Consider the following 57,671-nt stretch of genomic DNA (forward strand, 5'->3'; position numbering starts at 1 on the left):
CTTGGGGCTGGCGAGGTCGTATTCGCCGCATGGGGGACGTTCTCGGGTTGGTGAGGTGGTCGTAGTCGACCACCCGACGCCGGCCGAATACGACCCGCGCTGTTGGGCGTGGTGGCCGCCGTGTCGTACTCGGCCACCTGATGGGCCGGTTCTCGTCAAACAGGGCCCCGAACACAACCAACACCAACAGCCGCGGGGTGGGTCTCGTAGTGTGGTGGCAATTCCCGCGAGGGGTTCCCTGTGGTAGGGGGCATCGTGGGAGCCCAGATTCTCGACCAAGATTCACCAGGAAGGTTCACCCACGATGCCCGAGAACAAGTCTGCCGTGTCCACACTGATCGCGGAAGTCCTTGAGGACCCCGACCTGGCCCACAATGATGTCTTCCGCCGGCTGCTTCAGGCCGGCCTGCAGGACCTCGTGGACGCCGAAGCCTCCGCGGTGATCGGTGCCGACAGGTACGAGCGCACCGAGAGGCGCACCAACCGTCGTAACGGCACCCGTCCCAGAAGGCTGGCGACCACCGCCGGGGAGGTTGACCTGGCCATCCCCAAACTGAGGCAGGGCTCGTTCTTCCCGTCCCTGCTGTCCCCGCGTAAGCGGGTGGACAAGGCCCTGTACGCAGTGATCTGCCAGGCCTGGATCGAGGGTGTGTCCACCCGGAAGGTCGATGACCTGGTTAAGGCCCTGGGCAACGAGTCCGGGATCTGGCAGGGCGACCGTCTCGCGGGTCTGCAAGGACATAGACGAGGGCGTGCACGAGTTCCTGTCCCGACCGTTGGATCACACCTGGTTCCCCTACCTGTTCGTTGACGCCACCTACGTGGACGTAAGGCTGGGCCACCGGGTCGTCTCCCAGGCCCTGGTAGTGGCCACCGGGGTCTCGGCCCAGGGCAGGAGGGAGATCCTGGGCACGGGGCGTCGGGGACGCGGAGACCACGGACTTTTGGACCGCTTTTCTGCGGTCCTTGCGCGAGCGGGGGCTGAAAGTGCCTACCCAGGAGGACCCACAGGGGGTGGTGCTGGTAACCAGCGATGCCCACTGGGGCATCAAGAACGCGGTCAAGGCGATCCTGCCGGGCGCCTCGTGGCAGCGGTGCCGAGTGCACTTCGCCCGCAACATCGGCCTCCAAGCTCGGCTCGGCCCGCTCCAAGCCCGTAAACGCCCTGATTACGACGATCTTCGCTCAGACCACTGGCGAGGCCGTGAAGGACACTTACAAGCAGGTCACAGCCTCTCTGCGTTCCTCGTTCCCTGAGATAGCCGACATGCTGGCCGAGGCCGAGCCGGACCTGACCGCGTTCGCCGCCTTCCCCAGGGAGCACTGGCCCAAGATCTGGTCCAACAACCCCATTGAGCGTCTCAACCGTGAGATCAAGCGCCGCGCGGATGTGGTCCAGGTCTTCCCCGACCGAGACTCCGTGACCAGACTGGTCGGTGCCGTCCTACAGGAGCAGCACGAGGAATGGCAGTACGGCGAACGCCGCTACCTGTCGGAGACCTCCCTGCGCCACCTCACACGGATCCTCCACGAACAAGCCGAAACCACCCACCCCATCATGGCCATCACCGCCTAGAACATTTACACCACACCAAGAGACTTGACCCAGCCCCAGCTCAACCCCCCCACACCCACAAACACGAAGAGCCGGTTAAGGCCAGAGTTGCGCGTGTCGCGCACTCGCTGAGGTTCTCGCCAGGACGGGATGCAAGGGCCAGATGGGATCTGGACGGCTTCCTGAGCCGACTCGAGTGGGCAAGGCTCAACGCGCCTGCCGACGCCTCCTCGCCAAGTGTCGTAGCCCGGAGATGCGGGAAGCCTCGCCGAGGGCTGCTCCGCTACGGACGTCGTTGCGTGTGGTGCGTCTTAGGGCAGCGAGGGCGGCGGTGGGGCGTCATTCAGCGCCACTCGCCGCGCCAGCCGAGTGATCTGCCGCTCGCGGGCGGCATTGCGGCGGAAGGAGGACAGGATCTGGAACAGGAACGCCACCACCAGGGCATACAGCAGCAGGTCGGTGCCCCGGCCCACCCCGACCAGGTGTGCCAGCCGCGTCAGCAGCGACGGCGCCAGGATCGCGGCAATGGCAAAGACGACGAAGGCGAGCGTCAGGAGCCGACGCCCCGCCTGGTGCCGGGCGCCGCCCGGGGAGCGCAGCATCATCCACCCCATGGCGGCGACCGCGAGGATCAGGAGGATCTGGATGATGATCTGGGAGCTCATGGCGTCCAGTATGGCAGTTTCAGCGACCCGCCAGGGGCGCGGGGCTACGAGAACAGCAGGTCAACCAGGATGTTGACGGAGTTCCACAGGGACTGCCCCTTGGCGCGGGAGTAGTCGGTGTAGGCGATGTGTACCGGGAACTCCCGCCAGGGCAGTCGCATCGCGCCGAGCTGGCGGATGATCTCCGAGGCGTGCGCCATCCGGTTCTGCCGCAGGTCGAGCTGCGCGGCGGCGTCGCGGCGAATCACGCGCAGCCCGTTGTGCGCATCGGTCAGGTGCATGCCGGTAGTGCGTGAGGCGGCAAGCGCCGCCGTTTTGAGTACCAGGCGCTTGAGCCAGCCGACGGGGGAGGCATTGCCCAGGAATCGCGATCCCAGAACGAAGGCAAGATCCTCCTGCCTCGCGGCTTGCACCATGGCGGCGGCGTCCTGGACCGAGTGCTGGCCGTCGGCGTCGAAGGTGACTACGTAACGCCCGTCGGTGCGCTCCAGTACGTAGGTGATGCCCGTTTGTAGGGCGGCCCCCTGGCCCAGGTTCAGCGGATGCCGGACGACTACGGCGCCGCCCGCCTGCGCCTGCGCGGCCGAGTCGTCCTGGGAGCCGTCGTCCACCGCCACGATCAGGGGGAAGACACGCCGCGCCTCCTCGATCACGCCACGCACAACCTGGCCCTCGTTGTATAGGGGCACAACTAGCCAGGCATCGGTTACCGGCGCGGGAGAACGCGTCTGGAAGCCTTCAGCGGATGTCACCGCCGCATTCTCGCACAACCTTGGCCTAGGATGGCGACGCAGGGCCGCCCGAAGGATCGGTGTCCGCCCGCACGTCAGAAGCCAGACCAGTCAGGAGCCGCCATGAGTCCGGCCAGTCCCGCCCGGATCGCCCCTTCCGCCGACGTCTCGCCCGAGGCGAGTATTGGTGACGGCTCATCCATCTGGCACCTGGCCCAGGTGCGTGAGCACGCGGTGCTCGGCGAGGGCTGCATCGTGGGCCGTGGCGCGTACATCGGCGAGGGCGTGCGCATGGGCCGCAATTGCAAGGTGCAGAACTACGCCCTGGTCTACGAGCCGGCGCGCCTGGCCGATGGCGTGTTCGTCGGCCCCGCTGTCACCTTCACCAATGACCACTTCCCCCGTGCCGTCAACCCGGACGGCTCCCTGAAGTCAGCCTCGGACTGGGAGCCGGTGGGAGTCACCGTGGAGGAGGGGGCCTCCATCGGGGCGCGCGCCGTCTGTGTTGCCCCCGTGGTAATCGGCGCCTGGGCCACCGTTGCCGCCGGTGCTGTCGTTACCAAGGACGTGCCCGCTCACGCGCTGGTCGCCGGGGTTCCCGCACGCCGCATCGGCTGGGTGGGGCGGGCCGGCGAGCCGCTCGTGCCCGTCGATGATGAGGCCCGGCACCCCTCCGCCCAGAACGACGCCGAGCCGGCCGCCGCGGGCACGCGCCGGTGGCGCTGCCCCGCAACCGGCGCGCTGTACGAAGAAACACTTGCGCCCAACAGTTCCGAAAACACGATCCGGGAGGTCACCCACTGATGTCACGCGAGTTCATTCCCGCTGCGAAGCCGATCATCGGGGACGAGGAGCGCGCCGCCGTTGACGCCGTCATGGCTTCCGGCATGGTTGTGCAGGGGCCGCAGGTCGCCGCCTTCGAGGAGGAGTTCTCCGCCCAGGTGGTTGCCGGCGTCCACGCCGTCGCCGTCAACTCCGGCACCTCCGCCCAGCACCTGGCCACGCTGGCCTGCGACCTCAAGGCCGATGGCGCCGTCCCGGAGGTGATCGTCCCCTCCTTCACCTTCGCTGCCACCGGCAACTCCGTGGCCATCACCGGCGCCAAGCCCGTCTTCGCCGACATCGACCCGGTCACCTTCACCCTGGACCCGGCCTCCGTTGAGGCCGCCATCACCGACAACACGGTCGCCATCGAGGTGGTGCACCTGTACGGCCTGCCGGCGAACATGGAAGAGATCATGGCGATCGCCGCCCGCCACCACCTGGCGGTCTTCGAGGACTGCGCCCAGGCGCACGGCGCCGCCATCAACGGCAAGCCCGTGGGTACCTTCGGGGCGTGGGGCTCCTTCTCCTTCTACCCGACCAAGAACATGACCACCCTGGAGGGCGGCATCGTCTCCACTTCTGACGCGGAGCTGGCGCGCCGCGTGCGCCTGCTGCGCAACCAGGGCATGGAGAAGCAGTACGCCAACGAGCTGGTGGGACTGAACAACCGCATGACGGACGTGGCCGCCGCCGTCGGCCGGGTGCAGCTGAAGAAGCTCGACGGCTGGACCGAGACCCGCCGCGCCAACGCCGCCGCCCTGGACGCCGGACTGGCCGACGTCCCCGGCGTGCTCACCCCGCAAGTCCCGGACGGCTACCGGCACGTCTTCCATCAGTACACGATCCGCCTGGAGGGGGCCACGGCGGCCGAGCGCGACGCCGTCCAGAGCGCCTTGCGCGAGGAGTGGCAGGTCGGCTCCGGCGTCTACTACCCGATCCCCAACCACCGCCTGGAGTCGTTGGCCCCCTACGCCCCCGGGCTGGAGCTGCCGAATACTGAGCTGGTCGCACGCGAGTGCCTGTCTCTGCCGGTGCACCCGTCACTGTCGCAGGCGGACCTGGACCGCATCGTGCAGGCCGTGGCCGCCGTCGTGAAGGCGGGTGCCTGATATGAGCGAGAACGCAACCACCGCCTCCCCGCTGCGTCTGGGCCTGATCGGCCTGGGCTCCATGGGCCGTCACCACGCCCGCGTCATCCGCGCCACCGAGGGCGTGGACCTGGTCGCGGTCGCGGACCCGGGCGGCGACCGCTTCGGCGTCGCCGGGGACCTGCCGGTGCTGCCGGATGTGCATGCCCTCATCGACGCCGGCCTGGACGCCGCCATGGTGGCCGTCCCCACCGTCTACCACGAGGAGGTGGCCCTGGCGCTGGCCGAGGCGGGTGTGCCCACCATGGTGGAGAAACCCATCGCCCACTCCGTGGCGGCCGGCGAGCGGGTGCGTGACGCCTTCGCCTCCCGTGGCCTGGTGGGCGCCGTCGGCTATGTGGAGCGCTGCAACCCGGCCCTGCGGGCACTGCGGGAGCGGCTCGACGCCGGAGAGCTGGGCCAGGTCTACCAGGTCCTCACCCGCCGCCAGGGGCCCTTCCCGGCGCGCATCAGCGACGTCGGCGTGGTCAAGGACCTGGCCACCCACGACGTCGACCTGACGGCCTGGGTGGCCGGTTCCCCGTACGTCTCCATCAGCGCGCAGGTGGCCCACCGCTCCGGGCGGGAGAACGAGGACATGGTGGTTGCCTCCGGTCTGCTCGAGAGCGGCGTGATCGTGTCCCACGTGGTCAACTGGCTGACCCCCTTCAAGGAGCGCGTCACCATCGTCACGGGGGAGAAGGGCTCCTTCGTGGCGGACACGCTCACCGGTGACCTGACGTTCTACGCCAACGGCACCGTCACCTCCGGGTGGGACCAGGTTGCCAACTTCCGCGGCGTTTCCGAGGGCGACGTGATCCGCTACGCGATCCCCAAGCGGGAGCCGCTGGCCCTGGAGCAGGAGCGCTTCCGCGACGCCGTGCGCGGGGTGGGCAGCGAGCATGTCACCATGGCCGAGGGCGTAAACACGCTGCGGGTGGTGGAGGCGGTGCTCACCTCCGCGGCCGAGGGCCGCGCGGTGCAGTTGTGAACCGCCGTCTGCTCGCCCTGGCCGCCGCGGGCGCGGGTGCAGCGCTCGTGGCCGCGGCTCTGCGCGCCCGTCCGGGAGGCGCCGGCCCCCGGGTGGTGCTGGCCACCCGCCTGTACGCCCCCGAGCCGGCCGCCGCCGCGCTACGGCTGCGCGGACTGGCCCGCGCCCTGGCCGACGCCGGCGCACGAGTGACGGTGCTGACCTCCACGCCGCCGGGTATGAGGGCACCCGCCGACCCAGGCGTGGCGGTGCGCTCCGCCCCGGCCCTGCGCGACGAGAGCGGCTACATCCGCGGCTACGCCCAGTACCTCAGCTTCGACATCCCGCTCGCGGCGCGGCTGCTGGCCGGGCCCGCGCCGGACCTGATCGTCGCCGAGCCGCCTCCCACCACCGGGGTGGTGGTGCGCGTGGCCGCCGCCCTGCGTGGCGCTCCTTATGCCTACTACGCCGCCGACGTGTGGTCCGACGCCGCGGCCTCCACCGGCGCCCCCGGCTGGGTGGTTGGTGCCCTGCGGGGAGTGGAGCGCCTGGTGCTGCGGGGTGCCCGCACAGTGCTGGCCGTCAACGACGGCGTCGCCGAGCGGGTGGGTGAGCTGGGTGCCCGTGCGGTGACGGTGGTTCCCAACGGCATCGACACCGACGTGTTCACCCCCGCCGGCCCGCGCGCCGCCGACGCGCCGCAGGCCCCCTACTTCCTGTACGCCGGCACCGCCTCGGAGTGGCAGGGCGCGGGTGTATTCATCGAGGCGCTGCGCCTGGTGCACCGGCAGGAGCCCGAGGCGCGGCTGGTGTTCCTGGGGCAGGGCAGCGACTGGCAGACGCTGAAGGATCTGGCGGGCGGCGATGCGCGCGTGGAGTTTCACGACCTGGTTCCTGCGGCGGAGGCGGCCACCTGGCAGCGCGGGGCGGTGGCCTCGGTGGTGTCGATCCGTCCCGGCCTCGGCTACGACTTCGCCTACCCGACCAAGATCTTCGCTGCCCTGGCCTGCGGCACGCCGGTGGTCTACGCCGGACCCGGGCCGGCGCGCACCGACCTGCCCGCCAACGCCCTGGGCTGGGCGAGTGACTACGACGCCGAGCAGGTGGCCGCCGCCATGCTGGCCGCCCTGGGGGCCTCCCGGGCGGGTGAGGCGCAGCGGGCCGAGGCTGCGGATCGCCGTCGGGAATGGGTCATGCAGAACCGCTCCATGCGGGCAGCCCTGCGCGACGCGGCCGAGGTGCTGCTGGCCGAGGTGGCGGCGGCGGAGGTGCCGCTGGCGGAATGACAAGCGACTTTCTGCTCTGATGCGAGCTTTTGCACCCTGGTGTGCGCCTATTTGCCGCACACCAGGGTGCAAAGACTCGGAGCTGGCTGTGGAGGTGTTCTCCGCAGGCCCGTCGTGGCATGTGAGAATGGCTTAGTGAAGGTTCTGCATGTCAACGACGTCGCTCGGATAGGTAGCGCACTGGTGCGCCAGGCTCGCAGCATCGGTCTTGACTGGACTCTGTACGACACTGCCCGGGTTGATCCCCGCTGGTCGCCGCGTACTCGCGCGCTGCGCCGCGCGTTGCGCGGGGCGGCCTGGGAGGCGGGGCTTGCACGCAGAGCACTGGCGTCGGATCTTCTTGACATTCACGGAGCGACGGTGACTGCGCATACACGGTGGCTGCGCCGTCCCTATGTGCTGCACCTGCACGGAACGGACATCCGTGTACGACGCTACGAGCCCGCATACACAAACCTGGTAGAGCGCGCTGTACGTGAGGCCTTGGATGTCTATTACACAACCCCTGACCTGGCCGAGCATGTACTGGACCTGGCACCCGCAGCCACGCTCCAACCCGTGATCGTAGACGTGGGCGAGCTGCCGAGAGCTGTGGATACCGCCGCGGCGCCTCCACGCATACTCTTCCCCTCCCGGTGGGATGCGGCTAAAGGAGGGGACATGCAGCTTGAGCTCCTGGCCGCGTTGCGTGATGAACACGGCGATCAGATAGTGCTTGAAGGCCTGGACTGGGGTGAGAACGCCGCTACCGCGGCGCGGGACTTCGGTGTGGTGCTACGGCAGCGGATGACTCACGATGACTATGCGCGGTGGCTGGGAAGCGGCAGCTTGGCCGTGGGACAAATGTCCGGGTACATGAGTATTTCCGAGCTTGAGGCGATTGCCACGGGCACCACCACGGTCATGGCGCTGAACTCGCGCTGGTACGACGGATCGCATCCAACGACGCGTGATGTGCCCGTGCTCGGTGGGGTGACGGCTCCCGAGCGCCTGCTGGAAACCACGTTGGAGGGAGTTCGTGAAGCGCTTGCGGGCGTGCGTGTGCAGGGCGGACGAGAGTGGGTTGAGGCCAACCACTCGCCTGCGCGAGCTGTTGAACGGCTTCAGGAACGCTTCGCGCTGGTGAGTGGCTCCTGAACGCCGAGGCTGCTGATGCCGATGCCAAGGCCTAGGCGCGCGAGCGCCGGGGGTGATTAGTCAGGACGACGGTACTAGATCGGTGCCCCACTGGTTGTCCAGGAACAGCTGTGTCCACAGGCCCAGTGACGTGGTTCCCCGGGCGAAGCGCCAGGCCTGTTCTGAACGCGGAATCCCCTCGGTGAAGGCTTCGAAGGCCATGGGGTGATCCAGCATGGTGCGTACCGAGCGGACTCGTGATAGCAGCCGGTCGCCTCCAGTGGCGCGCATAGCGGCAAGCAACGCGCGCTTGGGGACGGCGGGCATAGACACACTGGGCGCCCGATACAGCTCCTGCTCCTGTCCCGTCACGCAAGCATAGCGGGCGCCGGTGTAGCGGGCGTACCAGTCGCGGTTCGCGGTCAGTTCCTCCGATCCGTTCAGCCAGCAGTCCCACACCTCGGAGTCCAGCAAGGGAAGCGCCCAGTCGTAGCCGAAGAACTCATAGGCCTTCATGGAGTTGTTGATGTATTTTGCCTGCCGCTCCCTGAGATTGAACCATGCCAGCAACCCTTGCACGCCGCGTTCGCGGTCCAGCGGCGCCTCTGTCTCCGCGCGCCGGATCTCCTCGCGCAGGAGCGGTAGCGCGCGGTATGCCTCGGGAGAACCCTGGAGCACCGCGTATCGGCGGGCGATGGCGGTGAACACTTGAGCGTTCGAGGGGGATGAGTGCAGCAAGCCGGTGTCGTGCAGTGTCCGGACCGCTGCGTGCCCGGGGAGGATAATCGCGTCGTCGTCGACCAGGTGGTCTTCCCTGATTACGGTCAGGGCGTACCAGTCCTGCACGTGGGGGAGTGAGGTGAGCCCCCAGGTGGCGCCCTGAAAGTGAGCGCCGGCGGCGGTGTGCCAGCGCTGCGCGATTCGCGAGGGGTCTAGGTCCACTGAGAACCAGTCGATCCCCAGCGCCTGTGCCACGGCCCGAGAAATTGAGATCTCCCGGGAGCCGGGCTTGCCGTAGGTATAGGCGATTACTCGGGGGGCACCCAGACGCTTGAGCCAGACCGCCAGCAGCCGCGAGTCGAGCCCGCCCGATAGCGGGAGTACCAGTTGCCGGCCTTCGGCGTGCGCAAGCAAACGGGTCACCGCCAAGTCCAGGGCATGATCGAAGGCCTCGTCAAACTCTGCGGCGGAGGTGATTGGGTTGGTGCTGTACCCGAAAGAGTCCCACAGGCTGCACGTCCAGGTACCGTCAGGGTGCAGAACCACGGTTGAGGCCGCTGGTGTCGCGTGCACGCCGCTCACCAGGGTCCGGGAGCCGACCACGAAACCGGTGTGGAGGAACACGTCTGCGGCCTCCGCATCGCGGTTCCAGGAACCCGAGTGCTTGCGAAGTGACTCCGGGTCATCGCTGACCATCCATTGGCCGTTTACATAGGTGAACAGCAGGTGGTGGGAGCGCAGACGGTCGGTGTCGATGCGGAGGTCCCGGCCCTGGCGGGTGACGACGGTCCACTGACCGCGCCGATCGGATGGCGCGGCAGCGGAAACACTGTTCACAGTGTCCTCGTTGTCCCAGTCGCGCACCGGACGCCACAGCCACTCCGATGCTGTAGGCGTGCTGGTCCACAGCGGAGAGGTGAGCATCATCCGGAAGTTCTCCATGGGGCTCCTCAAGCCGTCGGGGTGTGAAGCGAGGCCGTGTGATACGTGAGGCTCGCGGCATGCTCGGTGGGAGAGGCACGACGTGATTCAATACCCGCATGGTACAGCGGTTGCGTGACAGGTGGGAAAGGCTGCGGACTGGGAGCCCCGTCCTGGGTGCCATCCTCACCCTGGTGTCAGGGACGGCTACCGCGCAGGCGATCACCTTTGTCCTGCAGATCTTCATAGCCCGGGTCTACTCGGACACGGACAAGGGCCTGTTCGGGATCTACGGATCCATCACTGGCTTCGTCATCACCTTCGCCGCGCTGCGCTTCGACTTGACCGTGGTGCTCCCCAAGGACGATCGTGCGGCTAAGGTCCTTGAGCGCCTGTCCCGACGATGCATCGTAGTCAGCTCCCTGCTGACCTCACTTGTCTGTATGGTCGGCGCAACCGTACTGCGTGACCACTACCACCACTCTGAGCAGTTGATGTGGTGGCTTATGATCTCTGGCGTTACCGTCTTCCTGGTAGCGCAAATCACCAACGTGCAGTACTGGCTCACCCGCAAGGGTCGGTTCGGAGACATCGCTCGCAACCGCGTGTTCCAGTATACGGCGGTTGCTAGTTGTCAACTTGTGGCGGGGCTGATCATGCACGGTGGGCTCTCTGCGATCATCATCGGCACAATCACCGGGCAGCTGCTGACCCTGGTCTTCCTGGAGCGCCGCGTTCCCGAACTGCATGAGCCGAGGGACCCCGAGGCGCCGACGATGCGCGAGATGATGCGGCGGTACTGGAAGATGCCGTTACTTAACGGCCCCAACGTCTTCGTGGACTCGATCCGCAACAACGGCATCAACCTGTTCATTGGTGCGGCATCGGTGGCGGCACTGGGGCAGTTTCAGCTCGCTTGGAGCACCATGCAGGTGCCTGTCTCCCTTATCTCCGGGTCGGTGTCCCAGGTGTTCCTGAAGAAGTTGTCGGACGCAGAGCCGGGGACCATGGCACCTCTGGTAAGGGCCGTGCTGTGGCGCGCCTTCCTGGCCGCGATTGTGCCCTTCGCGCTCCTGTACCTGCTGGCGCCCTGGCTGTTCCCGCTGGTGTTCGGGCCCACGTGGGACGATGCCGGATACTACGCACGCGCGCTCACGCCGTGGCTGTTCATGAACGTGCTCACCTCGCCGATCTCTAATATATTCGTGGTGACCGAGCAGCAGAGCCGACTGCTGGCGTTTGCTGTGGTCTACTGCGCCGTCCCGCTGACATGGCTCTGGCTCAGCCCGCTGCCCATCATGCAGACCGTGTACGTACTGGGGATGCTGATGGCAGTGATGCTGGTCGTCATGCTGTGCATGGCGCTGCTGACCGCCCGGCGCTATGACCGCACGGGCGGACGCGACGACGTACGATGACGGAACTACCAGCTCGCTTACGCTGCGTATGCGAGAATGCGACCGCAGTCTGCGCTCACATAATGCCGCCGCACGGGAGGGCCCACGTGAAAAAGTCACCTGTTCCCCTGGTCGTCTTCACCGACAACTACCCCTTTGATGTCGGGGAGGAGTTCTTCGAGCAGGAGATCAGCTACCTAGCCGAGCGCTTCGCCGAGGTCTGGGTGGTTCCGATGCGGGCCGGTGTAGGCGCATCCAAGACGCGGAAGCTGCCGGAGAACGTCTCCGCTGTCCTGCTCCCTTTAGCGGACGGCCGGAGCTGGAAGCAGCGCCTGCCTAGGCACATGCCCCGGCTCATCGCAGGACCTGGGCGAATCGAGCTCGGGAACACACGCCGCTCGGCAGCTTGTGCGGTCCGTGAACTGCATTTCGCTGTTGATGTGCTGCACCGCTTCGAGCTCTTTACCCGTGCGCGCCTGTACCGCGAACGTCTGGCCGGGAGACCGCTAGTCGCCTACGGCTACTGGCTCTACTACGGTGCTGGAATGGCGCAGATGCTGCGGGCCACCCATGACGCCCCGGTAGCCGCTGTGTCCCGCGCGCACGCCTATGATGTCAACGAGTCCTACAAGCCCCAGGGCCACCTGCCGGCTCGCCGTCGGCTGGTCGGAGGGCTGGATGAGGTCTATCCGATCTCCCACTATGCGGCGTCGTTCCTGACACCATACCTCGGCGCAGGCACCGCTAACCTGCAAATACGCCACCTGGGGGTGCCTGCCGGTGGAAGGGGAGACTGTAGCCGGGAGCCGATTCATATAGTCAGCTGCTCGCATCTAGCCCCGTACAAGCGCGTGGACCGAATCGCTGACGCAGTAGGGGCGCTCAGTGGTCGGGGCCTGCAGGTTCGGTGGACGCATATCGGCGAACGGGATGAGGCGAGGCTGAGTTCGATAAGGCAGTACACCGCAACAGTCGCGCCTGGCGCGCAGGTTGAATTCATGGGGTACCAACCGAATTCGCGTATACGCTCCCTGCTAGAGGCAGGCGGATTTACGGTGCTTGTCAATTCCTCTTCGGGAGAAGGCGTCCCGGTATCGATTATGGAGGCAATGGCGGCTGGGCTGCCGGTTGTCGCCACGGACGTGGGCGGCACCAAGGAGATAGTCCATGATGGAGTGAATGGGAGGCTAGTGCCTGCTGACGCCACTGGAGACGACCTCGCGGATGCGATTGCGGGGGTTGCTGGAGCATCTGCCAGCGACTTCGCCCGGATGCGCGAGCAGGCGGTGCGCACCTGGGACGAGGAATTCAATGCCGATCGGCAGTACAGCGACATGGCCGAGCGGTTGGTGCAGCTCGCCAGCCGGCTCGGGCGGGGGGATGCGGCATGAGCGCGCAAGGCGATAGGCCGTGGATGGTCTTCCACGCCCCGTACCCGCTGGACCCGGATCCGACTTCGGCGTCCCGGCTGCGTCCGCTGCGCATGCGGGAGGCGTTTGCGCAGATCGGCTACAGGGTCTTTGACCTCTCTGGCTCGGTTAGCCGCCGGAGTAGGGCGTTCGCTGCCCTGCGCGCGCGAATCGCCGCCGGTGACCGGCCCGCATTCCTGTACAGCGAGAATTCGACTCAGCCCAACGTACTGGCTACGAGCGTGCGCACCGGTGTCGCTCCGTTGCTCGACTATCGCATTATGCGGGCGATGAGGCATGCTGGAGTGCCGGTGGGCGTGTTTTATCGAGATGCCTATTGGCGTTTCGCGTTCGGGAGGGCGTCGGGCTTGCGTGGGTCGATTGTCCCTGCGCTACAGAAGGCGGACTTGGTAGGATATCGTCGTAACGGAGTCAACTTTTTTGTTCCGTCGAGGCCGATGGCTGATGTTCTTGGTTTGGATGATGATGTATGCTCGCCGTTACCTCCGGCTGGACAGGCCGACTGTTCGGAACCATTGCCGCCTGTAGATGGAACGCTGCACCTGGTGTATGTTGGAGGTCTAGGCGGCCATTACGACCTTGACGTGTTCTTCTCCGCTCTTGTTGCGATCCCGTGTGCGCAGTTGGAATTAGTCACTCGAAAACCGTTGTGGGAGACGGCGGTGGCTGCGAACCCTGAACTCTCTGCGGAGCAAATCAGGGTGAGTCATCTTGCGGCGAATGAGTTGGCGCCGGTGTATAGACGCGCGAGTGTGGGCGTACTTACCGCTCGCCCTAGCGAATACTGGAGTTTCGCGGTGCCGGTGAAACTCTTCGAGTATCTGTCGTACGGTAGGCCGGTGATCGCCACACGGGGCACCGAGACCGGCAGGATCGTCGAGGCCAATGGTGCCGGGTGGGTGGTCGACTATGACCGGGATGAGATTGCTTCCCTGCTTGCCCACCTGCAGGAAGCTCCGGAGGAGATTGCGGAGCGAGCTGCGGCCGCCCGAGCAGCTGCACGAGTCAATACCTGGGCGGACCGGGCGCGGGACGCCGCCAGAACGTTGTCGCCGCAGAGCCTGGAGGCACTGCTCTGAACCGCTGGTACGTGTTATAGCGGCCACCTCATTTCAAGAGAAAGTTCCTCATGTCAGTTCTCCTGCCGTGGCTGCACAATGCCGGCCACCTCATCGGCCTCATCGGGTTGGTGTTCGCGCCGGGCTGGGCGGCGTTGCGCGCTCTAGGATATCGGGGCGTGCTGCCGGTGGCGGCAGCGCCGCCAGTGACCTTTGCCGGGATTGCCTTGCTCGGTCAGGTCTACTCCTGGACGGGCGTGCGCTACACGATCACCTCGTTGGTAATCGGTCTGGTGCTGTACGTGCTTGTCGTCTCGTTGACTGCGCGGCTCGTTCTAGGCGGTCTGCCCGCGGTCTTACCGGAGGAACTATCGCAGCGGAGGCGCGGTACGGCGGGCATGGCGCTGCTGGCGGCGACCATGACAGGTATTCTTATTGCAGCACCAATAGTTAGCCAGTGGAATCCGGAGCTGCCAGCCCAGCAGATAGACTCGGTGTTCCATTACAATCTTGCTTGGGTCATTACACAGACCGGTGATGCCTCCCTGCTCACCGGTGCTTCCTGGTCGTTCTCCTTGCGTGCAATCCCCGCATACTATCCCTTGGTATGGCATGCCATCGTTGCCGCCGTCGCCGGCCCCGCGCACGTGGTAACAGTGACCAATACGCTGGTCGCGCTCACCCCCGTCATATGGACGCTCGGCATAGCTGCTCTTGCAATGGAGGCCTTCCCCACCTCTAGGTGGGCTCCGGTAATCGCGCCTCTGACGGCGGCTCTGCTTCCGGCGTTTCCAGTGTACATGCTCGGTTATCGGCAGTTGTGGCCCAATGCTCTGGGGTACGCGGTCCTTCCCGCTATGCTCGCGTTGCTGTGCCGGGCGATGCATATGCTCCGCCTCACCGGCACGGCGGGAAGGCGACGAGCCGTCATCGCGCTCGTCGCCTTTATGATCGCTCTGGGAGGGGCGATCGCCACGTATCCATCCGCCGTATTCTCGGTCCTTCTCACCGGTATTCCGCTCCTGTACGGCATAGCGAAGGTCGCAGCGGGTTTCATATTGCGCCGTCTTGGAAGACGACGCGGGACGTTGCTCCTGGTTGCCTTTGGCGTGTTCGCAGTTCTGCTTGTGGGTGGGTTGCTGATACTCGAGCCGGGCGTGATGGCGCGTCTTGCTCGTGAGGGATACGCCGGAGTCTCGAACCTACCCCGGCGTATACAGGCGATGATCACGCTTTGGCCGTTGGGCAGCGGCTACTTGGGGTACCGGCTAGCGCTTGCACTACAGCTGCTGCTGACCGCCGCGGGGCTGGCAATCGCAGCGCGCCGTAAAGAATGGCGATGGATTGCCTGCGCTTGGCTGCTGCCAATGGTTCTACTGGTTGCGGCTTACCTGCCGCTAGGTCCTCTTACTGCGCTCACGGGGCTCTGGTATAACGATCCGTACCGCATCATACCCCTGGTTATTCCGTCAATCTCACTGCTGGCGGTCGTAGCGGTGGAGACTTGTGCCGGGGCTGTTGCCGAGCATGCTTCCGCTCCCCGCCGTAAGGCTACTGCGGAGGTCACCGCTGCGGCCTGTGCAGCGATCCTTCTGGTGGGAGGTGTCGGTGCGGATGCTGCGCGTCGGAGCGTGAGCGAGAGCTCCTACGAGGTAGGCAGTAATGCGCTGGTGCGCACTTTGAGCGCCGACGAGGTACGGATGATCCAGTCATTGCGTGGCAGGACGGACCCGTCTCTAATGGTGCTCGGCGACCCAGCTGCTGGTGCGGCGTACGTTGAGGTTCTAGGCGGTCTGCGCTCGGTGTTCCCCCACATTACCTTCCGCTCCCTGGATTGGGATGCTCATTACCTGGCACTGCACTTCGCAGAGCTCCGCGAGGATCCCGTAGTCTGCGAGCTTATACGGCACTATCGCGTGGGCTACTACTACGCCGACGACTCGGGAACGGTCCCAGGGGTGGACGTCGCCGAGCGCGCCCCCGGACTCTACGGGGTAGACACCTCCACCGGCTTCGAGCTTGTGGCGAGCGGGGACACTGCATCTGTATGGCGCATAACTGCGTGCGGCGAGCTCGACTCGCCGGACTCTCTCGTGCGTGATCCCTGGGGCCTGAACACGCCCTACGAGCCGGTGTACGGACCGGATGGAGAGGTGAATGTCTTCGATGAGGAAGGCAGGCTGATTCTTGAACCCTAGAGCGGCTCCTACGGTTTGGGTGTTCGGTGGTATGGGCCTACCCGTGTTGTGCGGGAGTGACTCCGGGCAGGTTGTCCTGTCGCGCCTCATGCGTACGCCCGTATCACGCCGCTCCTCGTGGTTGTAGCGGTATGTGTCGCACCGCGTGCTCGCCTGCGCCCACTCGGCAGCCGACCGGTGACCACGCACGACTCGCCTCGGTATCCTCCCCCTGTCGTTCTTCTCTGGGCGCCTTGGCGCACGCTCCGCGCACTTCCTGCGATCTCCACCCTGGCCCGCACCAGCCGACCCGCCGCCGTTTGTCGCCACCATCTGCGGTTCTCACGAGCAGCTGAGATGAGTCGCGCCGAGGGCTTGACTGCGGCCTCATAGCCGATGTACGCTGCTTCACAATCCCTGACATGCCGGAATCAACGTGGAGACCCGATCATGCGTACGTTTACGTCCCTGGCAGCGGCATTTGCTGTCGCACTATGCTTCCAAGCAGTTACTACTTCCGCCGTAGCGGCCGATGACGTCAGTGGTCCCGATGATGTCGGCGTAAACGTCGTCGATGAGTTTGGCCAACGCCTGTGGTATGGCTCGGAGTCCTCGACGGTTGCAGCGCTTGCCAACCGAGCGGAAGAATTTGCGGAATCCCACCCCGATACCGTTCTCGGAGTCGCACTGACATCAGACCGGCAGGTAGTCGAAGTGTTCGTCACTTCGCTCGACATTGCGGGCCTGGATGAGTTGCTTTCCGCCGATTCGACCCATATACGGGCGGTCGTGAATGAGAATTCGCCAGAACAGATCAGGGCTGCAGAAGAACAGGTTTTAAACCGCGATTGGGGTGCGTTGCACATCGAGTCAGTCGCTCCTGACCCCATCGGAGACGGCATTGAGGTAACCATCTCAGAGGGTGACCACCCGGCAGACTCACGTCAAGACGGTAATCAGTCCGACTTCGATGACCTCGAAGACAGCGTACTTGACTCCTTGGGGGACATTGGAGTGGGAGTGCGCGTGACTCCCGGTGAACCGGAAGTTGAGGCCAAGACACGTTTCAACGACAGCTCGTATTTCTACGCGGGCGGTGCGATCGTGCTGAGCAACGGCACCCGATGCAGCTTGGGGGCGCCCATCGAAATCGGAGGAAAATACTACGTGCTGACGGCCGGGCATTGCGGAAAAGGGACTTGGCGGAATGGAGGTAACGGGAACTTCGTCGGCAGCCTGTACACGACCACGTGGACTGGAACCGCGCACAAATACGGCGACTGGCAATTGTTGCGGGGATCACACTACGCTCTACGGGTGTTTAACGCACAGCTCAATTCGTCGTCGTCACTACCTATCAGCGGTGGAGACTTCGGCCGGAGGGCGCTTGGCCGCGAACTCTGTGCGTCTGGGTCAACCACAGGAGCGACTTGCAGGTATGTTGTCCGAAGCACGAATAGTACGCGAAAGGTGGGAAGTACCACAGTTGGGCACCTGACGAACGCCATACATGACGTCAATCGCGACGGCGTTGCAGACTGCAACGGTTTCCGAGCCGGTGACTCCGGTGGCATTAGTTACTACGGCGATGGTAGAGGCGGAGCTACTGCGTATGGAATTGTCACGGGTCTTACGACCGGAAGTTGCAGTTACAGCTTCACTCAGCTGTCCGGTGTGCGAGCATGGAACGGAAAGGCCAAGGTCGGCTAGCGCGAAAGGTGGACGATTGGCTGGGGCAACTCTCATTCGTCTGACTTTGCGTGTCGGCATTTGAGGTGTGTTCACGGGCGCGCGAATGAGTGTGGGTGCGAGTGTGGTTGTGGTCGCTATTGGGAAGGTTGTAATCGGTCTTTTTTTAGCTACTTCCGAGACGTGCCAGGCGTCGACCGAGGACTAATTGCACCGATGGTGCAGCGGATATAAGTATGGGCTCTTCGGACTTGGCGATGAGCGCCTCGGGATGGGCTACCGTGCATGTGGCAATGTTCGGGCTGGACGGTCGTAATCGTTAGGTGCAGTCCTGCTGATGATGCCCTTTTGTTCTGAGTGCCCTTCAGCGCTGGTGAGCTTGGGGACGAGGAGGGTGTCTTGGCCGTGTACGGGGTGTATTCGGGCCGATTAGGAGCTCTTCTGAATTGACGCCGAGCTGTTTCGGTCTGGTCGCTTGCGGTCCTTGGGGCGGAGGGGCGCGGCGGCCGACCGCTCGGGACTCCCCGCAAGGGAGTCTGAGGCCGAGTTTCGTGCCGGCAGCCACGGCTGATGGACTGTTCTCACGGGCTTGTTGGCCAATAAGTACCCGCGGTAAGGGGGCACCCCCTATGCTCTCCTGCCACGATACCTGCAGCCTCATGAATATAGAGTGTTTCTCGTCAGGGGTAAGGATGCGGGGGGTGGGGGGGCTGTGCAGGAAGGTGGGTGTGTCGTTGGTGTGGGTGCACGCGGGACCTGCGTGCGGCATGTGGCTCAATCGTGATAAGCAATTTCGCAAAGGGCTTCGTGTGGCTGTCCCATGGTGGCACCTACGGGCGTCCACGCTTCCATCGCTCGCATCGTCTCATGCTTTTCCAGCGCACACGGATGCCGTCACGACGCCAAGTCCTGGCAGAGGGCCGCCACTCGCCGGACTCAGACAATCAAGATCATTGCCGTGATGCTTATCCAGGCTCCAAGCGTGGCGGCCGTGAATCGATATGTAAGAGTCTCGCCCGCTATCGCGTACCGATACCAGCCGCGATCCCTTGACGTAGTTCCTGAGCCGCCTGACGTGCTACACACCCTGAAGGGCAAGGGCGTGCCGTTCGTGTGCCAAAGGACGGGACCCTGGTGTGAACCTACTGGGTTGCCGACTTTGACTCGGATACCGGCTACCGCCTGTGGTGCGCCGCCAAGTACAGGGCCTGTGGCGGGAACGTGCAAGCGCTGATAGGTCCATTGGGTTCCTGGTGCGGGGCATTTGCGGTTTTCCTGTCGGTCTGGGCTCCACCGCCCCTATCACTCTCGCCATGACCAATGCGCTGCCAGCGCTGTGCCCTTGCGTCGCATACGGGATGCCCACATGGGGCGACGAGGGGTACGCGGGCGCAGAAATCGGCCTAAATACGCCCACCAGGGGCTCCAAGCTCGACCCCGACTCGAAGACCCACAACTAGTTCTAGGTCAGCCTGCGGGCCCCGTAGAAAGAGCCAACGCCCTGCTCATGGGCTTTAAAGCCATCAAACGGCGACACTCAACCCATCAATCAGCACCGAAGTTACAGTAACCGCCTTGATCGTCTTCAAGCTAACGCGCTCCTCTGAAGGGAAAACTAATCAGTCTTGGTTGAGAATGCATGTGACGTGAGTTTTCCGCGCGCTATTCATAAATAGCGTGCGGGGGCTGCGGGTCATCGTGCTGTACTTTAAGCATCGGTGAGAGCCAAGGCAACTTGTTTCGCGGCCTGGCCATTGCCGTATGGCACAGCACTTGTTTCCGCGGGCCGCGGGCGCTGCGCTGCGGCTACCAGGTCGGGACCGGGCTCCACCAACACGTTCCACCCCAATTCCACCGTCTCTACCCACTCGGTCTGCGGGCGCACTGTGGTGGTCGGGACACGCAGTAGGAACGCCTCCTTCTGCAAGCCGCCGGAGTCTGTGATGACGCCACGCGCGTGCATCACCGAGGCAATGAGGTCGGGATAGGCGAGCGGCCGGTGTGAACGCAGTGACCCCCGGTCGATCGAGATCCCGGCCGCCTCGCACTTCGCGACCAGCCTGGGGTGGGCGAGCAGCACTACAGGGTGGTCAACCGCTCCCAGCGAATCGAGTACCGTGTTGAGAATCGCCGGATCATCAGTGTTGTCCGGACGGTGGATGGTTGCCACGGAGTATGTTCCCGCAGCCAGTCCCAGCTCGTCCATGATGGCGCACCCGGGCTGCGCGGCGACCTCGTCACGCACCCTGTAGAGAACGTCGGTCATGACGTCGCCAACCAACACGGAGCGGGACGCTAGCCCCTCCTCGGCAAGGTGATCCATACCCACCTGGGTTGGTGCGAGTAGGAGATCGGCGGCGTGATCGGTGAGCACGCGGTTGATCTCCTCCGGCATGCGTCGGTTGAAGGAGCGCAGGCCCGCCTCTAGGTGCGCGACCGGAATGTGCATCTTGACTGCGGCAAGCGCCGCGGCCAGGGTCGAGTTGGTGTCGCCGTAGACGAGCATCCAGTCTGGGCGATCTCCCTCCAGTACTCCATCCAGGGCGGCCAGCATTGCGCCGGTCTGGCGCCCATGCGTACCCGAACCGACCCCCAGATGGTGGTTCGGTGCGGAGATGCCCAGGTCCGAGAAGAACACGTCGGAGAGCATGGGGTCGTAGTGCTGGCCGGTATGCACGATCACGTGCTCGATTCCGGCTTCCTTAAAGGTGCGGTCGATCGGAGCCAGTTTGACGAACTGTGGGCGTGCGCCGACGACGGACATGACTCGCATGGGGGCTCCTGCGGCTAGTTAACGGTGGACTCTGTCAGCTCACTGACAATGGCGTGGATAGTCTGCTTCTCGTGCTCGAAGCTCAGCTCATGGGCAGCGCGGTCAGAGGCGTGCTTGTAGCTGGCTACCTTCTCCGGCGTCAGCGCACGCAGGGTGGCGACGATGTCAGAGACATCGTTAGTTGTGGAACTGACCCCGACGCCGTAGGTTTTAACTACTCGCACCATCTCAACCGTTGGCCCCACGGCCACGGCCAGGCGTGCCTGGATGAAGTCGAAAATCTTATTGGGGAGAGTGAGACGTGCGTTCGTGTTGAACGGTGGGATCCAAAATACGCCCACATCATATTCGTTCAGAACGGCGGGCAATTCCTCGGGCGGCACCGGGTTGCGGAAGACGATGCGTTCACAGTCTGCGGCACGTTTTTTGAGCGCGGATAGGTAGGCGCCATTGTCTCCGCCGGCAACGAGATATAGATCCAGGGTGAAGTGCTCGTCAAGTTGTTTGACTGCGTCGATAGTCGCTTCGATGTTGCGGCCGTAAATTGCTCCGCCGGAGTGCACGAGGCGAATTGGACCTTCGGTCAGAACGGGGGAGGGGGACAGGTCTGCGTAGCGAGCAGCATTGCGCACCAGCCTGGGGGCGACGCCGTAGCGCTGGTTGTACAGGTCCGCGATCTCTCCGCCGACGGTCGTCACGGCCGCACAGCGCGGGAGATACGTCCGGCAGATGTGGTCCATCAGGGGAGCCACAAGCAGGCGCCAGCTGGTCACATGGGTGCGCTCCTCGGGTGCCCACTCGTGCATGTCCGCCCACACTGGAGCGCCATGGGCCACAGCGAAGGCCGTGGGGATCGCGCGCGCGTCATTGGCGACGACCATGTCGAAGCGGCTATTGCCCACCAGGCGCATAGCAGCCCGTGCCGCGGGTGCGGCAGTCTCGGCGGAGCGCAGGCGGCGAGTGGCCAGCTTCAGCACTCCGGCGGGAGTCTGCGGCAGGGACGGTGCGGAGTCCGGTATCTGCAGGTGATTGACCACGTGGGGTGGCGTGGGGCCGTACCCCACACTAGTGACCTCGCCGACCTCGGCAAGCGCGCTGATCTCGCGCAGGACGCGGGCGTCACGGGCGATCGGAGAGAAGGAGATCACGAGGATAGCGGGGCGTTGGCTCACAAAGGCATCTTAGGGCAGGCGTCTCACGCTTGCCGGTCGATACGCGTGACTGGGATGACTTACGATGGTCGGACCGAAAGGTCGATTGAGGAAGGAACCCGCATGCGCATCGCCGTCGTCGCCCTGGGAAAGATCGGTCTGCCCCTGGCGGTCCAGTACGCCGGAAAGGGGCACGAGGTCATCGGCGTGGACGTGAATCCCGTCACTGTCGAGGCCGTTAACGCCGCCCGGGAGCCCTTCCCCGGTGAGGCCGAGCTCGCCGACCGGTTGGCCCAGCTGGTGCCCGCCGGGGCGTTGCGTGCCACCACCGACTACGCCGAGGCCATCCCCGGCGCCGACGCCGTTGTCCTGGTGGTGCCCCTGTTCGTCAACGACGAGACCTGGGAGCCCGACTTCGAGTGGATGGACGCCGCCACCCGCTCCCTGGCCGAGCACCTGACACCCGGCACCCTGGTCTCCTACGAGACCACCCTGCCGGTGGGCACCACCCGCGGGCGCTGGAAGCCGCTGATCGAGGAGATCAGCGGGCTGAAGGAGGGCGAGGACTTCCACCTGGTGTTCAGCCCCGAGCGCGTGCTGACCGGGCGGGTCTTCGCCGACCTGCGCCGCTACCCCAAGCTGGTCGGCGGCCTGAACGAGGTCGGCACCGAGGCCGGTATCCGCTTCTACGAGCAGGTACTCGACTTTGACGAGCGTGACGACCTGCCCCACCCCAACGGCGTGTGGGATATGGGCACCGCCGAGGCCGCCGAGATGGCCAAGCTGGCCGAGACCACCTACCGGGACGTCAACATCGGCCTGGCCAACCAGTTCGCCGTCTATGCGGACAAGGCTGGCTTCGACATCCAGCGCGTCATCGATGCCTGCAACTCCCAGCCCTACTCCCACATCCACCGTCCCGGCATCGCCGTGGGCGGCCACTGCATCCCCGTCTACCCGCGCCTGTACCTGTCCACCGACCCGGACGCCTCGATCGTGCGCACCGCCCGGTCCTTCAACGCGACCATGCCGCAGTACGTGGTCGACCGTGCCGAGGAATTGCTGGGTGACCTGAAGGGCCTGCGCGTGGTGGTGCTGGGCGCCTCCTACCGCGGCAAAGTCAAGGAGACCGCCTTCTCAGGTGTGTTCCCCACGGTCGAGGCGCTGCGCGCCAAGGGCGCGCAGGTGCTGGTGCACGACCCCATGTACACCGACGCCGAGCTGGCCGGATTCGGCTGGGACGCCTACCACCTCGGCGACGCCGTCGACGTCGCCATCGTGCAGGCCGACCACCCCGAGTACACCACCCTCGCCCCCGCGGACCTGCCCGGCGTGCGGCTGCTGCTGGACGGCCGCCGTGCCACCGACGCCGCCCTGTGGGCGGGCACCCCCCGCCTGACCATCGGCGGGGGCAAGTAACCCGCATCATGCGCCGCCCGGCATAGGCGCGGACGGCGTGGTTCATTGAGCCCTACGGCGGTCTTTCAGAATTCCGGTCCGGCGGGCCCGCACCCGGGCCCATCGGCACGAGCTCTCCCACACGAGGAGGAGTACCCATGGTGGGCTGGGTAGCCTTGGTGCTCGCAGCGGCAGTTGTAAGCCTGCTGGTGGCAGTTCCCGGCGCGACCCTGCTGGCGGGAGCGGGAACTCAGCGGCCGCTGGCAATCGCCGCCGGCCCCGCCGTAACGGTCGCAATCGTGGGCGTGGCCACAGTGGTCATGTCCCGGCTCGGAATCGCGTGGGACGCGCGGACTGCTGTAGCACTGCTTGCCGCGATCTGTGGTGCCGGCGCCCTGGCGGCGGCCCTGCGCCGACGGCGGGGAACCACAGACGCGGGTCAGCCGGAGGCCGAGGCCTTTACCGGCCAAGCAGGTCGGTCACGCGCACTGGCCGCGTCGGTCTTCGGTGCGGTCACCGCGGGGGGAGCGCAGGTGGCGCTCTTCGCCAGGGCGGTTGGAAGGCCGGACGCCCTGCTGCAGAACACCGACGCGATGGTGCAGCTGAACCTCATCGCAGAGATCGAACGCAGCGGTGACGCCTCCATGCTCACCGCCGCCATACCCGTGACGGGTGGGAACTACCCCACCGCCTGGCACGCGTTCTCAGTATTCCTGGCACCCTTTGCCAGCACGCCCTTCGTGTTCAATGCCATGGCCGTGGCACTGTTCGCCGTTCTCTTCCCCGCGGGCATGGGCATGCTCACGGCGACCGCCAGCAGAGGTACCATCGCGCGGATTGCGGCGCCGTGGCTCGCGTTGGCCGCCCCATGGTTCCCCGGCCTCATGCTGACCTTCAGCGCGCAGGCCTCCGGGGCATTCGCGATTGCGCTGGTTCCCTCGGCCCTGGCCGCGGTTGTGCTGCTCTGGCGCAGGCGCCTGGACTGGCGTGCGCTACTGCTCGTGGCGGTAATGGTGCTCGGGATCGGTCTTGCCAGCCCCGGGGCCGGCCAATGGGCGGTGGAGGTCGGCTGCCTACTGGGCTTCATGCGGCTCGCCCCACGCGCGCGCAGCATCTCGCGCGGGCCCCTGCGCCTGGCCGCGGTCTTCGTTCTGGCCCTGGTCGCCTGCCTGCCTCTGATACTGATGACGCGAATCCCCACGCTGCAGGCCATGGGCTCCTTCGACCGCGGACAGATCCCCTTATGGTCGCGATTCCTCGCGCCCGTGCTGCTCAACGACGTGGTGGCGAAAGTCTCCCCAGTGCCACTCGCCCCGGCGGCGTACCTGCCCTTGGCCGTCATGGGGTTTATCGGCCTAATACTGTTCCGCCGTAGGGTGGGGCAGGTGCCGACGGCGGCCCTGGCGGTTGCGGTGCTGTGCGTGTGGATCACCGGGCTTCCGGAAGGACCATGGTGGGCCCTGGTCGGAGGATGGTGGCGGGACTACCCCCGATTCCTCGCGCTGGAGGTGATCCCCTTGGCGTTCTTCGGCGCGCTCGGCCTAGAGGCAGTCGTGCTGTGGCTGCACGGACTGCTGCGTCGGCCGCAGCGGTCAGCACTGGCACGCCGGATCGCCGGACTGGTTGCGGGGGCCGTGGCCCTGGCCCTGCTCCTGGGAGTGTGCGCGCCCAACACCGGTGTCTTCCGCCAGCTGACGACCCGGGGCTACGTCTACCTGATTCACCCGCCGTGGGTGACCGATGCCGAGGCGCTGCGCATGGAGGCCGTTGGTGCGCAGCTGCCTGACGACGCCGTCGTCTACGGCTTTCCGCAGTCCGGCGCGGGCCTAATCCCCGTCCTGACCTCGGCGACCAGCGTGCACCGCTCGTGGAGTCCGGCCGGCACCCCCGATGAGAAGTTCATCGCCAAGCACTTTGATGAGATCGACACCAATCCGCGGGTGTGTGAAATCGTCAGCCGGATCGGCGGTACGCCGTACTACTACGAGGACTCGGACATCTCCGATCTGGAGCGGTGGATGTACTTCCCCGGATACGATGAGGTAGACCTGACCGCCGGGTTCGAGCTCGTGGCAGTACTGGACACGGCGCACCTGTATCGGCTAACTGCCTGCGACTGATGCTGCCAGCAGTAACCGGGATGAGTATGAACCTACTGCCATCCGCGCCTACAGCGGTCGTGCCCGTGCCCGCCGCGGTCGCAGTCTCGAGCCCGTCGGCACCGGTGACTGCGGCAGCCGCGGCGGCACTGCTACTGGTACCGGGCTGGCTGCTGGCGCGCAGCTGGGGCGCGAGAGGCGTAACCGCAGTCGGAAGCGCACCGTCGCTGACTCTCGGCGTACTGGGGACGGCGACGCTGCTCGCCCAGCGCACGGGACAGCGCTGGGAGCCCACTGCCTTGCTGACCGGCTGGCCGATGCTGCTGCTCGTGTCCGCCTGTGCCGTCGGCCTGGCGCTCAGACGCCTGCCGCTGCCTGTCACCATCACGAGCCGGGATACCAGGGGGACGGACACCCTGGACCGGGACCGCCTGCCGCGGCGCGAGCGGCTGCTGCTCCTAGCCGCCATCACCCTGGCGGGGGGCCTCACCGCCATCCCGACGGCCCTGGGCACGGGATCCTGGGACAACCCCGCCCAGGCCTCGGACGCCGTATTCCACCTTTCCGCGACCGCCTACGTGCGGGAGACCGGGACGGCGTCATTTCTAGGCGGATTGGCACCGATGTATGGCGGCACTGCGGTGTACTACCCGACCGGATGGCACGCGGTTGCCGCACTGCTGCCTGGCGACGTCATCACCGGGGCGAACCTGCTAGTGGTGGTCCTCGCCGCGCTGGTGTGGCCGCTGGGCGTGGCGGCGCTACTGCGCGAAGTCCTTCCCGGAGCCGGCTCGGTCCTCGCGGTCGGCACCGCCCTGTCAGGCTCCGTGGTGTCGCCGCTTCTGCTGCTCACCAGCGTGTGGCCCTACGGCATGTCAGTGGTGATGCTCCCCGGCGCGCTGGCGCTGCTTGTACGCGCAGTGCGGTCGGGCAAGGTGGGTGCGAGGGAGCGTACCGCCGCCTGGATACTGGCCCTGGGGGCCTGCCTCGGTGTACTGATCGCCCACGGTGCGGCCGTGTTCAACCTGGCGGTGCTCGGCCTGCCCGTGGTTGTGGCGGCCGGAGTCCCGGCATGGCGGAGCGTATGGCGCAGGGGGGTGGGCGCGCGGGTGGCCATCGCCGCCTCGGGGGCGCTGCTACTGCTCCTCCTGGCCGGTGGGGCGTGGACCATGCGCCGACCTCTTGCCGCAGTGTTCAACTACCCCCGCGCAGCCGGGAACATCTGGGAGACCCTGTTCGCCGTAGTCACCGACCACCCCCTCCTGGCCACCTTCACGCCCTGGATGCCGGGCAACGCCCTCGTCTTCGCCCTAGCGGTATGGGGAGCCGCGGCGTGGCGCCGGGACATGCGTGTGCGCGCCTGGGCAGTGGGAACGGGAATCTCCCTGCTGTTACTGCTGCTCGCCTCCGGCCCCGCATGGCCGCTGCGCGCCCTCGCCGGCCCCTGGTACACCCAGCGGGCCCGGATCATGCCCCTGCTGACGCTGGGAGTACTGGTGCTCGCGGCCTTCGGCATTCAGCAGGCGCAGCGGCGCTGGGGCGCGGCGAAAGGCGCACCTGCCAGCGCGCTTGGGCGCGGGCTTACGCTGATGCGGCAGCACGTCCCGGCGACGCTGCTGGTCATCTCCCTGCTTGCGGCCCCGGGCTGGCGCTGGGGTCTGCGCGCAGAACTGCTTGAGGCGATTCACGACCCGGAGCGCATCTCCTACGGCGCCATGCTCTCCGCCGGTGAGCTCGACTTCATTCGTCGCATCGGCGGCGCTCTCCCCGACGACGCCGTCGTCCTGGGGGATCCCTCCAACGGCAGCGCATACCTGTGGAGCGTCGCCGGGACGAAGGTGCTCTACCCCTCCCGCCCGCGGCCCTCGACCGCGGAACTGCGGTGGCTCGGGGAGAACGCCGACCAGATTGAGACCGACCCGCGCGTATGCGAGATCCTGAACCGGTACGGCGTCGAGTACTACTACAGCGACGACGCCGAGCCTGATGGCCTTACCGGGGGTGTGCGTAAGCCCCTGTGGGGAGAGGCGCTGGCTCGGGTGCCGCGCAGCGCGCTGGAGGAAGTGGACTCACAGAACAGCGCGACGCTGTGGCGCATTACCGCCTGCGACGCCGAGTGAGAGTGAGCCCCCAAGACCGGCCAACCCGCCCGCGGGACGCTCGTAGGCGCGCTCACTGCCCCTGAGCGGCGTACTTGGCCTCAACCTCCGCCTTCAGCGGGCGCCACCAGGCCTCATTGTCCCGGTACCAGTCGATGGTGGCCTGCAGGCCGGAGCGGAAGTCCGTGTACCGCGGTGACCAGCCGAGCTCCTGCACGAGCTTGGAGTTGTCGATCGCGTAGCGCATGTCGTGGCCGGGGCGGTCCGCCACGTGCTCGTAGTCGCTGGGGTCGTGGCCCATCAGCTCCAGGATGAGCTCGACGACCTCCTTGTTGTTCTTCTCCCCGTTCGCACCGATCAGGTAGGTCTCCCCGATGCGGCCCTTGTCAATGATGTCCCAAACGGCGTCGTTGTGGTCCAGCACGTGGATCCAGTCGCGCACGTTCTCACCCGCGCCGTAGAGCTTCGGACGCACGCCGTCGATCAGGTTGGTGATCTGGCGGGGGATGAACTTCTCGATGTGCTGGTAGGGGCCGTAGTTGTTCGAGCAGTTGGAGATAGTGGCCTCCACCCCGAAGGAACGCACCCAGGCGCGCACCAGCAGGTCGGACCCGGCCTTGGAGGAGGAGTAGGGGGAGGAGGGGTTGTAGGGGGTGTCGGGAGTGAACTTTGCCGGGTCGTCCAACTCGAGGTCGCCGTAGACCTCGTCGGTGGACACGTGGTGGAAGCGCACCCCGTGACGGCGCACCGCCTCCAGCAGCGTGAAGGTGCCCACCAGGTTGGTGCGGATGAAGGGGGAGGGGTCGCGCAGCGAGTTGTCATTGTGGGACTCGGCGGCGAAGTGGACCACCACGTCGGCGTCGGCCACCAGCGGGTCCACCGTGTCTGCGTCGGCGATGTCACCAACCACCAGCTCGATCCGGTCGCCCAGGTCCGCCAGGGACCCCCGGTTGCCGGCGTAGGTGAGCTTGTCCAGCACTGTCACCTTGGCGTCAGGGCGACGCACGAGGGTCTGGTGAACGAAGTTGGCGCCGATGAAGCCGGCGCCGCCGGTGATGAGGACGTGCATGGAGTGCTCCCAGTGCGCTGCTAGAAGGCGTTAGAACGCTCGCAATCATGCCATAGTCGCGGCGACGGGCGCCGCTACGCCCCGGCGGGCGGGGGAGCCGCCGGCGATGGGCGCGGGCCGGCCGCCTTGCCGAGACGGTTCTGCAATCCCAGTGGATTAAACAGCGGAGCGGCATGAATGCACGGAAAGTCCCGGAAATACACAGCAGTAATTCCCGGCTTGTCATTATGTCGTGCGGCACAAAGGGGTCGACTCGGGGCGCGCAATCGGTATCGTGCCCCATGGTTCGCATGAATCACATGCGCCTCAAGGTGCACATGTGATTCACAGGTATCGCATGCGGCGCTGAAAGGATCCCCATGAGAGCCCCACGACTCCTCGGACTGACAGCGGTGTTACCTCTGCTGGCGGCCGGGCTCATACCCGCGACCCCTGCGGTCGCCGAAACCGCTACGCAGGCCGCCCCCGTGCAGCTGCTCGAGCTGACCACCTCCGCAGGCGAGGCGACCGAGGTGGCCGAGGCCGGCCTGCTGGACACGGCATCGGCCGGCACCAGCGGCGGCACCGGCGTCAACCCGGGAATCGCGCCGCGGCTGGCCGCCGTAGCCAGGGCGGCCACAGTGGGGACAGCGGGTGGCGTGGATCCGGAGGCGGACGCCCTACTGCTTACCGAGCCCCTGGAGGTGGATGACTTCCTGGTGGCCGGCTTTACCTGGACCGGCGCCGACGAGCTGCCCGCGGGACTGAGCGTCTACCTGCGTGTACGCGAGGGCGGGGTCTGGTCCGACTGGTACCTGAACGAGGCCTCTGGCGCCGGCCGCGACGACGCCGCGGGCGTGGCCGGAACCGAGGAGTTCATCACCGGCGGCGCCGACGCCGTCCAGGCCAGCGTGGTCGGTGACGCGCAGGCCCTTCCCGCCGGGCTCCAGCTCGCGCTCATCCCCGGGCGGCCCGCAGGCGAGGAGGTGCTTGACCCGGCGGAACTGAGCGCGGCCGACGCTGAGCCCACCGCAGTGGCCACCCCTGAGGATCCCGAGGAGGAGCCGGCGGGCGGACTCGGCGCGCCCACCGCCGACGCCACGGCGCAGCCCACGGGCGCTCCCGCCACCGATGCGGAGGAGTCCGACCCGGAGAGCTCGGACTCCGCGACGGGTGGCTCCGGCGCGGCCGGCGGAACCTCGCTCGGCCCGGACCTGCAGGCGGCCCTGGAGACCGCCACCACTGCGGGCGGCCTGCCCGTCGCGGTGACAACTCGCTCGGAGTGGGGCGCCAACTCCGCCTATATGAGCTGGTCTCCCACATACGCCGCCGCCAAGCACGTGATCGTCCACCACACCGCGGGGACGAACAACTACACCGCGAGCCAGTCCGCCTCGATTGTGAACGGCATCTACTACTACCACGCCGTCACCCTGGGCTGGGGCGACATCGGCTACAACTTCCTGGTGGACAAGTACGGGCAGGTCTTCGAGGGCCGCTACGGCTCCACGGGGGCCGCCGCCGGCAAGATGGTGGTGGGTGCCCACGCCTACGGCGCCAACACCGGCACCATGGGCATCTCCATGATGGGCACGTACACCAGCGTCTCCCCTGGAGCCACCCAGCTCACCAACGTCGGCAAGATGGCCGGCTGGTTCCTGAAGCGGGCCGGGGTCACGAATGCCGCCGGCTCCGCATCCTTCACCTTCAAGTCCACGGAGAAGTACTCCGCCGGACAGACCATCTCCCTGCCGGTTATCTCCGGGCACCGCGACGTCGGCTACACCACCTGCCCCGGTGACGTCGGCTACTCCAAGCTCGGGCAGATCCGCTCGACCGCACAGAACCAGGTCAAGGGCACGAGCGCCCAGACCTCGCCCACGGGATCGCCCACGGGATCGGCAACGGCGGGCAACAGCGCCCGCACCCACCAGGTCTACCTCAATGACTCCTGGTCGGCCGGTGCCAACATCGTGTTCACTTACACCACGCCGGCCACAAGTGTTATGGCGGGCGACTGGAACGGCGACGGCGTGGACACCACGGGCGTGCGCCACGGCGCCGACTACGGCTTCCGGAACACCAATACCTCCGGCGCCAGCCTGCGCACCTTCACCTACGGCAGGGATACCGACCAGGTACTCGTCGGGGACTGGGACGGCAACGGCACCGACACGCTGGCGGTACGCCGCGGCAACACCTACTACTTCAAGAACTCCATGTACGGCGGGGGTGCGGACAAGGTGGTGACCTACGGCACCGCCGCGGACGAGGTCGTCGTCGGCGACTGGAACGGGGACGGCAGGGACACCCTCGCCGTGCGCCGCGGCGCCGAGTTCCACATCAAGAACTCCCTGGCCGGCGGCAAGGCGGATCGCGTCGTCATCTACGGCAGGGCCACCGATGCGGTGTATTCGGGCGACTGGAACGGGGACGGCAGGGACACCCTCGCCGTGCGCCGCGGCGCCAGCTACTACGTACGTAACTCCCTGTCCAGCGGCGTCGCGGATACCGTGCAGACCTACGGCCGCAGCGGGGACCAGGCCATCGTCGGCGACTGGAACGGCGACGGCAGGGACACCTTGGGAGTGGTGCGCTGAACAGCGGGGAGGACCACTCCCGGCGGGCGGGGCGTCCGCAACGGCTTGTAGGCTAGCTCCAGCCATTGCCGCCTCGCGCCCCGGGGGTGGTGCGCCCATCCGAGAAGGAAGCTGATGAAACTGTTCGTGCAGGTCCCCTGCCTCAACGAGGAGGGGACGCTGGGCATGGTCCTGGACACGATCCCCCGCCAGATCGAGGGAGTCGATCAGGTCGAGATCCTCGTGATCGACGACGGCTCCACCGACCGCACCGTGGAAGTTGCTCGGGAGCACGGGGTCAAGCACTTCGTGCGCCACGCCCGCAACATGGGCCTGGCCCGCTCCTTCCGCGACGGCGTTGACTACGCCCTGGCGCACGGCGCCGACATCGTGGTCAACACCGACGGCGACAACCAGTACAAGCAGGAGTACATCGGAGAGCTGGTGGCCCCGGTGGTGCGCGGCGAGGCGGACATCGCTATTGCCGATCGGCAGACCGCTAGGATCGCGCACTTCTCCTGGTTCAAGAAGCGCATGCAGCACTTCGGCTCCCAGGTGGTCAACTACGCGGCCGGCACCCGCCTGCCTGACGCCGCCTCCGGCTTCCGCGCCTACTCCAAGAACGCCCTGCTCAAGCTCAACGTCATCACCCAGTTCTCCTACTGCATGGAGACGATCATCCAGGCGGGCAACAAGCGGCTGCGCATCGCCTCGGTGCCCATCACCACCAACCCCAAGACGCGTGAGTCGCGCCTGTTCAACAACATCTTCCAGCACATGGCCAAGTCCGGTGGGGCCATCACCCGCTCCTACCTGATGTTCAAGCCGCACGTGGTGCTGGGCTGGCTGGCCGCACTGTTCGCGGTTATCGGGGCGATTCCGTTCATCCGCTTCTTTATCCTGTGGTGCATGGGCACCGCCGGCGGCCATATCCAGTCCCTGGTCTTCGGCACCACCATGCTGGTAGCGGCCCTGCTGAGCGTGGCTCTGCTGGTGATCGCCGATTTGCAGCGCACCAACCGGGTGCTGATCGAGGAGACCCTGGAACGGGTGAAGAACATCGAGTACGGGCGGGTGGACCACACGCAGATCCCCGGTATCCGTGCCGCCCTGGTCTCCGGCCGCCCCTCCGGGGCCGATCCCGCCTACAGCCGGGAAGACTGAGGCATGCGCAGGATTCTTGGCTTCGGCACCTACGACACCGCGGCGCACCCGCGTGTGGAGGTGCTGCTGGGGGGACTGCGGCGCACCCCCGGCAATGTGGTCCGGGAGCTGGATGAGCCGTTGGGTCTGAGCACCGCAGATCGGGTCGCGATGCTCAAGCAGCCGTGGCGCCTGCCCGTCCTCGGCGGGCGGCTGGCCTCGCGCTGGTCCCGCCTGGCGGCCGGCAGCCGTCGCTTCCGCGGCTCCCGCAAGCCGGACGCCCTGCTCGTGGGCTACATGGGCCATTTCGACGTGCTGCTGGCCCGCCTGCTCTACCCGCGCACAACGATCATCCTGGACCACCTGATCTTCGCCTCCGGCACCGCCCGCGACCGTGGCGAGGACGGTGCCAAGGCGAGGCTTCTGTCCGTCCTGGACCGGATGGCTACGCACTGCGCCGACGTGGTGGTCCTGGACACCGGCGAGCACGCCGCCAAGCTTGATGGCTCCATCGCCGACCGCGGAGTGATTGTGCCGGTCGGGGCCCCCAGGTCCTGGTACGGGGCCGGGGAGGCCGCGGCTGCCGCGCGCGCCGACGACGACGGTGCACGAGACGCGGAACGTCCGCTCACCGTGGTCTTCTTCGGGCTGTTCACCCCGCTTCAGGGAGCCCCCGTTATTGCCCAGGCTCTGCGCCTGCTCGCCGAGCGCGGCGCCCCGGTACGCGCCCTGCTGATCGGAGCGGGGCAGGAACGCGCCGAATGCGAGCAGATTCTGGCCGGCTCCCCGGCCGCGCAGGCGGTTCAGTGGCGCGACTGGGTGGACTCCGCCGAGCTGCCCCGCGTAGTGGCCGAGCACGACGTGTGCCTCGGCATCGTCGGCACCACCGACAAGGCGCTCGACGTCGTACCGAACAAGGTCTACCAGGGGCTTGCGGCCGGCTGCGCCGTCGTCACCTCCGACACCGCCCCGCAGCGGCGAGTGCTCGGTGACGGCGCCGTCTTCGTGCCGCCGGGTGATTCCCGTGCGCTGGCGGACGCCCTGCAGCATCTGGCAACCGACCCGGCGGCCCTGCGCGACGCACGTGCGCGGGCCGCAGCGGCCGCGGCGGCATTCGTCCCCGAACAGGCCGTGGCCCCGCTGGTGGACGCCCTGGAGCGCAGGCGCCGGGAAGAGGCGCGCCGGTGAGCACGCTCCTGGGCGGGATCACGGGGGCGCTGCGCTCCACCCCGGTGCGTATCGGCTTCCTCATACTGGTGGTGGCGCTGGCTGTGTACGCGGTCGTCTCCCAGTGGGATGACATCGTGGCCGCCATGGCCGGAATGAGTCCGCTGGCCCTGCTGGGCTCACTGCTGGCCGGTGTGGTCTACGTGCTGCTGACCATGCTGGCCTGGCGGGTGCTGCTGGCAGACATGGGCACAACCCTGCCGCCCAGCGCGGCCTTCCGCGTCTTCTTCGTCTCCCAGCTGGGCAAGTACATGCCCGGCGGGGTGTGGAACATCCTTGCCGCGGCAGAGCTCGGCGCGGACCATGACATCCCCCGCCGCCGCTCGGTATCAGTCATGGCGGTAACGGTAATCGTCTCGATCGTCACCGGCGCCGCGCTGGCGGTGGGGACGATGCCATTCGCCTCGGAGCGGTTGCGTGACAGCTACGGCTGGGTGACATGGACACTGCCGGTATTCGTCACCATGCTGGCGCCGCCGGTGCTCAACCGGCTGCTGCGGCTCGTGTTCCGACTCACCGGGCGGCCGCCGCTGGAGCACCCGGTGAGCTGGTCCGGGATCGGCGCCTGCACGGCGTGGACGCTACTGGCCTGGGCGGTAGCGGGCGTGCAGGTGTGGCTGCTGGCCGTCGGCATCGGGATGGAGGCTTCGGCGGCCACGCTGGCGCTGTGCGTCGGCGGGTACGCCATGGCCTGGACGGTAGGCTTCCTGATCGTCTTCGTTCCTGCGGGCGCGGGCGTGCGCGAGGGTGTGCTCGGACTCGTCCTGGCGGGGTCGCTGAGTACCGGCGGCGTGGTGGCCGTGGTCTTGCTGTCCCGCGTGGTGCTTACGATCGCGGACTTGGCCATGGGCGGGGCGGGAATCGTGGCCGCCCGGCAGGGCCGTCGGCGGGAGCAGGCACAGCCCGAGTGAGCCGCTGGGGCCGACCGGGCGGATTGCCGATAGATGAGGAGGAGCAGCATGGTGACCGCGTCCAGCATCGCCAGCACATTCGGTCAGGTGGGAATGACCCGAACTGCCGCTGGCAGCGCTGCCAACGCCGCGACTGACGCCGCCACTGATGTTGCCGGGCGGAGCGCGGCCTCGCGGCGCGGCAGGCGGGCTGCGGGCGGTGGCGGAGGCTCCCGCGCAGGGGCGGTTTGGCGTAGGCGGTGGCCCGATGTGGGTGTTGCCGCGGCGATTGCCGCATTCGCATTCGCCATCGCCGCGCTGCAGATCTGGCGTGTTGATGAGATCAGCCCCATCGACGAGGCCACGCACATCGATTACGTGTGGCGCATCATGCACGGCGAGCTCCCGCACCGTGGTGACACCTACACCTCCTTCACGCTTGAGGAGTGGTCCTGCCGGAAGCAGGCCAGTGTCTATAACAAACTGCCCGAGTGCGGCGTGACCGACCGCTCGCAGTTCAAGGTGATACTGGAGAACTACAACGCCTGGCAGCCTCCGGGCCTGTTCGCCGTGGTGGCCGTGATGACCCGCATGGGCATGGCGGTGAGCTCCCTGGACCCGGTGACGCTCATGCGCCTGTCCTGCGCGGTCTTCATCGCGGTGGGCCTGGGGATGGTATACGCCCTGATGCGCATGTGGTCCCTTCCGCGCGGGCTTGCCGCTGCGGTGGCCCTGCTACTGCTCGCTAATCCCTTCACCCTCATGATGGCCACGACAGTGTCCACCGACGCGCCCTTCCTGGTGTTCGGGGTGCTGTCCGCGATAGTGCTCACGCGCGAGCTGTCGGGCAGGTCGGCGGCGCTACTCGCCCTGGTCACCGGCGCCTGCGCGGGCCTGGTCAAGACGATTGCCCTGGCCAGCCTGGTGATCGTGCTCGGAGTACTCGGCGTCATCGCTGTGGTGCGGCTGGTGCGCGGAAGCGGCCGTTGGTGGCAGCCGCTGCTCACAGTGGCCGCAGGCGCCTCCGGGGCGGGGCTGGTGACGCTGGTGTGGGGACGATACGTCACCGCCCACACGCCGAGCGGTTGGAGGAACCTGGTCCTCGGGCAGAACAACACCGAATACGTGGGAAGCCCGTTGGACGAGTGGCTGCCGACGCTCACCGACGTATTCGGGTATACGGCGGGATCCTGGGAGGGGTCCCCGGTAATGACGTACCACGGCCAGTTGCTGACCAGCCTGGCCGGCCTGGCACTGACCGTGGTGCCGTTCTGCGGACTCATCGCGTTGCGCGGGAGGGAGCGGCTGCTCGCCGGCATCGCGGCGGTGGGTCCGGTGCTGGTGGTGCTAATAGTCCAGATTCAGGCGTGGGTGCGTGAGGAGGTCTACTTCCCCACCGTCTCGGCGCGTTACGGAGTCACGCTGATCCCGCTCACGGCTCTGGTGCTCGGGCTGCTGCTAAAGCCCCTGGGGCGACGCGGACAGGCCGTCATCTGGGGCGTGTGCGCCGTCGTAGTGGTGCTGGTGGTGGCAGATGTCATGGGAATCGGCAGGGTTGCCTAGCCGGCTCAGTCCTGGGCTGCAAGTGCCCCGGAACGGCGCCGCAGGCCGTCGCGTATGCCACGGCGCAGCATGCGTCTGCGCTCCTTGCCCCGATCGGGCAGCAGGGCGTTGAAAGCCGCGTACTTGGCCAGCCAGTAGACGTAGCGCACGCGCCACCGCCAGGGCATGAGCGCGTGCCTGCGGACCAGCAAAATGGTGTTGCGGGCCAGGTAGTAGTTGCGAACCGGCCCGTGGACGTGTACCGGCTGCGACCGGCCCGGCAGCATAACGACGTCGTCGCCAAGCGAATGGTGCAACCGGGCCGCGGGAACAACCAGCAGCCGGTACCCCGCCCGGCGGGCGCGCAGGCCCCACTCCAGGTCAACGTGGTCAATGAACAATGACTCGTCCATGGCTCCGACCTCGCTGAGCGCCTCCATGCTCACCAGGCATCCGGAGGCGATGAGGAAGGCGACTTCGAGGCGGTCGGCGCGCAGCTCCGCCGGGGTGGCGCGTCCCGGCTTCCAGCGACGGCACACGTAGACGAGCTGATCGCCGCCCTCACGGTCCTCCTCCGGCAGGGGACCGACCGCAGCGACACGCTCGGCGGCGTCGAATGCGGACAGCAGCCGCCGCACCATCCCCGGCGCCGGCAGGGAGTCGTGGTCGGACAGCAGCACCTGGGAGGCACCCAGCTCGCGTGCACGTGCGATACCCGCGTTCTGGGCCGCCGCGATCCCCCGGTTGTGACCCAGCGGCAGCAGTTCCGCGCCCACGGCGGCCGCCGCGCCCTGTATGCGGGAAAGCCGCTCGGCGGAACTGCCATTGTCAACGATCAGTACCTGGTCGCACTGCGCGGCCAATGCCCCGAGGAGCCCGGCGATGTCGTGATCCGGATTGAAGGTCACGACTACTGCTACTACCACCGGCATTGACGACCTCCCTTGCAGCCCGCCCGCAGACGGCTGCGCACAGGTTACCCGGCGGGGCGTCAGCGCGAACCGGAACGTGCGGGAGACATCACCCACCGGTCCCGTATGTGCCTGGGACTGAGCGGGTATGGTGGCCTGGTCCGTCCGGCGCGGACACGAGTAGGCGAGTCCCCGTTGCGGACTACTCCGCGCTCCGGCGTGCACCCCGAGGCAAGTGAGGACTGCATGAGCAAGACGAACGTGAGGTCCAGGAGGTCCTTCTGGCAGGAGTGGGACCTCATCCAGGCATTCGGGCAGCGTGACCTCAAGTCGAAGTTCAAGGGGACCGCACTGGGCTGGCTGTGGTCCCTGGTTGTCCCCCTGGCCTCGCTGGGGATCTATACGCTCATCTTCGGTGGGCTGTTCAAGATGGTCCCCGCAACTATTGCCTCTCGGCACGAGGGCATCGGGATCTTTGCGGTTTGGCTGTTCGCCGGCCTGACCATTTGGGGATTCTTCCAGAACTCCATCAACGCGGGCATAAACGGCCTTCTGGGGTCGGGGGGACTGCTGCAGAAGGTTTATTTCCCGGCCTACTCCGCTGTCCTCGGCTCTTGCCTGGCCGTAGGGGTGCAGTCGGGGATTGAGGTTGGTCTGCTGCTCGTGGTCCTGGCGTGTCTGACGAATGTGTCATGGACCTGGCTGCTGCTGGTGCCCTTCCTGCTGCTACTCACTGTGTTCACCGGTGCCGTCAGCGTGATCCTGTCCGTATGGAACATCTATGTTCGCGATCTCGCCCACCTGGTGGGGGTCTTCCTGCAGCTGATGTTCTATGCCACCCCGATCATCTACAATCCCGATATTGTCCCGCAGACGGTATGGGGGCTTCCAGCCCATGACCTAATCCAGGGCATGCCCATGGCGCAGTTCATCAGCCTGTTCCGCTCACTGGTCTACTCCTTGCAGCCCGGAGCGGCGGCCAGCTGGCTGGCGTGCGCCGCCTGGGCAGCGCTGGCCCTGGTCGCGGCGGTGTGGGTATCACGCAGGTGGGGAGCCGATCTGGGAGAAAGGATCTGAGTGCCGATGACCACTCCAGTCTCCAGCGCGGACGATGACTACGCCATCGAGGTGCGCAATGTCTCCAAGCACTTCACGCTCCACGCAGACCGGCGCGACTCCCTGAAGGAACGCTTTGTCCGGGGGCGCTCCAAGGACACGCACGTGTTTCGCGCGCTCAATGACGTCAGCTTCAAGGTGCGGCGCGGCACCACCTTCGGGCTGGTTGGCCACAACGGCTCGGGGAAGTCCACCATGCTCAAGATCCTCGCGGGCGTCTACCGGCCCACCCGCGGCGAGATCATGGTGGCCAGCAAGGTTGATGCGCTGCTGGAGGTTGGGGCGGGCTTCCACGGGGAGCTGACCGGCCGCGAGAACATATACCTCAACGGCGCGATCCTGGGGCGCAGCCGGAAGCAGATAGACGAGTCCCTGGACTGGATCATCGACTTCGCGGACATCGGCGACTTCATCGACGAGCCCGTGAAGGTCTACTCCTCCGGCATGACGGTGCGGCTGGGATTCGCGACGGCGGTAGCGATCAAGCCGGAGATCCTGATCGTGGATGAGATCATCGCGGTTGGTGACGAGGAGTTCCAGCGGAAGTGCTTCGACCTGATGCGGCAACTGCGCGACCGCGGCACCACCATCGTGCTCGTGACGCACTCGCTCTCGCTCGCAACCGAGATGTGTGACGAGGTTGCCTGGCTGGACCACGGCAAAGTGCAGATGATAGGCGACGCCGATGAGGTGGTCTCCTCGTACCTGACGGCAGTCAACGAGCGAGAGGCGCGCAAGCGCTCCGCAGAGCAGGGTGAGGAAGAGTTCCCCGAGGACGAGCCGTACAAGCAGAACCAGGGAAACGGGGACTGCCGCATGACCGGCGTGGACTTCCTTGATGAGAACGGGGCGGAGGTTCCCTTCATCACCTACGGGAAGCCGCTGACGCTGCGCGTGCACGTGCGCGCCAAGAAGGACTTGCATGACGTGGAGCTGGGGCTGGGCTTCGCCACGGATGGCGGGGTAACCGTAGCGGGCCCGAACTCGCGCGCCGCAGGCACGCTCTACACGCTGCGCCGAGGCGATTCATATATCGATTACAGCATCGATCAGGTGGTGTTCCAGCCAGGACGCCTGTGGCTGACAACCTGCTTTGTCAGGGACGGGCAGATCTACGACCTGTCTGATCGACGTACGGAGATGATTATCCGCGCGGACCGAATGATGGATGAGCCCGGACTCGTTACGCTTGCGCCGGGCCGGTGGAGCAGGCGGCCCGGGCACCCGGAGCCGGAGAAGGATCATGAAAATGGCATCTGAGAAGGACGACCAGTCGATGGGTGATGCGTCCGCGCGTGACGAGGAGATTCGTCAGCTACGGGCGACCCTGCGCAAGATGCGCCACGAAATCTCCGAGCTGTCCTTGCGCAATGAGGAGCTGGAGAAGGAGCTGCGCCGAGCCAACCGCACGGTCGCGGGCGCATGGGAACAGATCAACGTGATGCGGCACTCCTCCTCCTGGCAGATGACGGCTCCCGTGCGCGCCCTCAAGACGGTGCTGCGGGGGGTCCTCAGATGAGGGTGCCAGGGCGGCGGGGACCGCTGGTCTCGGAGGTGTCGCAAGGACGCGTCCACATCGAGCGGGGCGACCCCCACGCCGTCGTCGGCTCCGACCGGGTGGCGCTGGTGGCCCAGTTCTCCGCGGGGCCAGTCCAGCCCAGGTCACTGTCTGAGTACCTGCAGCGGCTCGACGCCGCCGGATACGCAACCGTGGTCATCTCCACCTGCGAGACCACCGCGCCGCTGGAGTTCCCCGCGGGCGTCCCCACCGACACGATGGTCATACGGCGCCCCAACCTCGGCTACGACTTCGGCTCCTGGGCGACCGCGCTGGGATGCTTCCCCGAGCTGCGCGAGGCGGGCACCGTCCTGCTGACCAATGACTCACTGCTGGGCCCCTTCGGACCGATTGAGCACCTGCTCGAATGGGCGGCGGCACCCGGCCCCGACATTCGCGGCCTGACCGCCTCATACCAGTTCGCCTACCACGTTCAGAGCTACTTCCTCGCCTACCGCGGCGGGATCCTGGCAGACCGGCCCTGGCGCGACTTCTTCAACTCGGTGAGAGTGGAGCCGGGCAAGGACGAGGTGGTCCTGTCATACGAGATCGGCGTCTCGCGCACGGCCTTCTCCGAGTGCTACTCCAGCGAGGTGTGGGTGACCGGTCCGGAACTCGGGGTGCCCTATGGAAACCCCACCGTCGACGGCTGGAAGAACCTGATCGAGTCCGGCGTGCCGTTCCTCAAGCGCACCATCATGACCCACCCGTCCACCCAGGCCGAGGCGGCCGAGGCGGCTCAGTACATCCGACGCCGGTTCGGCACCGACGTCAACGACTGGTAAGGACCTGTGATGACTAAAGTCACCAAGACCGGGCTCGTGCGCCGAGCCAGCTACTTCGCCGCCAGGGGGCGCAACGCGGTCGCGAACCTGGTCGTCAGCGGCAGCATCCACGGCTATCAGAGCAAGCACTGCGCCGACTTCAACGAGTACGTCTCCCGCCTGGGCGGGCGCCAGAACTCAGGCTTCCCGGACCACTGGCGCGTGGACGACTCCTTGCGCAACGACGATCCGGCCCGGATCGCCGTGGTGATCCACTGCTTCTACCCCGAGCTCATGGACGAGCTGTTCGACCGCCTACGGGCGATACCGGTCGACTTCGACCTGTTCATAACCAATGCCTCCGGCCAGGAGCTGACCGTTCCTCGGGAGCAGCTGCCGCGCCTAGGTCACGCCAGCGTCGTAGAGGTCGCCAACCACGGGCGGGACATCTTCCCAACCGTGCAGCTGGTCAACGCCGGCCTGCTCGACCCCTACGACATTGTGCTGAAGGTGCACACGAAGCGAAGCCCCTGGCGCGAGCAGCACGCGGAGCTCGCCGGCGACGGCGCCGGGTGGAAGGACCAGCTGCTGGGCGACCTGCTTGGCTCCGACCAGCGGGTGAAGGAGATTCTCAACGCGTTCGCCTCGGACTCCTCCCTAGGTCTGGTCACCGCCGACGACTGCGTGGTCGGCCCCGAGTTCTGGGGCGGGGACCAGCACATCGTCGAGCAGCTGCTGCGCCGACTGGAGATGTCGCTTGATGATCCGGACACGCTGCGCTTCGCATCCGGTTCCATGTACTGGATCCGCGGCTTCGCACTGCAGGGGCTGCGCGCCCTGAACCTGCAGCACGCAGACTTCGACGAGGAGAACGGGCAGGTCGACGCCACCACGGCGCACGCCGTCGAGCGCCTGCTGGGCATCCTGACCGAGGAGGCGGGCCTGCGAATGGCCGAGGTGGCCGAACTCGGCAGGCAGGAGGCGGGCGCGGCTGATGCCTATACGCGCTTCGAACGGGGAGCGGACCGCTACGCCCGGGCCCAGGTGATCCCCTTCTACCTGCCGCAGTTCCATGACTCGCCGCAGAACAACCGCTGGTGGGGGCAGGGATTCACCGAGTGGTCGAATGTGACTGCCGCGATCCCGGGATACCGGGGGCACTACCAGCCGAAGCTGCCAACCGAGCTCGGTTTCTACGACCTCGCCAATGACGAGGTCCGGCGCAAGCAGGCCGTGCTGGCGCGCGAGCACGGCATCGCCGGCTTCATGTACTACTACTACTGGTTCTCCGGCGAGAGACTGCTGAACGTCCCGATCGAGCGGCTGCACGCCTCCGATCTCGATCAGCCCTACTGCATCATGTGGGCCAACGAGAACTGGACCCGTCGCTGGGACGGCAGGGCCGCGGACATCCTGGTCGGCCAGGACTATACGAAGGTCCCGGCCGAGGCCTTCATCGACGACGTCATGGAGTTCCTCCTCGACCCGCGCTACATGCGCATAGACGGCAAGGCCGTCCTGGCGGTCTACCGCCCGGCACAGATGAAGAACTTCCCGGAGGTGGTCGCGACCTGGCGCGAGAAGGCGCGCGAGGCGGGCGTCGGTGAGCTGTACGTGCTCGCCGTCGCGGTAGCCGAGGAGTTCGACGGCATCCAGGCGCTGGGTGCCGACACGGGCATCGACGGCACGCTCCAGTTCCCCCCGCACAACCTGCCCTGGGTGGCGGGCCCGGCCACAGAGGTCGGCCTCGACTCGCGCTGGCGCGGGAACTTCATGAGCTACCAGGAGACCGTCAAGGCCTCCCTGGCGATGTCCGGCACGCTGGATGACAGCGAGTACCCGGGGGCCATGGTCGCATTCGACAACACCGCGCGCCGCCAGTGGACGGCGGACACCTGGTACGGCTCGAACCCCTACACCTTCCGCCGTTGGGTGGTAGGCCTGATCGACTCGGTGATGTCCCGGGAGCCGGAGCACCGCGTGGTGTTCATCAACGCCTGGAACGAGTGGGCGGAGAGCGCCGTGCTGGAGCCGACCACGCGATTCGGAAGAACCTTCCTGCTGGCCCTAAGGGACGCGGTCTGGTGCTGAGCGCCGGCATGGGCTGAGGCCCCTCCGGTTACGTTGCCCGCGGCACAGGCCGCGTGCTTCCACGCGTGCGCCTAGCGGCGATACCTGGTGCGGGGCGTGCGTGCATCCGTGTTGTTATCGTTGATGCGACAATGAAGCACGCTGTGTGAAAGCTGTGCGGTAGCCTGGCGGAGATATTCCCCGTTCCTCCCAGACAGGATTCCTCACCCATGCGGCGTCATGCACCACGGGCTCCGCGCGCCGTCGCGCTGTCCCTTCTCGCCTCACTCGCTCTGGTATCACCAATGGCGGTCGCCGACCCCACTGCGGAGGCGACACCGACGCCCTCCGCGACCGCAACCGCAACGGCACTGCCCACCGAGGCGGGCAGTGCCCCGACGCCGTCCCAAGCCGCCACGGCCCCTGGCGGCGGGGATGAGTCACCAGCACCGCCCTCCGCCGCACCCACCGCCTCAAGCACCGACGGTCTTGTGCCGCTTGACCCGGCCGCCGCGGCCAAGGACGATGCGGATGCAGGAGCGCTGAAGCAGGCGGGTACCTCGGGGGCCGCCTGCCCCCTGCCCAGCGGTGTGGCCGCCGGTGCCGCGAACGCTCGCGGCACCGAGAAGAACCTTGGCAGCACCTATTACTTTGCCAACACGTTCACGTCGAAGGCGACCACGGTCTTCACATACGGGCGCAATAATGACATGGCGCTAACCGGCGACTGGAATGGCGACGGCAAGGACACCCTGGCCGTACGGCGCGGTAATTACTATTTCTTCTCCAACCGGCTCGCCGGTGGCGCCGCCGACGTCGTCATCATATTCGGGCGCGCCACGGACCAGGTGATCGTCGGTGACTGGAACGGGGACGGCAGGGACACCCTGGCCGTGCGCCGCGGAAACCAGTACTTCATCCTCAACTGCCTTCGCGGTGGCGTCGCCGATACGCAGATCACCTACGGGCGCGCCACGGACCAGGTGATCGTCGGTGACTGGAACGGGGACGGCAAGGACACCCTGGCCGTGCGCCGCGGTAAGGACTACTACGTGTCCAACACGATCAAGAGCGGTGCCGCGGACGTCGTCTTCTCCTACGGGCGCGCAGGTGACGAGGTGTACGCCGGCGACTGGAACCGCAACAAGAAGGACACCTTCGCCGTGCGGCGCGGCAATGTGTTCCATGTGAAGAACTCGCTCACGGGCGGCAACGCGGACCAGATGGTCTCCTACGGGCGGGCGACTGACCTGGTGCTGGTGGGCGACTGGAACGGTGATGGCCGGGACACCTTCGGCCTGCGCCGTCCACCGGAGGTCAAGCCGGCGCAGACGGTATTTACCTTCGATGTTGCCTGGGCGGGGCAGCCGAACAACTTCTTCTGCGGGCCGACCTCCGGCTACATGATCCTGCGGTACAAGAATGCAGGAAGGTCTAAGGCCACGGGCGCGTCACTGAGCATCGAGAATGTTGCCACCGCGATGGCGACGCGGCGCTACGGGTACACCTCATTCCATGACCGCAAGTTCCAGCAGGGTATGAATGCGTGGCTGGGCAAGGCGGTCTACTCCACTATTCACACGCCGACTCCGGCGGTCGTGCAGACCAAGGTCAAGCAGTCGTTCTCCAAGGGGTACCCGGTGGCTGTTGACGAGCAGGAGCGCCGCGGCGGGCCGCACTTCAACGGCCACAGCAACTCCACGTTCTCCCACATCATGGTGGTAACCGGCTACAACACCAAGACCGATGCGGTGCAGTTCGCGGACCCCGGCGCCACGCTCTGGGGCGGCGCCTCGCAGAAGTTCTGGTATCCGTCGCTGTCAACGTTTACCCGTAACTTCCTCCAGTACGAGTACGTCAACGACGGCCGCCAGCACATCGGAATCTTCACTCCCTGAGACATGAGGCAGGTCAGCATAAATGATGCGGGTATTCAGTAGGCGCAGGCTGCTTACCGCCGCAGGCATGTCCTGCGGGCTGCTCCTCGCCGGGTGCAGTCGGACTCCGGCCACGACGGCCACAACCGGGGCGGCTGCCCCCGCGCCGCCGGCTGCAACCACTGCTGCGGCCACCGCCACGGACCAGGGCTCCACCCTGCCGTTCTCCCTGGTCGGCCAACCGGTCACCGCCACCCCGATAGAGGTAGCGCAGACGGCACAGGCTGCGGTGCTGTCCACCGAGTGGAGTTTCGGCGGCGACTACTCCGAGATCGGCGTCCTACCGCTGTCCGGGGCGGAGGTCTTCGGGTCGGTCAGCGCCAACCCGAATGCACTCATGTCCTACGCCGCCGCCGTCCTGACCCCCGCGGGTCCCGAGCGCCTCACGCCCGCGCCTCCCGCCATCGTGGATCCGGAGGAGTACTTCGAGCCGCAGGACGGCTCCGCCACCGACGACTGGATCGTGTGGCGGGCCGCCACGGTAGACGTCGAGTCTGAGGCCTCATCGGTGATCGACAACTGGCAGCTGTGGGCCTACCGGCGCACGGGAGGCCAGGAGGCGGAGCTCATCGGCTCCGCGCAGGAGCTGAACGGAACCACCCAGACGCCCACTGGTCCGTTTGAAGTCGTCCCCACCACTGACGGCACGAGCGTGTACTGGGCCTCCGCCGTCGCGGTCGGCGAGGCCTGGGAGCGGCAGGTACTTCGCTTCGCACTGGACGGCGCAGGGGACCACACCGTCGTCGCCACCGGCGACCTGCCGGCAGCCGTTGACGGCGGCGTCCTGTTCGCGCAGCCCGACGCGCAGGGCGCGCTCACCACACTCGCCCAGTGGGAGCAGGCGACCGGCACCGCCCAGGAGGTAATGTCGATCAGCTCTGCGGACTCATCGTGGCAAGTCACGGGCGTTTGGGCCGCCGGGAACCACCGAGCCGTTGCCGTGTCCTCAGCAACCGCGGAGGCGGGAACCTACATCGGCCTGTGGAACTCCGACCAGAAGGCGCCGCAGACCTGGCTGCACACGCCGTCCGCGATCATCATCGGCTCGGCGGGCACCGCCCGCTTCGCCTGGGGCTCCGGCTCCAACGGAGAGGAGACCGGCATGTATGCAGTCGCATGGGACGGTACCGGGCTGATCCGGCTGGGCGAGGCGGCGGGCTACTCGCGCCCGGCGCTGTCGCCCGACGGCGCCACCGTCCTACTACCGTCCAGCGATGGAATCAACCCGGTCAGCTGGACGGTGGCGTCGTTGTGAAGCGGGCGGCTCAGCGCCGTCCGATACCCGCGTAGGTGAATCCCGCAGCCTTCCAGTCCTCGCGCGGCAGTGCGTTACGGCCGTCGATAACGATGCGGCGGGCCACCAGCTCGGCGGCCTTCGCAGGATCAAGGGTGGTGAACTGCTTCCACTCGGTTCCCAGCACCACCAGGTCAGCGCCAGTCAGAGCCTCCTCGATACTGCCGGCGATCTGGTAGGGCAGGCCCTCCCGGGCGGCCAGGATGGGGCCGGCCGCGGGGTCCGTGACCACCACGGAGGCGGACAGCTCGGTGAACTCCTGCGCCAGGTCGAGCGCGGGGGAGTTGCGCATATCGTCGCTGTCGGGCTTGAAGGCGGCCCCGAGCACCGCCACCCGCTTCCCGGCCAGGTCCTCGCCGAGTAGGCGGCGGGCGGTATCCACCACGGAGTGACGTACAGCGTCGTTGAGCTTGTCCACCTCGGCGAGGAAGCCGAGCGAGTCGCCCACCCCCAGCTCCGCGGCGCGCGCCTGGAAGGCGCGGATGTCCTTGGGCAGGCAGCCCCCGCCGAAGCCGATGCCGGCGCGCAGGAAGCGCTTGCCGATGCGGTCGTCCAGGCCGATGGCGCCGGCCAGCGCGGTCACGTCGGCGCCGGCGGCGTCGCAGATCTGTGCCATGGCGTTGATGAAGGAGATCTTGGTGGCGAGGAAGGCGTTGGCGGAGATCTTCACCAGCTCCGCCGTCTGGTAGTCCATCACCAGCCGGGGCGTGCCGGCGTCGATGATGGGGCGGTACAGCTCATCTAGGACAGCCTGCGCGGCCGCGGCGGACTGCTCGTCCGCGGGCAGGCCGTAGACCATGCGGTCAGGGTCCAGCGTGTCCTTGACCGCGAAACCCTCCCGCAGGAACTCCGGGTTCCAAACCAGGCTCACCCCGGTGGGAGCGACCTGCTCGGCCAGGCGGGCGGCGGTGCCGACCGGGACAGTCGACTTGCCGGCTACCACCTCGACGCCGTCGGTGCACCGGCCCAGGTGGGGAAGCATGCCCTCAACCGCGGCGTCTACGTAGGTCAGGTCGGCAGCGCCGCTCTCCGACTGGGGCGTGCCCACGCCAATGAAGTGCACCTGTGCGCCGGCGATCGCCGCGTAGTCGGTGGTGAAGGTCAGGCGGCCGGACTGCACGTTGCGGCTCAGGATCTCCTCGAATCCGGGCTCGAAGAAGGGAGCCTTGCCCTGGGACAGCAGTTCCACCTTGCGGGCATCGACGTCAACACCTACCACGGTGTGCCCCAGCTCGGCCATCGAAGCCGCGTGCACAGCGCCCAGGTACCCACAACCAATTACGGAAATACGCATGCAGGCAGGCTAGCGGACGCGGCCCCGCAGCCGCCGCGTGTCGCGCCCCAAAGGCGGACTTGGGTTCAGACTCGTTGCGCACAGCGGCGGAGCCGGGCTCACGTCTGCGTGACCGGGGCAACTAAGGTGTGCGGCCACGCAGGCGAGCGTGCCGACCAAAGCGCCCGCACCGCAGGAGCCGGTCTATTGTGACCCGGTGAGAAGCGCGCCATCCCCGGACCGAACTCCCGCCGATCCCAACGACCACCGGTACGGGGCACGGCGGCGGCCGCGAAGCCGGGCGATCTCCGGCGCGGGGCGCGCGGTGCTCGTTGGCTTCGTACTGTGCGCGGCGGGCCGCGCGCTGCTGATCCCCCTGTTCGGCAGCGCTGACGAGGTCAACCACCTCGACTACGCCTTTCAGCTCTGGCACGGCCAATGGCCCGACTTCTTCACCGGGCCGGTGATTCCGGGGTCTGGCCCCAGGACACCCCTGTCCGTGCAGTCCGTCTCCCAGCACCCGCCGCTCTTCTACCTGATCATGGCCCCCCTCGCAGGCGGGTTGACGGACTGGGCAGGCGTGCTGGCCGCGGGCCTGGCCGCCAGGGCGCTCAACGTGCTGCTCGGGGCCGCCGCCGTTGCCGTGATCGGCTATGCCGCGCAGGTCGCCTTCCCGCGCAATCGGCTACTTGCCCCCACCACGATGCTGATCGCCGCGCTGTGCTGCTCGATGCTCGGGGTATCGGGGGCCGTGTACAACGACACCCTGGCCACCCTGCTGATGGCCGCCTGCCTCGCGCTGACCTGCCAGTTCATCCGCCAGGGCCCCACGCGGCGCCGCTGGCTCCTGCTTGCCGTGCTCGGCTGCGCCGCGCTGCTCACCCGCCTGTCGCTGATGGTAGTGGTAGCCGTGTGCATGCTCGCGATCGTCCTGGAGGGAATGGTGCGCGGGGCGGGACGCGACCGCTGGGGCCGGTGGACCGCGTTGCTCAACGGTGCCGGTGTGGGCGTGCTGGTGGCGCTGTCCGCGGGCTGGTTCTACCTGCGCAACCTGCGCCTGACCGGGACGATCACCGGCGGGCACCCCGAGTGGGCGGCCGAGCACTTCAACACCCACCAGGTCCCGGTTTCCGAGCTCGCCGTGCGGCCGGAAACCTGGCAGCGACTGCTGTCACTGTTCGTGCCCGTGCCCGCCCTGGGAGGGGTGGGTCTCGTACTGATCGCGGTGCCCGCCGCATGCGGGCTTGCCGCGGGCGTGGTCGCGCTGGTGCGTCGGCGCGCTACCGGCGCGGACCTGGCGGTGGCCGGGGTGCTCGGCCTTGAGGCCGTGCTCATCGTGGCGATGCAGTTGAAGTACTCGGCTGGCGGCGGTGGCCTTCACCCGCGCTACCTGCTGCCGGCGTTGCTGACGCTGGCGGTGCTGATGGCGGGCGGCCTGACCTGCTCACGGCGGCTGGCCGGAATCGCCACCGGCGCCTGGTTCGCCCTGTGGGCCGTGTTCTTCGTGCCCTGGTGGTGGCAGCAGGCGCAACAGGGCGCCGCTGCCCCGGCAGGGGGATTCCCGGCCTGGCCCGGACCCGCGATCGTGCTGCTGGGCGCGGCGCTCGTGGCGTGGACGATCGCGGTGGTCCGAATTGGCAGGCCGGGAGGAGCCGCGGCGCTGAGCGGCGCCGAGTAGTTCCGATGGCGCAGCCGCGGGGCCCGTCAGCCGAGCGGCGCGGGCGCCCCGCGGTACACCTGCCTCACAGCTCGATGGTGGGCACGTAGGCGTCCAGGCGCTCCATGGAGTTCGCGGGGGTGAATCCGGCCGCCTCGATCTTGCTCAGGTCCAGGGCGCTGCGCAGGGGCCGGGGGGCGATGCCCTCCTGCCCCGCGTAGTACTCGGCGGTGGAAACCGGCGTGACCTCCTCGGCGCTGTGACCCACCAGCTCGAACACGCGCTTGGCGACGTCGCACCAGGACACCACGGGACCCTCGCCGGACAGGTTGTAGGTGCCGAACTCGGCGCCGGTGCGCAGCAGGTGGATGATGCCGGCCGCGAGGTCCGTGGTGAAGGTGAGGCGGCCGGTCTGGTCGTCCACCACCTTCGGGGCGATGCCGCGGGCGGCCAGGGAGGCCATGGTCTTGGCGAAGTTCTTGCCGTCGCCAACCACCCAGGAGGTGCGCACCAGGTAGTGCCTGGGGGTGGCCTCGACGGCGGCATCGCCGCCCGCCTTCGACTGGCCGTACACGCCCAGCGGGCTGGGGGCCTCGGCCTCGGTGTGCGGCTCTAGCTCGCCGTCGAAGGTGTACTCGCTGGAGATGTGCACCAGGGTCAGGCTGTGGCGGGCCGCCTCGCGGGCCAGGTTGGCCGGGCCGGTGGCGTTGGCCCGCCAGGACAGGCGCCGTCCCTCGGGGGTCTCGGCGCCGTCGACGTTCGTCCAGGCGGCAGCATTGATGATGACGTCATAAGCAGACCAGTCCCAGGCGGCCATGGCGTCGGCGTCGGAGATGTCCACCTCCGGCAGGTCCACGCCGGTCGGGGCGTACCCGGCCTCGGGCAGCTGCCTCATGAGCTCGCGCCCGAGCTGCCCCTTGCACCCGGTCACCAGCACGCGTCGGCCCGGCGCGGAGGCTGCCGTGCCGCCGGCGTCGGCGGCGTCGTCCGCGGGGAAGGGGACGACGTCGGCCAGGCGCGGGTGGCCGCGGTCCTTGTCCGACTGGATGGCCTGCTCCAGCGGGATCGGCCAGGGCACGGCGACGGTCTCATCGGCCAGGTTCAGGAAGGTGTACTGGGCGTCGGGAGACCAGTGGTCGTTCACCAGGTAGGTGTAGGCCGTGTTCGGCTCCAGCGTCTGGTAGGCGTTGCCCACGCCCTTTGGAACGAACACCGCCACCGAGGGGTCGATCTCGGTGGTGTACACGGTGCCGAAGGACGGCCCCTCGCGCAGGTCCACCCAGGCGCCGAATACCCGCCCGGTGGCCACCGAAACGAACTTGTCCCACGGCTCGGCGTGGATGCCGCGGGTCACCCCGACCTCATCGTTGAAGGAGATGTTGTTCTGCACCGGCCCGAAGTCCGGCAGGCCCAGGGCGGTCATCTTCTCCCGCTGCCAGTTCTCCTTGAACCAGCCGCGGTTGTCCCCGTGCACGGTCAGGTCGATGCGCAGGAAGCCGGGGATCGGGGTGGTCTGGACGCCGAGCGGCTTGGCCGTCTCCACGCCGTTGGTGCCGGCGGCGGGCGTGTCGGTGCTGTCAGTCATGAGTCTCCAATGCTCGTGGGGATGAGTGTTCGCGGGATACGGATCATGGTGGGCGCCGGACGGGGACGCGGCGCTCGCGGCTCGCGCCGCCGGCGTCGGCAGTGTCATCTGCGCCCGCGCTCGAGCAGGCCGAGCAGGTACTGGCCGTAGCCGGACTTGACCAGCGGCTCGGCGCGCTCGCGCAGGCCGTCGTCGTCAATGAAGCCCATGCGCCAGGCCACCTCCTCCGGGCAGCCGATATTCAGGCCCTGCCGGTGCTGGACGGTGCGTACAAAGCCGGTGGCGTCGGCCAGGGAGTCGAAGGTGCCGGTGTCCAGCCAGGCCGTGCCGCGGGGGAGGACCTCCACGGTGAGCCTCCCGGCCTCCAGGTAGGTGCGGTTGATGTCGGTGATCTCGTACTCGCCGCGCGCGGAGGGCTGGAGGTTCCTGGCGATCTCCACCACGTCATTGTCATAGAAGTACAGCCCGGGCACGGCGTAGTCGGACTTGGGGCGGGCGGGCTTCTCCTCGATGGACACGGCCTTGAAGTCCGCGTCGAACTCCACCACGCCGTAGGCGCTCGGGTCGGCCACCTGGTAGGCGTACACGACGCCGCCGTCCGGGGTGGTGTGGCGGCGCAGGCGCGTGCCCATGCCCGGGCCGTAGAAGATGTTGTCGCCCAGCACCAGGGCGGCCGGCTGGTCGCCGATGAAGTCCGCACCCAGCACGAAGGCCTGCGCCAGGCCGTTGGGGACCTCCTGCACCGTGTAGGACAGGTTCACACCCAGCTGGGAGCCGTCTCCCAGCAGCCGGTGGAAGCTGGGGGCGTCGTGCGGGGTGGTGATGACCAGCACGTCCTGGATGCCGGCGAGCATCAGCGTGCTCAGCGGGTAGTAGATCATCGGCTTGTCGTACACCGGCACCAGCTGCTTGGAGGTGCCCAGGGTGATCGGGTTCAGTCGCGTGCCGGATCCGCCGGCCAGGATGATGCCTCGCATGGGCACAGTCTGGCTCATCCGCGGCCCTCTTCGCCGCAAATGAGCCGGACGGGTTTACGCGAATCCGCCCGGCGCGCCGCTGCGGGGCCGACTCGTCGGCTACCGTTGGCGCCCATGGAACGTCTTGACGGCGCGCGGCAGCGCTACGACTGGGGCTCGCCCGAGGCCATCCCCGAGTTCCTCGGCGTCGAGGCGGACGGGAAGCCGTGGGCCGAGCAGTGGTTCGGCGCGCACCCGGCCGGAACCACGCGCGCGGGGGAGCGCACCCTGGCGGCGCTGATCGACTCCGATCCGGAGCGCCTGCTGGGCCAGGACGTGGTGCGGCGCTTCGGTCCCAAGCTGCCCTTCCTGCTCAAGCTGATCGCCCCCGCCCGGGTGCTCTCCTTGCAGGTGCATCCCTCGCTGGAGCAGGCGGTGGAGGGCTATGAGCTGGAGAACGAGGCCGGGGTCCCCCTGGGCAGTCCCGTACGCAACTACAAGGACACCAACCACAAGCCGGAGATAGTGCTGGCGCTTACGCACTTCGAGGCGGTCGCCGGCTTCCGGGCGCCGCGGCGGGCGGCGGAGGTGCTCGCCGACCTGCACTCGCCCCTGGCACGGCGTATGCGTCGCACCCTGCGGCTGAATCCGACCCGCTTCGGAATTCGCCAGGTGTTCACGGACCTGGTTTCCGCCGGCACGCGCCCGGGGGAGGCCGACATCGCCGAGCTCGTCGCGGAGATCGATACCCGGTTGACCGCAGGCGCATCTCCCTCAAGGCGCGTGGACTCCAACGTCATCAGCATGTGGCGCTCCTTCCCCGGCGACCCGGGCGTGGCTGCGGCCCTGCTGCTCAACCCGGTCACGCTGCGGCCGGGCGAGGCCCTGTTCGTGCCCGCCGGCTCGGTGCACGCCTACGTGACCGGCATGGGTATCGAGGTCATGGCCTCCTCGGACAACGTGCTGCGCGCCGGGCTGACCACCAAGCACGTGGATGTGCCGGAGATGCTGGCCTGCGTGGACTATGTCGCGGCGCCCCCTGTGCGGCCCGCCCCCGAGTACCTGTCTCGCGCCACACGCGCCTACTACGTGCCGGTGGATGACTTCGAGCTGCTGGTGACCACGGTGGTGCCGCCGGACGGGCGGGTGCAGGTGCCCGGTCGCGGGCCCCGAATCGTGCTGGCCACCGACGGCGAGACTACGATCACGACCCCCGCCGGGCAGGCTCGGCTGACCCGCGGGCAGGCGCTGTTCATCGGCGCCGACGAGCGCACCCTTGCGGTTGAAGGAGAGGGGACTGTCGTCCAGGCCGATGTGCCGTAGGCCCCGGCAGGTGGCCGGGTGCGCCGGGACGAGGACGTCCTGGTGTCCGCAGCTGCACGCCCGGCCTACCGCCTTCGGGCTACCGTCGCGGCTTGCCCGCCTCGGCGCCCTCCTGCCGGGCGGCGTCCCGGACTAGCGCCTCATCGGCGTCGGGGGAGATGAGCACGGCGGTCAGGCCGGCCTGCCACGCCGCAAGCACCCCGCGCACCGCCTCCTGGGCGGCTCCGGCGCGCACCAGGACGGCGCGCGTACCCGCGCGGGCGCCCCCACCCGTTCGGCCGTTCCCGCCGAGGAGCGCAGCGTGTGTCCGGTCCTCCCCGCCCGCGCGGCCGGCACCGCCCGCACCCGTCCCGCCGGGCGTAACCAGCAGGGGCGGGGTCAGGTCTGCGACAAGCGCGTCGCGCGACACCTCGACGGCAGTGCCCGGCGCCTGCGCCGGGTAGTGCACCATCGCGGTGGTGTCCCCGCCGACCGCGTGCGCGGGGAAGGAGTCGGCGTGGGGCATGACGTCGGCGACGCCATCCAGTACGAGTGGCGGCAGGGTCCCGGGCCAGCGCGTGGCCAGCGGCTCGCGCGGCACCAGTACCTGCACCTGCGCGTCGGCACTCAGGCCTGCCGGCTCGAATGCGACCGATACGTCCGTTGGGCGGAGTACTCCGCCCGGGGAGGGGCATGAGTCGGCGTGCGCGGCCGGCTCGGTGAAGGCCACCGCGCCGCCGACGAGCCACGCGCCGCCGCACCAGGTCAGTGCTCGCCAGTGCACCCCCAGGTCCAGGTGCACCAGCAGCCCTGCCGCGGGGTCGTCGGTGTGGGCCTCGGTGGTGAGCAGGTTGGCGATCTTGCACTGCCACATGCTCAGCACGTGCCCGGTCAGCTCCACCCGCTCGCCGGGTGCGTACCAGACCAGCCACGGGCGGTCTGCGTCCGCGGCGGAGGGAAGCAGGGGCGCCAGGGGGTCGGGCAGGTCCTCCAGGCGGTCGGCTGCTGGGGTCACGGTTCTGGTCACCGTCTGATCCAAGCAGATGCACGCCGCCGCCTGCGAGCGCACAGCAAGCTCACAGTTGATTGTCATAAAAACGGTTGGCCGGGTCGGGCGCGAGTTTGCCCGAGGTAGCGGCCAGTGGTGCAATACCGGGCGAAAGTGACTGCGGGGCCGGGCTCGCCGCGGCGGCCTCCGAGCCGTCGCAATTGAGTGAATTTCCCGCACCCGGCTTGACTCACGGCGGCTCACACCCGTGTAATTCTACGTAAACATCGTCCGTATCCTGAAGGGAAGCCATCGTGTGGAACATCCTCGGCGACGGTCCGCTTGAGCGGTCCGACGACGCCGACGACGAGGCGCTCCTCCTTCTGCTCGGCGACGACGATCCCGATGAGGGCCCCCTGGCCTGGCAGGAGCGCGCGCTGTGCGCTCAGACCGACCCCGAGGCCTTCTTCCCTGAGAAGGGTGGCTCCACGCGCGAAGCCAAGCGCGTGTGCGCCTCCTGCGAAGTCCGTGAGGAATGCCTGGAGTACGCCCTGGCCAATGACGAGCGCTTCGGGATTTGGGGAGGACTGTCTGAGCGCGAGCGCCGCAAGCTCAAACGGCGCGCGGTATGAGCCTGCCGGGAAGCGCCGGACCGTACGCCTCGCCCGCCGGGACCCTCGCGGTCCTCGTCTCAGCCGGGGTAACCCCCTACCTGCCTGAGACCCTACGAGCGGTGGCCCGCCAGGCGACTGCCCCCGATGTCCTGCTCATCGTCGACGTCGCCTCTCGCAGCAATGGCCTGGGTGACGGCACCCCGATCGAGGAGGCGGTAGTCGGCTCCGGTGCCGACTCTGCCACCGCCGTGCGCGTGGTGCGTGTACCGGATGCCACCGGGTTCGGCGACGCGGTCAAGCGCGGCCTGGCGAAGTACGCGGAGCTCGTTGCGCGCGGCAACCGCAGACGCCGTCACGGTGGCAAGCTGAGCACCGGCGGTGCCGGTGCGCGGCAGGGGGAGTATCTCGGCGCGGGGTCGGCCTCCGGCCCCCTTACCGGCCCTACCGGTGCCATGTCGCCGATATCGGAGTCCGAGACGCTTGGGGTAGCGGCTAACACGCCCCCCGCTGAGGACACCGCCGACGGCTGGCGCCTGTGGCTGCTGCATGACGACTCAGCCCCGGAGCCCGACTGCCTGGAGGCGCTGGAGCGCGCGGTCCGGTCGGCCCGCTCCGTGGGCCTGGCAGGTCCCAAGCAGGTTGACTGGGACGATGCCCGCGAACTCTTGGAGGTCGGGCTGCGCACCACAGCCTCGGCCCGGCGAGCCAATGATGTAGTAGCCGGTGAGATCGACCAGGGACAGTACGACGACCGGTCGGACATGCTCGCGGTCGGTACCGCCGGGGCACTGATCGACCGGTCCGTTTGGGATGAGGTGGACGGCATCTCGCCCGCCTTCCCGGTGTTCGATGACGGGCTGGAGCTGTCCCGGGCGGTGCGCCTGGCGGGTCACCGCGTGGTAGTGGTCCCGGATGCCATTATCCGCCACCGCCGTGCCAGCTTCCTCGGCCTGCGGCCCGGCCAGCAGCCTCAGGCGGCGCGCGGACTCGGTCGTGGGCGCTCTCACGAGCCGGCCGCCACCGCGGCGACCGCCATTCCCGAGCCCGATCCCGATCGCTCTTTTCGCGCCCGGCGCACGGCCCAGCTGAGGGCGTGGGCGACGTTCTCGGCTCGCCCCGTGCCGCTGCTGCTCGCCTGGATGGTTCTGCTGGGCCTGGCGCGCGCCGGCTGGCGCCTGCTGACCAAGGACCCCGCGCTGGCTCGGGACGAGCTGGCTGCCGCCTTCGGCGTCGCCGGTGACGCCGGTGTGATACGCCGTGGCCGCAGGCGCCTGGCCGCGCACCACGGCGTGCGCCGCTCGGTGCTGGCGCAGTTGTACACCAGCGCCGGCGATATCCGGGCCGCCCGCCGCGACCGCCGGCGGCAGGAACGCGAGCGCATGGCCCGGGAAGCCGCTCGCAGCGAGCTGGAGCTGCGCGAGCTGGCAGTTCTCACCCGTCGGCGACGAGTCGGCCTGACGGTCACCCTCGTAGCCGTTGCCGCTGTTGCCGCCGTCGGGATGTCACGGCTGCTGGTCACTCGGGCAGTGACTGGCGGGGCCCTGCCCTCCCTCGGCTCGGGCTGGCGCGAGCTGTGGGATGCCGCCTGGTCCACCTGGGCACTGTCGGGGGACGGCTATCCCGCCGCCGTGAACCCGCTGCTGGCGGTGCTGTCCCTACCCGTGGCGGTGGGCTCCTGGTTCGGACTTGGTGGCGACGCCCTGGTGCGCATCCTGCTGCTACTGGCCCTTCCTCTGGCGGCGCTCGGCGCCTGGTACGCGGCCGGGACCGTTACTCGCCGAGTCCCGCTGCGAGCCTGGGCTGCGTGCGTGTGGTCACTGGCGCCGACCCTGCTACTGGCCGTCGGGCAGGGACGGCTGACCGCTGTCATCGTGCACCTGACGCTGCCGTGGGCACTGACGGCCTTGGCTCGCGCCGTGGGTGCGGATCGGCGCGACGTGGTCCTGTCCGGGATGGTCGGTGCGCATCACGCCACCCAGGAGGAGCGCGATGAGCTGGACCGGTTCGCCTCCGCCCGGATCGAGGACCTCGCTGAGCTCTCCGCCGATGCCTCACCCACCGCGGAGCCGGACGCTGCCGCGCCCGACTCGTCGGCTGATGGCCGACCGGAGGACGATAGCCAGCCGGAGGGCGATGATCAGCCGGACGCCGGATCGGCGCCCCAGTTAGCCGATGGGACTCGCGCGGCTACGGATGCGGACATGCCTGTCGTGCCCGTCGTGCGGGCCGGCACCACCCCGGGGAGCGAGGAGGAAACGGGCGCGGAAGAGCCCGCGGAAGATCCGGACCGGCCTGCGGAAGAGCTCGACCGGCCCGCGCAGGAGCCCGCCGAGCCCGCGGAAGAGTTGGACCAGCCCGCGGAAGCGGCCGCCGCGGTCCCGGCGGCGCTCCTGGAGCGCTACGGGACCGGCTCCCCCACCGCCGCCGCGGTCGCCGGGCTGCTGCTGAGCCTGATCGTGGCCGCCGCACCCGCAACGGCCGCGCCGATAGTGGTGGGCCTGGTGCTGCTGGCGGCGTGCGTGCGTCGCAGCGCCCTGCGGCTGCTGCTCACTCTGGTGCCGGTTGCGGTCACCGCCCTGCCCGCCTGGTGGCGTGCACTGCGCCTGGCGCAGTCCTATGACGCCGTCGCCGCCGCGCGCTACCTGCTCACTGACACCGGCGTGCCCATCGCCGTAGCCCCACCCAGCACCATTGAGACCGTCCTGGGCATGCCCGTCGACGTCGAGTACCTGGTCGACGACCCCGCCCTCGCGCTGACGCTGAAGGCCCTGCTGGCCATTGTTCCCGCGGCCGCCGTGTCAGGCCTGGTGGTCGGCGGGCGCCGCGGCGCCCGGGCGCTGGCAGGTTTCCTGGTGGGGCTGGGCGGCCTGGCCCTGGCCGCTGCTGGAACGCGCATGATTACAGCCCTGGGCACGCAGGCTGACGGCACCGGCGCACAAACCGTCACCGGCTGGGCGGGGACGGGCATCTCCTTCGCCCTGGCGGGATTCATGGCGGCGGCACTGGCCGGGGGCGACGCGGTGTGGGCCGCGTGCTTCCCCGCGTACCCTTCGGTGACGTCCCCGCATGCAGGCGCGGCCGGCTGGCGGCGCTGGGCCCGCGTGTGCGTGGTGGGCATCGGCCTCGCCGCCCTCGCCGCCCCCTTGGCGGTGGGCGGTGCCTGGGCCCTGGCCGCGCGCGACTCGACGGCGACCGGCACCGACGCGGCAGTCATGGCACTGCGGCCGGCCGGGAGCCGGATACCCGTGATCGCCTCCGAGATCCAGGCCTCCGACGCCGCCGGGCGGGTTCTGGTCCTCTCCGCGGCCGGAGGTGAGCTGCGCGTGCGGATCTGGCGCGGCGATGGCAGCCAACTGGCCGACGTCACCCCCGATGTCCTGGCTGCGCAGCTCACTGCGCGCCTACCCGCAGCCGCAGCGCCTGCCCCTCCCGGCGCTCCTGAGCCGAATGATGCCCTCGGCATCACGCTGACCGACCCGGCCGACGCCGAACTGGCAGACCTGGTGGTGCGCGCCGCCGCCGGACAGGACGAGCACGTCGCCGACGGCCTGGCGGCTCACGGCATCGCGGTGGTGCTGCTCACCGATGCGGCCGGAGACGGGCTGACGGCGTCCACCCGCGCGGGCCTGGACGCCACGCCGGGCCTACAGCAACTGGCGCGCACCGACTCGGGCACGTCTTGGCGCGTGTCCCCCAGCAACGCCGTCGAGTCCGCCCGCGCCGTGCTCGTCACCAGCGCCGGCACCGCCACCACCGTGCCCGCGGACACGACCGGCAGGACCGCCATCCGCACCGTCCTGGAGCCGGGAACCGGCCAGCGGCTGCTCATCCTGTCCGAGCGCAACGACGGCACCTGGAGCGCAGCGCTGGACGGGCGCCCGCTCCAGCCCGCCCCCATCACCGACGCACACGGCCGCTGGCGCACCGGCTTCGAGGTCCCCGCCGACGGCGGCGAGCTCATCGTCACCCACGGCACCCGCATCGGCGGCCTCGCCGCCCGCGGAATCCAGGCCGTGTGGGCGATCACTGC

40 protein-coding genes and 1 pseudogene (1 of these 41 cut by a window edge) are annotated in these 57,671 nt (G+C 67.8%); 30 read left to right on the plus strand and 11 right to left on the minus strand.

Annotation, left to right across the window (positions count from 1 at the left end):
* Window positions 1-304: 304 nt before the first annotated feature.
* A pseudogene (locus GZ998_RS04800) lies at window positions 305-1,576 on the plus strand (IS256 family transposase).
* Between the two features lie 290 nt (window positions 1,577-1,866).
* On the opposite strand, the gene GZ998_RS04805 reads toward GZ998_RS04800, so the two are convergent.
* Complete coding sequence (locus tag GZ998_RS04805; RefSeq protein ID WP_161924600.1) at window positions 1,867-2,220, minus strand: DUF2304 domain-containing protein; 354 nt, start codon at window positions 2,218-2,220, stop codon at window positions 1,867-1,869.
* 44 nt (window positions 2,221-2,264) lie between these two features.
* Window positions 2,265-2,972 (minus strand): glycosyltransferase family 2 protein, encoded by a 708-nt coding sequence (locus GZ998_RS04810; RefSeq protein WP_162679209.1) that lies wholly within the window; start codon window positions 2,970-2,972, stop codon window positions 2,265-2,267.
* Between the two features lie 102 nt (window positions 2,973-3,074).
* On the opposite strand from GZ998_RS04810, the gene GZ998_RS04815 reads away from it, so the two are divergent.
* The 5 genes from GZ998_RS04815 to GZ998_RS04835 all read left to right on the plus strand — a co-directional run bounded on the left by GZ998_RS04815 (window position 3,075) and on the right by GZ998_RS04835 (window position 8,296).
* Window positions 3,075-3,755: an acyltransferase gene (locus tag GZ998_RS04815; RefSeq protein ID WP_162679208.1), complete on the plus strand. Its 681-nt coding sequence runs from the start codon at window positions 3,075-3,077 to the stop codon at window positions 3,753-3,755.
* Window positions 3,755-4,885, plus strand: coding sequence for a DegT/DnrJ/EryC1/StrS aminotransferase family protein (locus GZ998_RS04820; protein ID WP_219109194.1), 1,131 nt, complete (start codon window positions 3,755-3,757; stop codon window positions 4,883-4,885). The genes GZ998_RS04815 and GZ998_RS04820 overlap by 1 nt, the downstream gene beginning before the upstream one ends.
* 1 nt (window position 4,886) lies before the next feature.
* Window positions 4,887-5,894, plus strand: coding sequence for a Gfo/Idh/MocA family protein (locus tag GZ998_RS04825; RefSeq protein WP_219109195.1), 1,008 nt, complete (start codon window positions 4,887-4,889; stop codon window positions 5,892-5,894).
* Window positions 5,891-7,159, plus strand: coding sequence for a glycosyltransferase family 4 protein (locus tag GZ998_RS04830; protein ID WP_308807163.1), 1,269 nt, complete (start codon window positions 5,891-5,893; stop codon window positions 7,157-7,159). Before GZ998_RS04825 ends, GZ998_RS04830 begins: the two co-directional genes overlap by 4 nt.
* A gap of 135 nt (window positions 7,160-7,294) precedes the next feature.
* On the plus strand, window positions 7,295-8,296 hold the full coding sequence (locus GZ998_RS04835; protein WP_219109196.1) for a hypothetical protein: 1,002 nt from the start codon (window positions 7,295-7,297) through the stop codon (window positions 8,294-8,296).
* A gap of 60 nt (window positions 8,297-8,356) precedes the next feature.
* Here the strand turns inward: GZ998_RS04835 and GZ998_RS04840 are convergent, their stop codons facing one another.
* Window positions 8,357-9,937 (minus strand): asparagine synthetase B family protein, encoded by a 1,581-nt coding sequence (locus GZ998_RS04840; RefSeq protein ID WP_219109197.1) that lies wholly within the window; start codon window positions 9,935-9,937, stop codon window positions 8,357-8,359.
* A 98-nt stretch (window positions 9,938-10,035) separates the two neighbouring features.
* Between GZ998_RS04840 and GZ998_RS04845 the strand changes: the two genes are divergently transcribed.
* From GZ998_RS04845 to GZ998_RS04865, 5 genes are all read left to right on the plus strand, one after another.
* Entirely contained in the window at window positions 10,036-11,334 is a 1,299-nt protein-coding gene (locus tag GZ998_RS04845) for a lipopolysaccharide biosynthesis protein (RefSeq protein WP_219109198.1), read from the plus strand.
* 86 nt (window positions 11,335-11,420) lie between these two features.
* Window positions 11,421-12,704, plus strand: a complete 1,284-nt coding sequence (locus GZ998_RS04850; RefSeq protein WP_219109199.1) for a glycosyltransferase — start codon at window positions 11,421-11,423, stop codon at window positions 12,702-12,704.
* Window positions 12,701-13,822, plus strand: coding sequence for a glycosyltransferase (locus GZ998_RS04855; RefSeq protein WP_237564124.1), 1,122 nt, complete (start codon window positions 12,701-12,703; stop codon window positions 13,820-13,822). Before GZ998_RS04850 ends, GZ998_RS04855 begins: the two co-directional genes overlap by 4 nt.
* A gap of 50 nt (window positions 13,823-13,872) precedes the next feature.
* Window positions 13,873-15,999: a DUF6541 family protein gene (locus GZ998_RS04860; protein ID WP_161924592.1), complete on the plus strand. Its 2,127-nt coding sequence runs from the start codon at window positions 13,873-13,875 to the stop codon at window positions 15,997-15,999.
* Window positions 16,000-16,428: 429 nt separating this feature from the next.
* Window positions 16,429-17,688, plus strand: a complete 1,260-nt coding sequence (locus GZ998_RS04865; protein WP_162678476.1) for a hypothetical protein — start codon at window positions 16,429-16,431, stop codon at window positions 17,686-17,688.
* A gap of 1,687 nt (window positions 17,689-19,375) precedes the next feature.
* On the opposite strand, the gene wecB is transcribed toward GZ998_RS04865, so the two are convergent.
* Both wecB and GZ998_RS04875 read right to left on the minus strand, forming a co-directional pair.
* Window positions 19,376-20,440: a non-hydrolyzing UDP-N-acetylglucosamine 2-epimerase gene (gene wecB / locus GZ998_RS04870; protein ID WP_161924590.1), complete on the minus strand. Its 1,065-nt coding sequence runs from the start codon at window positions 20,438-20,440 to the stop codon at window positions 19,376-19,378.
* 14 nt (window positions 20,441-20,454) lie between these two features.
* On the minus strand, window positions 20,455-21,612 hold the full coding sequence (locus tag GZ998_RS04875) for a glycosyltransferase (protein ID WP_161924589.1): 1,158 nt from the start codon (window positions 21,610-21,612) through the stop codon (window positions 20,455-20,457).
* Between the two features lie 102 nt (window positions 21,613-21,714).
* On the opposite strand from GZ998_RS04875, the gene GZ998_RS04880 reads away from it, so the two are divergent.
* The 3 genes from GZ998_RS04880 to GZ998_RS04890 all read left to right on the plus strand — a co-directional run bounded on the left by GZ998_RS04880 (window position 21,715) and on the right by GZ998_RS04890 (window position 27,208).
* Window positions 21,715-23,010 (plus strand): nucleotide sugar dehydrogenase, encoded by a 1,296-nt coding sequence (locus tag GZ998_RS04880; RefSeq protein ID WP_161924588.1) that lies wholly within the window; start codon window positions 21,715-21,717, stop codon window positions 23,008-23,010.
* 137 nt (window positions 23,011-23,147) lie between these two features.
* Window positions 23,148-25,109 (plus strand): DUF6541 family protein, encoded by a 1,962-nt coding sequence (locus GZ998_RS04885; protein ID WP_219109200.1) that lies wholly within the window; start codon window positions 23,148-23,150, stop codon window positions 25,107-25,109.
* Between the two features lie 26 nt (window positions 25,110-25,135).
* Window positions 25,136-27,208 carry a DUF6541 family protein gene (locus GZ998_RS04890; protein WP_257505144.1) on the plus strand — a complete coding sequence of 691 codons (2,073 nt, stop codon included), beginning with the start codon at window positions 25,136-25,138 and terminating at the stop codon, window positions 27,206-27,208.
* Window positions 27,209-27,260: 52 nt separating this feature from the next.
* On the opposite strand, the gene rfbB is transcribed toward GZ998_RS04890, so the two are convergent.
* Window positions 27,261-28,256, minus strand: a complete 996-nt coding sequence (rfbB, locus tag GZ998_RS04895; RefSeq protein ID WP_161924586.1) for a dTDP-glucose 4,6-dehydratase — start codon at window positions 28,254-28,256, stop codon at window positions 27,261-27,263.
* A 359-nt stretch (window positions 28,257-28,615) separates the two neighbouring features.
* Here rfbB and GZ998_RS04900 point away from each other — a divergent pair, with 359 nt between their 5' ends.
* From GZ998_RS04900 to GZ998_RS04920, 5 genes are all read left to right on the plus strand, one after another.
* Complete coding sequence (locus GZ998_RS04900) at window positions 28,616-30,835, plus strand: N-acetylmuramoyl-L-alanine amidase (protein ID WP_219109201.1); 2,220 nt, start codon at window positions 28,616-28,618, stop codon at window positions 30,833-30,835.
* A 114-nt stretch (window positions 30,836-30,949) separates the two neighbouring features.
* Window positions 30,950-31,978: a glycosyltransferase family 2 protein gene (locus tag GZ998_RS04905; RefSeq protein WP_161924583.1), complete on the plus strand. Its 1,029-nt coding sequence runs from the start codon at window positions 30,950-30,952 to the stop codon at window positions 31,976-31,978.
* Window positions 31,979-31,981: 3 nt separating this feature from the next.
* On the plus strand, window positions 31,982-33,145 hold the full coding sequence (locus GZ998_RS04910; protein WP_219109202.1) for a glycosyltransferase family 4 protein: 1,164 nt from the start codon (window positions 31,982-31,984) through the stop codon (window positions 33,143-33,145).
* Window positions 33,142-34,095: a lysylphosphatidylglycerol synthase domain-containing protein gene (locus tag GZ998_RS04915; RefSeq protein WP_219109203.1), complete on the plus strand. Its 954-nt coding sequence runs from the start codon at window positions 33,142-33,144 to the stop codon at window positions 34,093-34,095. The genes GZ998_RS04910 and GZ998_RS04915 overlap by 4 nt, the downstream gene beginning before the upstream one ends.
* A gap of 48 nt (window positions 34,096-34,143) precedes the next feature.
* Window positions 34,144-35,637 (plus strand): phospholipid carrier-dependent glycosyltransferase, encoded by a 1,494-nt coding sequence (locus tag GZ998_RS04920; protein WP_219109204.1) that lies wholly within the window; start codon window positions 34,144-34,146, stop codon window positions 35,635-35,637.
* A 5-nt stretch (window positions 35,638-35,642) separates the two neighbouring features.
* Here the strand turns inward: GZ998_RS04920 and GZ998_RS04925 are convergent, their stop codons facing one another.
* Window positions 35,643-36,548 carry a glycosyltransferase family 2 protein gene (locus tag GZ998_RS04925; RefSeq protein WP_219109205.1) on the minus strand — a complete coding sequence of 302 codons (906 nt, stop codon included), beginning with the start codon at window positions 36,546-36,548 and terminating at the stop codon, window positions 35,643-35,645.
* Window positions 36,549-36,773: 225 nt separating this feature from the next.
* On the opposite strand from GZ998_RS04925, the gene GZ998_RS04930 reads away from it, so the two are divergent.
* The 7 genes from GZ998_RS04930 (at window position 36,774) to GZ998_RS04960 (ending at window position 45,227) form a co-directional block, all read left to right on the plus strand.
* Complete coding sequence (locus GZ998_RS04930; RefSeq protein WP_162678468.1) at window positions 36,774-37,604, plus strand: ABC transporter permease; 831 nt, start codon at window positions 36,774-36,776, stop codon at window positions 37,602-37,604.
* Window positions 37,605-37,610: 6 nt separating this feature from the next.
* Window positions 37,611-38,903 (plus strand): ABC transporter ATP-binding protein, encoded by a 1,293-nt coding sequence (locus GZ998_RS04935; RefSeq protein WP_219109206.1) that lies wholly within the window; start codon window positions 37,611-37,613, stop codon window positions 38,901-38,903.
* Entirely contained in the window at window positions 38,893-39,162 is a 270-nt protein-coding gene (locus tag GZ998_RS04940) for a coiled-coil domain-containing protein 22 (RefSeq protein WP_237564120.1), read from the plus strand. Before GZ998_RS04935 ends, GZ998_RS04940 begins: the two co-directional genes overlap by 11 nt.
* Before the next feature lie 35 nt (window positions 39,163-39,197).
* Entirely contained in the window at window positions 39,198-39,986 is a 789-nt protein-coding gene (locus GZ998_RS04945) for a rhamnan synthesis F family protein (protein ID WP_308807164.1), read from the plus strand.
* Window positions 39,987-39,995: 9 nt separating this feature from the next.
* Window positions 39,996-42,056 carry a glycoside hydrolase family 99-like domain-containing protein gene (locus tag GZ998_RS04950; RefSeq protein WP_219109207.1) on the plus strand — a complete coding sequence of 687 codons (2,061 nt, stop codon included), beginning with the start codon at window positions 39,996-39,998 and terminating at the stop codon, window positions 42,054-42,056.
* A gap of 284 nt (window positions 42,057-42,340) precedes the next feature.
* Window positions 42,341-43,933 carry a C39 family peptidase gene (locus GZ998_RS04955; RefSeq protein WP_257505153.1) on the plus strand — a complete coding sequence of 531 codons (1,593 nt, stop codon included), beginning with the start codon at window positions 42,341-42,343 and terminating at the stop codon, window positions 43,931-43,933.
* A 22-nt stretch (window positions 43,934-43,955) separates the two neighbouring features.
* Window positions 43,956-45,227 carry a hypothetical protein gene (locus tag GZ998_RS04960; RefSeq protein ID WP_219109209.1) on the plus strand — a complete coding sequence of 424 codons (1,272 nt, stop codon included), beginning with the start codon at window positions 43,956-43,958 and terminating at the stop codon, window positions 45,225-45,227.
* 10 nt (window positions 45,228-45,237) lie between these two features.
* On the opposite strand, the gene GZ998_RS04965 is transcribed toward GZ998_RS04960, so the two are convergent.
* Window positions 45,238-46,560, minus strand: coding sequence for a UDP-glucose/GDP-mannose dehydrogenase family protein (locus tag GZ998_RS04965; protein ID WP_161924574.1), 1,323 nt, complete (start codon window positions 46,558-46,560; stop codon window positions 45,238-45,240).
* A gap of 196 nt (window positions 46,561-46,756) precedes the next feature.
* Here GZ998_RS04965 and GZ998_RS04970 point away from each other — a divergent pair, with 196 nt between their 5' ends.
* Entirely contained in the window at window positions 46,757-48,217 is a 1,461-nt protein-coding gene (locus GZ998_RS04970; protein ID WP_219109210.1) for a hypothetical protein, read from the plus strand.
* 64 nt (window positions 48,218-48,281) lie between these two features.
* On the opposite strand, the gene GZ998_RS04975 is transcribed toward GZ998_RS04970, so the two are convergent.
* Together GZ998_RS04975 and rfbA are read right to left on the minus strand one after the other, a co-directional pair.
* Window positions 48,282-49,781 carry a bifunctional dTDP-4-dehydrorhamnose 3,5-epimerase family protein/NAD(P)-dependent oxidoreductase gene (locus GZ998_RS04975; protein WP_162678460.1) on the minus strand — a complete coding sequence of 500 codons (1,500 nt, stop codon included), beginning with the start codon at window positions 49,779-49,781 and terminating at the stop codon, window positions 48,282-48,284.
* A 104-nt stretch (window positions 49,782-49,885) separates the two neighbouring features.
* Window positions 49,886-50,758, minus strand: a complete 873-nt coding sequence (gene rfbA, locus GZ998_RS04980; RefSeq protein ID WP_162678459.1) for a glucose-1-phosphate thymidylyltransferase RfbA — start codon at window positions 50,756-50,758, stop codon at window positions 49,886-49,888.
* Between the two features lie 114 nt (window positions 50,759-50,872).
* On the opposite strand from rfbA, the gene manA reads away from it, so the two are divergent.
* A complete protein-coding gene (gene manA, locus GZ998_RS04985; protein WP_219109211.1) occupies window positions 50,873-52,060 on the plus strand; it encodes a mannose-6-phosphate isomerase, class I in 1,188 nt (395 codons plus the stop codon).
* Between the two features lie 79 nt (window positions 52,061-52,139).
* Here the strand turns inward: manA and GZ998_RS04990 are convergent, their stop codons facing one another.
* Window positions 52,140-53,066 carry a TIGR03089 family protein gene (locus GZ998_RS04990; RefSeq protein WP_308807165.1) on the minus strand — a complete coding sequence of 309 codons (927 nt, stop codon included), beginning with the start codon at window positions 53,064-53,066 and terminating at the stop codon, window positions 52,140-52,142.
* Between the two features lie 344 nt (window positions 53,067-53,410).
* Here GZ998_RS04990 and GZ998_RS04995 point away from each other — a divergent pair, with 344 nt between their 5' ends.
* Both GZ998_RS04995 and GZ998_RS05000 read left to right on the plus strand, forming a co-directional pair.
* On the plus strand, window positions 53,411-53,659 hold the full coding sequence (locus tag GZ998_RS04995) for a WhiB family transcriptional regulator (protein ID WP_275405338.1): 249 nt from the start codon (window positions 53,411-53,413) through the stop codon (window positions 53,657-53,659).
* On the plus strand, window positions 53,656-57,671 hold the 5' portion of the coding sequence (locus tag GZ998_RS05000; protein WP_219109212.1) for a glycosyltransferase. The gene runs 43 nt beyond the window's last position; only the first 4,016 of its 4,059 coding nucleotides appear in the window; the start codon lies at window positions 53,656-53,658; the stop codon falls past the right edge of the window. The genes GZ998_RS04995 and GZ998_RS05000 overlap by 4 nt, the downstream gene beginning before the upstream one ends.

This window comes from Actinomyces sp. 594, from assembly GCF_019325145.1.
Classification (GTDB): Bacteria; Actinomycetota; Actinomycetes; order Actinomycetales; family Actinomycetaceae; genus Actinomyces.

Bases quoted from the DNA above. Each gene is read 5' to 3' on its own strand.
- GZ998_RS04805 (WP_161924600.1), bottom strand. From the start codon at position 2,220: ATGAGCTCCCAGATCATCATCCAGATCCTCCTGATCCTCGCGGTCGCC.
- GZ998_RS04815 (WP_162679208.1), top strand. From the start codon at position 3,075: ATGAGTCCGGCCAGTCCCGCCCGGATCGCCCCTTCCGCCGACGTCTCG.
- GZ998_RS04820 (WP_219109194.1), top strand. From the start codon at position 3,755: ATGTCACGCGAGTTCATTCCCGCTGCGAAGCCGATCATCGGGGACGAG.
- GZ998_RS04825 (WP_219109195.1), top strand. From the start codon at position 4,887: ATGAGCGAGAACGCAACCACCGCCTCCCCGCTGCGTCTGGGCCTGATC.
- GZ998_RS04840 (WP_219109197.1), bottom strand. From the start codon at position 9,937: ATGGAGAACTTCCGGATGATGCTCACCTCTCCGCTGTGGACCAGCACG.
- GZ998_RS04845 (WP_219109198.1), top strand. From the start codon at position 10,036: ATGGTACAGCGGTTGCGTGACAGGTGGGAAAGGCTGCGGACTGGGAGC.
- GZ998_RS04855 (WP_237564124.1), top strand. From the start codon at position 12,701: ATGAGCGCGCAAGGCGATAGGCCGTGGATGGTCTTCCACGCCCCGTAC.
- GZ998_RS04860 (WP_161924592.1), top strand. From the start codon at position 13,873: ATGTCAGTTCTCCTGCCGTGGCTGCACAATGCCGGCCACCTCATCGGC.
- GZ998_RS04865 (WP_162678476.1), top strand. From the start codon at position 16,429: ATGCGTACGTTTACGTCCCTGGCAGCGGCATTTGCTGTCGCACTATGC.
- wecB (WP_161924590.1), bottom strand. From the start codon at position 20,440: ATGCGAGTCATGTCCGTCGTCGGCGCACGCCCACAGTTCGTCAAACTG.
- GZ998_RS04880 (WP_161924588.1), top strand. From the start codon at position 21,715: ATGCGCATCGCCGTCGTCGCCCTGGGAAAGATCGGTCTGCCCCTGGCG.
- GZ998_RS04885 (WP_219109200.1), top strand. From the start codon at position 23,148: ATGGTGGGCTGGGTAGCCTTGGTGCTCGCAGCGGCAGTTGTAAGCCTG.
- GZ998_RS04890 (WP_257505144.1), top strand. From the start codon at position 25,136: ATGAACCTACTGCCATCCGCGCCTACAGCGGTCGTGCCCGTGCCCGCC.
- rfbB (WP_161924586.1), bottom strand. From the start codon at position 28,256: ATGCACGTCCTCATCACCGGCGGCGCCGGCTTCATCGGCGCCAACTTC.
- GZ998_RS04900 (WP_219109201.1), top strand. From the start codon at position 28,616: ATGAGAGCCCCACGACTCCTCGGACTGACAGCGGTGTTACCTCTGCTG.
- GZ998_RS04905 (WP_161924583.1), top strand. From the start codon at position 30,950: ATGAAACTGTTCGTGCAGGTCCCCTGCCTCAACGAGGAGGGGACGCTG.
- GZ998_RS04910 (WP_219109202.1), top strand. From the start codon at position 31,982: ATGCGCAGGATTCTTGGCTTCGGCACCTACGACACCGCGGCGCACCCG.
- GZ998_RS04920 (WP_219109204.1), top strand. From the start codon at position 34,144: ATGGTGACCGCGTCCAGCATCGCCAGCACATTCGGTCAGGTGGGAATG.
- GZ998_RS04925 (WP_219109205.1), bottom strand. From the start codon at position 36,548: ATGCCGGTGGTAGTAGCAGTAGTCGTGACCTTCAATCCGGATCACGAC.
- GZ998_RS04930 (WP_162678468.1), top strand. From the start codon at position 36,774: ATGAGCAAGACGAACGTGAGGTCCAGGAGGTCCTTCTGGCAGGAGTGG.
- GZ998_RS04935 (WP_219109206.1), top strand. From the start codon at position 37,611: ATGACCACTCCAGTCTCCAGCGCGGACGATGACTACGCCATCGAGGTG.
- GZ998_RS04940 (WP_237564120.1), top strand. From the start codon at position 38,893: ATGGCATCTGAGAAGGACGACCAGTCGATGGGTGATGCGTCCGCGCGT.
- GZ998_RS04950 (WP_219109207.1), top strand. From the start codon at position 39,996: ATGACTAAAGTCACCAAGACCGGGCTCGTGCGCCGAGCCAGCTACTTC.
- GZ998_RS04955 (WP_257505153.1), top strand. From the start codon at position 42,341: ATGGCGGTCGCCGACCCCACTGCGGAGGCGACACCGACGCCCTCCGCG.
- GZ998_RS04960 (WP_219109209.1), top strand. From the start codon at position 43,956: ATGATGCGGGTATTCAGTAGGCGCAGGCTGCTTACCGCCGCAGGCATG.
- GZ998_RS04965 (WP_161924574.1), bottom strand. From the start codon at position 46,560: ATGCGTATTTCCGTAATTGGTTGTGGGTACCTGGGCGCTGTGCACGCG.
- GZ998_RS04975 (WP_162678460.1), bottom strand. From the start codon at position 49,781: ATGACTGACAGCACCGACACGCCCGCCGCCGGCACCAACGGCGTGGAG.
- rfbA (WP_162678459.1), bottom strand. From the start codon at position 50,758: ATGCGAGGCATCATCCTGGCCGGCGGATCCGGCACGCGACTGAACCCG.
- manA (WP_219109211.1), top strand. From the start codon at position 50,873: ATGGAACGTCTTGACGGCGCGCGGCAGCGCTACGACTGGGGCTCGCCC.